The sequence below is a fragment of the Shewanella sp. SM29 genome (assembly GCF_025654245.1).
Classification (GTDB): Bacteria; Pseudomonadota; Gammaproteobacteria; order Enterobacterales; family Shewanellaceae; genus Shewanella; species Shewanella oncorhynchi.
The window spans coordinates 115,344-173,014 of the sequence record NZ_JAKKRN010000003.1 but is presented as its reverse complement, the minus strand read 5'-3'; the positions used below and the strand labels follow the sequence as shown (position 1 = coordinate 173,014).

The window sequence follows — 57,671 nt, the reverse complement described above, 5'->3', positions numbered from 1 at the left end:
GTCGCGGGTCGATTCTTCTCGAATACGAAGTGTCCTACCCACGCAAAACCGTAGCCAACGACCGGAATAAACCAACATAGCCACCATGCTTCTGAAACCAAGGCAATGCCAATCAGCAGCAGAACTAAACAACTGCCAACAAAGTGTAATTGCCGGCAAGTCGGGTGCTGGTGTTGGGATAAATAGAAAGGATAAAAATCGGCGAAACGTTTATAAGAGTTAGTCATCTTGTTGAACCGAATAGAATAAAAGCTGGCCATGGACACTGCCGATACTCAGCTCGCCTATGGATACAAAGTCATGCTGCGTAAACAGTTGCAAGTGGTTCTCCTGAGCGACAAACACACCAATGCCATCCAAATCAGGCTGCTCATCACACCAACTCACCACAGCTTGCACTAACTTATGTCCAAGTCCTTTGTGCTGTTCATTTGGTGCAAGAGCAATAAACTGCAAAATACCGCAGTGCTTACTAGGTAAAAGTTCAATAATACTGGACTCTTTGTTCATTAGTGCTTGAGTCGATTGCCAACCTGTACCTAACAACATCTTTAAGCGCCAATGCCAATAACGCCCTTCCCCTAAAGGCACTTCTTGAGTAACTACACAGGCTAACCCAAAGAGTCTTTCATGGTCGAATAAACCAATGAGGGCTTGTTTTTGTTGCCATAACGTATTGAGTTCTTCCCTGATTGCGGCGCGCAATTTTTGCTCATAAGCGGCTTTGTCTGAAGTAAAGAGTGAATCAACAAAAAAAGGATCATCATGGTAAGCGTTATAGAGAATAGAAGCGGCAATGCGTAAGTCTTCCGCGGTCAAATAGACTGCGCGGCAGTCCTCCAGAATTTCATTGTCCATCGTTAGCATTCCTTGACTTAGCTCACACTTTTTTATGCGTAACTGTTAATCTACCAAGGAAACTAAAAAGTGCAAATTTTAATCATAGATTGCATTTTTCAATCAGGCGCTTACTCTAAACGAAGGCACTATACTGAAAAGGAAATAATGATGGACACAACTCCAGTAGACTTAAGCCACTTGTTTGAGCAACTCGGTTTAGACAGTAGCGACGAGGCCATAGCGCAGTTTATTGCAACCCATGATATCGACCATCACATCCATTTAAGCCAAGCGCCCTTTTGGACCCCTGCCCAAAAGAGCTTTATCATTGAAGGTTTAGAAGCCGATGCCCTCTGGACTGAGCCCATTGAGCAATTAGACACTCAGCTACGTAAACGATAAGACTCGTTGGTTCAGATTTTACCGTAAGCCGTTTCGCCCCAACCCACTAAGGCATTGTTGCTCAGCACGATAGGCGTGCATTCATCCTTAGTGGTTTTTCCATCGCCATTATTACGCTGGGTACGATAAAACAACACTAAGACTTCTTTATTGGCTTCACCTTGTTGAGCACTTTGTTGAATATAGGCTTCACTAAAATCAGCGGTGCCCATTAAGATCATCACTTGGTCTTTAGGCATACCTAAGCTCAGTTTGGTTAAGTTAGTGCGATTTTTATCCTGCACTTTCTCCCAAGATTCGCTGCTATCCCAGCCCGATTCTCCATCACCGACATTGACCACGCAGCCGCTAAGACCTAAGCTTGCGAGCCCTAAAAAAGTGATGGCGATAAGTTTGTTATTCAATTTATGGTTCATCATATGACATCCTGTGTAATTATTATTGAAGCTTAAAAAATGGTATTTCGGCTGGACAATAAGCAAAATAAATGCCACAAGACAACACACTGTTTTTAAATGAAAAAATTAATTATTATTTTAAAATTGGTTTAAACAATTCAACAAATTAAGGAATTTTGCTAATTATGAGTCCCCTTGACCAAGTATTAGCGGCCGCACGTTCGCTCGAAGCCTGCGGTAAAGTACCGAGCCTTGCCTTAATTAAAACCCGTTTAGGTAGTAGCCTACCTTTACCTATATTGATCCAAGGCTTACAGCAATTTAAATCTATGCCTAAGGCAGATCGCGAGCGTTTAGCTGAGTTGCAAACTATCAGCCCTACAACTGACGTTCCCGCAACTAACGATACCTTAACCCTTGCTGTGCTCGCCGAGCGCATGCAGATGCAACAGGCGTATTTTGAACGTCATGCTGAGCAGCAAAAAACAGAAATAATGCAATTAAAAAACGAACTGCTTGAACTTAAACAACGCATCAACTTATTAGAAATCCAAGGAAAAACAGCTTAATGTTTGTCACTGAACTGCGCTTCGAATGCTTCGCCGACACCACGATATCTGCCGCCGAGAAGGCCATTAATCAGCTCCTTGAAGCCTATCGAGCTAATGGCCAAATCTTAGGACGAGAATTTGCGGTCGCCTTTAATGACGGTGAGTTTAGAGTGCGTTTATTGATGCCAGAGAAAAGCAGTTTAGCGCACAAATATCACAGCCCTTGGGTCAAAAAAGCCTTAGTAGAATTAACCGACGCTAAACTACTCGCGCCGCGGGAAAAGTTTATTGGTCAGGATATCAATTCTGAAGTAAGTAATACCGAAACACCCAGCTGGCAACTGCTATACACCAGTTTTGTGCATATGTGCTCGCCCCTACGCAGCGGCGACAATTTATTGCCCATTCCCCTGTACCGTATACCCGCAACCTTTAATGGCGATCATAAACGTATTATCCGTTGGCAGAGCGAATGGCAAGCCTGCGACGAGCTGCAAATGGCGGCGGCCACTAAGGCAGAATTTGCCGCGCTAGAGGAATTATCGAGTCCTGACAGTGATTTATTTCGCAGAGGTTGGGATTTGCGCGGTCGTATCGAATATCTCACTCAGATCCCGACCTATTACTACTTATATCGCGTTGGCGGCCAAGATTTGGCCTCAGAAAAAACACGACCTTGCCCATGTTGTGGCAGTCATGATTGGAAACTCGATGAACCTTTATTGGATATGTTCCATTTTCGCTGCGAGCCTTGCCGCATAGTGTCGAATCTGTCTTGGGATCATCAATAACATCTGTTTATCCCCTTGCAAAACTCAACCTAAAATAAGCCACGCTTAGGTTGAGTTAATACCTAGGTTAATAATAAAAATGTCGCTCACAGAAGTTAACGTTTACCGAAAAGGTTTTGCCACATACGTTTAAAACTGGCGAAAATACCAGGATGTTCTAATGCGGGCATAGGTAGTTCTTCATGTTTAACGGGTGGTGCTATCCGTGGCGATAATGCTTCAATAAACGCAGTCAAACTCGAGGACAATTGCTCAGATTGCACTTCACCAGGGATTTCAATCCATACGCTACCATCACTGTTATTGATGGTGAGCATTTTATCTCCCTCATCTAACAGACCGATAAACCAAGTCGGTGACTGCTTCAGTTTTTTCTTCATCATCAGATGACCAATCAAGTTTTGTTGCAGGCAGTTAAAATCGTCATCATTCCAGACTTGCAGTAACTCCCCTGTGCCCCACTTAGAGTCAAATAATACTGGGGCGGAGAAATAATGACCGTAAAAATCATTGATCTCTGGCCATAAAGTTAACTCCAGTGCATGCTCTACATTGGCGAAACAGCCTTCAACTTTGCGTTTCACTGGCTGCCAAGAAACAGCCTGTTCAAGATCCGGTTGAAATTCGCCCTGAATACACACAGAAGGCTCACCCTGTGGGTAATAACGCGGTAGTTCACCTAAACTCGTTAAGTAAGCTTGATGATAGTTTTGCAAAAATTTATCGAGTGCGGGCAGACAAGACACTTAAGCACAATCCAATTTCAGGTATAATGTGCGCCTATTTTGACATGGAAACAGTATTGATGACACAGAATCACGATCCCTATAGTGATGCGCAAGCGCTTGTTGGCCTGACTTTAGGTAAAGCCACCGACTACCAAGCCGAGTATGATGCGTCGCTGCTGCAAGGGGTTCCACGCTCACTAAACCGTAATGCTATTGCACTCACTGGGACGTTACCGTTTCATGGTGCCGATATCTGGACGGGTTATGAGCTGTCTTGGTTAAATGCCAAAGGTAAGCCTATGGTGGCCATAGCTGAATTTCATTTAAGCTATGAAAGCCTGAATCTGATTGAGTCGAAATCGTTCAAACTGTATCTCAATAGCTTTAATCAAACCAAGTTTGATAGCCTAGATTCACTGCAAAAAACCTTAGTGCAAGACTTAAGTCAGTGTGCTCAAGGTGATGTTAGCGTTAAGATTATCGAGCCAAAAAGCTTTGGTATTCAGCGTATTATTGAGTTACCAGGCACTTGTATTGACGATCTCGATATTGAAGTCAGCGATTATAGTTTTAATCCTGATTACTTAGTTAACAGTACAGACGATAAGCAAACGGTCGCGGAAACGCTTAATTCAAACCTGCTGAAATCCAACTGTTTGATCACTTCGCAACCCGATTGGGGCAGCGTGATGATCCGTTATCAAGGCCCTAAAATCGATCGCGAGAAACTGCTGCGCTATTTGATTTCTTTCCGCCAACATAACGAATTCCACGAGCAATGTGTCGAGCGAATTTTCGTCGATTTAAAACGTTTTTGCCATTGCACTAAATTGACAGTTTACGCCCGCTACACGCGTCGCGGTGGTTTAGATATCAACCCTTATCGCAGTGACTTCGAGCAACCTGGTGAAAGCCACAGACTCGCAAGACAGTAATGACCTTCTTAGGCTATTAGATTAACAATCTGAGATAGAAAATAAGGTTTAAAAACTGCAACAAAGCTCTGAATCGCTAGCCCTAGCTGCTCGCTAGATTCAGAGCTTTTTTATTCACAGTGTTTGCACTCGCATTGAGCAATAAACGCCGTAACCATTGATGGCTCGGGTTTTGGGTATATTTACTGCTCCACACCATATACAAATCAATTGGCCGAGTTTTCAGGGGCATAGATAAAATCTGTAAGCCGAACATCTCAGCGTACTGACTGGCGTACCGCAAAGGCGCTATGCCTATCGCCTCACTTTTGCCAACAGTTGCAAACATACTCAATAAAGATGATTGCTCACTGTACATTTTGCGCCTTGGTAACACGCCTTCGGTAAACAAATCCCCTGCAGTCAAATTAAAACGCCGCATATTTAAAAAGACGTGTTTCTCCTCAAAATACTGCCCATGGGTGATAGCACCTTGAATACGAGGATGCTGCCGACTGGCGATACAAACTAAATTTTCGGTAAAGAGCAATTTGCTCGAGAGCAAACTTTGCTGCGCGGGCTTAATGTCTATGGCAACGGCTACCCGCTCAAGCAAAATATCGCGATATAGCTCATCCTCCTGCGGCGGCGACTCGCGGAAAATCACTTCAATATCAGCAGTCTGTAACAAAGCCTGCACGCCTGATTGCAGCGCTTCGATAACCGACTCATTAGCATATACATAAAAGCGCCGCTGGCTCGTGTTGGGATCAAAATGCTCAAACCCCAGTAATACGGTTTCAATATCCGCCATGGGCTGCTCAAATTTACGGTACATCTCCCTTGCCACCGATGTAGGCTCAATTCCCCGTCCAACCCGATTAAACAGCGACTCCCCGACCCAAGCCCTAAACCGGCTTATCGCATTACTCACGGAAGACTGAGTTAAATCTAACTCCTGTGCCGCTTGGGTGAATGAACGAGTACGGTAAACCACCATAAACACGCGTAATAAATTTAAATCTAATGGCTTTCGTGTCGGCATAAGGGAGTGCACTCATTCACTATATGAATATTACAACCCAAGCTAACTCGAGTTATCTAAATACACAAGCTGGCTATACTCAAACCATCAACGACACTATCCCACTTTTCGGTAGGTAAAATAATGCAAAAATCTTTGATGACAATGAGTATTATCGCAAGCTTCTCTTTAAGCGCCGTGGCCGCTGAACACGAGCATGAACATATCAGCCTGCACTATCAGGGAAAGCCTGCCACCGAGCAAACCATTGCGGTAAATAAAACCTCAGCAGCAAGCCTTAATTTTGCTGACAAAAAAGCCTTTGAAGAGTTTTCTAAAAATCTTATTGCTGAACTCGATGAACCAACAGCAGCCATTTTACGTGCCGATTTCAGCTTTATTGGCGACAAAACTCCAGACACAGTAAACCCTTCACTTTATCGCCAAGCTCAATTGAATATGGTGTCTAACGGCTTATACAAGGTCACAGATGGCATTTATCAAGTGCGTGGCACAGACTTATCGAACTTAACCCTTATCCGCGGTAAAACGGGTTGGATCCTTTATGACGTGCTGCTGACCAAAGAAGCAGCAAAATTATCCCTCGAGTTTGCGCTAAAACACTTGCCCGAGGGCAATAACTTACCCGTAGTCGCGATGATTTATTCCCACAGTCATGGAGATCATTTTGGCGGCTCCCGCGCCATCAAAGATATGTTCCCAAACGTCAAAGTCTATGGTTCCAATAACATCACCAAAGAAATTGTCGACGAAAATGTGCTTGCCGGTAATGCCATGAGCCGCCGCGCCGCCTATCAATACGGCGCAACATTAGAGCGAAACGATCAAGGCATTGTCGATGCCGCACTTGCTAAGGGATTATCCAAAGGCGAAGTGACCTACGTTAAACCCGATGTCACCTTAAATGCCAAAGATAAGTGGGAAACACTCACCATTGATGGCATCGACATGGTGTTTATGGATGCATCAGGCACAGAAGCCGCCTCGGAAATGGCCACCTATATTCCCTCAATGAAAGCATTGTGGACCGCTGAGCTCACCTACCACGGCATGCACAACATTTATACCTTACGCGGGGCAAAAGTTCGAGATGCGATAAAATGGTCTAAGGATATCAACGAATTACTGACTCATTTTGGTAATGATGCACAGGTTATATTCACTGCCCACTCAGCCCCCGTATTTGGCAATACTGATATAAACCAATACTTAAGAATGCAAAGGGATAACTATGGCCTAGTGCATAATCAAACCCTGCGTTTAGCCAATAATGGCGTGGGTATTCAAGATATTGGTGATGCGATTCAAACCACTATCCCTAAGGCTGTGCGCGATACTTGGTACACCAATGGTTACCATGGCACCTACAGCCATAATGCCAAAGCCGTGTACAACATGTACCTTGGCTATTTCGATATGAATCCCGCCAACTTAAACCCACTACCGACAAAAGATGAAGCGACGAAATTTGTGGAGTATATGGGCGGTGCCAAAGCCGTAGTGAAACACGCCAAAGCCGACTATGCCCAAGGCGAGTACCGTTTTGTGGCCACCGCACTCAATAAAGTCGTGATGGCAGAACCTAATAACAAAGAGGCAAGACAATTACTTGCCGATACCTATGAGCAACTGGGTTATCAAGCCGAAGGTGCTGGCTGGCGCAACATTTACCTCACTGGCGCCCAAGAGTTACGCGTAGGCATTCAACCCGGCGCGCCTAAATCGGCCTCTGCAGATATTTTAGGAGAAATGGACATATCGACCCTATTTGACTTCCTCGCCGTAAAAGTCGATAGCCTCAAAGCAGCTGAACTTGGGCTAATCAGGCTTAATGTGATTAACCCCGACACCCAAGAAACGCTCTATGTTGAACTAAGTAACGGTAATTTAAGCAATATTAAGGTTGATAAACCGATGGAGGCCGATGCCAATCTTTATATTGATAAACGCTATATTACGGGGATTTTACTCGGAAAAGTCACACTTAAAGAGTTACTGGCTAAGGGTACTGCCAAGTTAGAGGGTGATAAAGATGCCTTCGGTAAGATAGCGTCGACCTTAGTAAAGTTCGATGAAAGCTTTGAAATCGTCCCACTACCAAGCGCGAAATAACCAAATCAACGCCCTGAATCTTCAGGGCGTTTTATGGAAAAATTACACTAGCACTAACCATTCTGACACTTGGCGAGTCGAGTTCTGTAAGCAAAAGAGTGAAGTACGGATAGCCATTTTCACGACATGTCCTCTCTCGCGCACTCCTTAAAGGCCAGATTAAAGTAAGAGAATTAATTCGCTGACTCTGGCGTTGGGACTGAAGTTTTGCACTCAAGCAATAACTGCTGAAAATGCGCGCCTAAGTCTTGCTGGGCAAATTGCTCACTCGCGGTCACCATTTGCTTAAGGCTTTGTAAGGCTTGATCTAAACCTTGTTGCTCGATAAGACTTTTAGCATAGGCCGCCGCATCGGCGCCCTTTTGTAGCAAGCTCGCGACCTGATCAAAACTGATGTCTTGCTCCATTACTTTCTGTAAGTCCCCCAGCAGCTCTGCCACTTTAGCAGACTCCACCAGCGAGCCTTCAACATTGACTAACTTACCCAGCGGATCTTGGCTGAGTTTTTCAGCCACACAGGCCGAAACTGTGCCTGCTGCCGCGCTTTGAGCCACAACATCTAAGCCATTGGCACGAATTTGCTCAACCACTTGCTGCAACTGTGGATCTTGGGCTAACCAAGCCTGCTCCAATTGCTGCTTTTCATCGCCACCAAAATAACCACAACCAGATAGCAACACCATCATAGTGGCAGGTATTAGGCACTTAATCCGTTTCATTGTTAAACCTCATTTATTTCATTCAAATTCAAAATATTATGGGTGTGACTATACCCAGCAATGTTTAACCGAAGATGAATAAGACCAGTTAACCATAATCGGCAAGTAAGGCTTCTATGTTGCTCAGTTGCGCCGTTAGCATTATGGAAATCTCGGTGTTACCAGCATGCCCTAAACTCACGGCAAAACGGTATTCCTCGGTCAAACGCCCAAAATAGGTTTGCCAATACAATGAACTTGCATCAATGGTTTGCAGCGGAATATTAGGATAGACACTCAGCAAAGGCGCTACACCACAGAACGGCATCAACGCTGCATCTTGGTATCTAAGCTCAACCGATCCGGCCACCAATTGCTCGAATGGCTTAAGATGAAAGCCGAAGGATTTAAGCGACTGCGCTAAACCTAGGCCAGTCGCCTTAATATAGGATTCCTTTAACGCCCATAAATCGAAAAAGCGCTGCCGCTGACTCGCTTCATCGACAAGGGTCAACAAAGCCGCAGTTTCTTGGGCGGAAAAATAATGATTTAGGATTGGATAGATATCCGTCTTCGGCCGCGATCTTTCAATATCGACCCCAAATAAACCAGACTCAACACCATGAAACTGAGTCACACCAATCAATAACCAATCGCCGCTATGGCTTAGGTTAAACTCAAGCCCCGTTTGCTGTTGCAATTTTGCCGTTAAACTCGGCTTACCCTTAGCGCCATATTCAAAACACCACTCGTGTGGCGATAAATCCGCATAGCGAGATAACACGGCCCGCAACGCAGCCCTGACCTGTAATCCCTTCATTTGCGCCTTGGGATCGCGATAACGCGCGACCTTAGCGAGTTCATCATCACTTAACCAAGACTGAGCGAGTGATGTTTGCGGCAATGAAATATCGCTCAGTGGAATAAAAAATAGATCCACATTCACGCCGTTTTTGCTAGATGTTCTGGAGTAGGTCATTTGAGGGCCTTGCAGGACAAAGCCTTGCGGCTGATGGTTATCATTGTCTGGCTTTTTGGAGAGCACTTAGCAACATTCTTATCTCGGTATTGTCTAGGTTCATCGTTATCTGAGTTCATTATGCATCTTAAATAGTTTCAACTAAGCCCGAGTTCAATTCTTAGCCACACTCTAATAAGAGCAATTCTTAGCTGCACTCTAATTAGAGCAATTCTTAGAACGACTCTGAACGCCATCCTATGCGCAAATTTTTTGCTGCAATTGCGCCAAGATTTTGCGCCCAAATTAACAGGTTTAGCCGCACAGTCTCATTCATGACGAAAGGGCAGTAAGCCAATATTGGGCTATTTTACCCCGCTAACTCAAAAAAGCGGTCTTTATCGCCCCTAAAAATTTAATTCTTCCACTATCAAAGTATTAAAAAGCCCAAGCGGTCAACGAAAACCCAACATAACGCACAGAAAATACCTTTGCTCAAAAAAAGCCAATAAATTCCAGTCCCAGATGATTGTATCGCCCAGAAACCTCAGGTAATCTGCATCCCCATTAAGTGACACAGATGATAAGCACAGGTTTTACTATGAGTGTCACTATGTTCTTCAAGAGTGCCACAGCTGACTCAGCCAAAATGGCTTCTCAGTCCCAATAGATTATGTCGGATGATAATTATTATTAATGGCAGCTCGCGACTCTCAATCTAAAGCGCCGTCTTATGCCCCCAAGAGCACGACTCAAGCGGCGAAAAAAGACAGCGCACCTCGGCATAGCAACGCCACCACCACGCCTGAAATGCGACTCTTTATCCAGCAATCGGATCTGAGCGTCAGCCAGCTGGCAAAGATTTTAAATATTACCGAGGCAACAGTGCGTAAGTGGCGTAAGCGTGAGTCCATCAGCAACAGTTCGAACACGCCCCACCATCTCAACACGACGCTCACGCCGATGGAAGAATATGTGGTGGTGGGATTACGTTACCAACTCAGACTCACCTTAGATAGATTGCTCCACGTCACCCAAACCTACATTAATCCCAATGTGTCGCGCTCCGGCCTTGCCCGTTGCTTAAAGCGCTACGGCATATCGCGGCTCGATGAATTTGAAGCACCACAAGTCCCCGAACGCTATTTTAATCAATTGCCTGTGACTCAAGGCAGCGATATCCAAACCTATACGGTCAATCCAGAAACCTTGGCTAAGGCGCTCGCATTGCCGAGTACCGACGGCAATACTGTGGTGCAAGTGGTGTCACTCACCATACCGCCGCAGCTCACTGAGCAAGCTCCAAGCTCAGTGCTATTAGGCGTAGACACGGCAAGTGATTGGATTTACCTCGATATTTATCAAGACAGCAATACCCAAGCGACCAATAGATATATCGCCTATGTCCTCAGACATGGGCCGTTTCATTTACGAAAGTTGCTCGTTCGCAACTATCACACCTTCTTAGCCCGTTTTCCCGGTGCCCATGGCACGCCAAAGACAAACGCGGCTGGTTCCCAAAACAAGGTCACCGTATCTAGGTCGACCCGTGGAGACTCTTTATGAGCCATACCCCTTCTGTACCTAATTCAGCAACTGATTCTACGAAAGAGTCAAAAAAAGATAAACGACTCAACAAACGTTTAAAAGATATGCCCGTTGCCATCGTCGGCATGGCCAGTATCTTCGCCAACTCGCGTTATTTAAATAAATTTTGGGATTTGATCAGCGAAAAAATCGATGCCATTACTGACATCCCAGACACCCATTGGCGCGCCGAAGATTACTACGATGCCGACAAAAGCAAAGCCGATAAAAGCTACTGTAAACGCGGTGGTTTTTTACCAGAAGTCGACTTCAATCCAATGGAATTCGGTCTGCCACCCAATATTCTTGAGTTGACAGATACCTCGCAACTGCTGTCGCTGATTGTCGCCAAAGAAGTGCTTGCCGACGCCAATCTGCCCACCGATTACGATCGTGATCGTATCGGCATCACCCTAGGGGTTGGCGGTGGTCAAAAAATCAGTCAGAGCTTGAACTCGCGCCTGCAATATCCAGTGCTTAAAAAAGTATTCAAAAGCAGCGGCCTGAGTGATGAAGACAGCGAAATGCTGATCAAAAAGTTCCAAGACCAATATATCCACTGGGAAGAAAACTCTTTCCCAGGGTCCTTAGGCAACGTGATTGCAGGCCGTATTGCCAACCGTTTTGATTTTGGCGGCATGAACTGCGTAGTCGATGCAGCCTGTGCAGGCTCGCTTGCCGCCATGCGCATGGCGTTGACTGAACTGACCGAAGGTCGCAGCGACATGATGATCACCGGCGGCGTCTGTACCGACAACTCGCCATCCATGTACATGAGCTTCTCAAAAACGCCAGCCTTCACCACTAACGAAACCATTCAACCCTTTGATATCGATTCAAAAGGCATGATGATCGGCGAAGGAATCGGCATGGTCGCGCTTAAGCGCCTTGAAGATGCCGAGCGCGATGGCGACCGGATTTATGCCGTCATCAAAGGCGTTGGCGCCTCATCGGACGGTAAGTTTAAGAGTATTTATGCACCGCGCCCCGAAGGCCAAGCTAAAGCATTGGAGCGCGCCTACGATGACGCGGGTTTTGCCCCGCACAGCATTGGCTTAGTTGAAGCCCATGGCACAGGCACAGCCGCAGGTGATGTGGCTGAATTTAATGGTTTAAAATCAGTATTTGCCCAAGGCAACGACACAAATCAACATATCGCGTTAGGTTCAGTGAAATCCCAAGTGGGCCACACTAAATCCACAGCAGGCACTGCTGGGGTGATCAAAGCCGCGCTAGCGCTGCACCACAAGGTATTGCCTGCGACCATTAACGTTAGCAAGCCTAATCCAAAACTGAATATCGAAAGCTCACCATTCTATTTAAATACCGAAACTCGCCCATGGTTCCAGCGCGCCGATGCAACGCCGCGCCGTGCAGGTGTAAGCTCCTTTGGTTTTGGCGGCACGAACTTCCATCTCGTATTAGAAGAATACAAACCTGAGCACAGCCGCGATGAGCAATATCGTCAGCGCAGTGTGCCGCAGACACTATTGTTTGCCGCAGCCAATAAAGCCGCGCTGCTTAGCGAGTTAAAAGCTGCGCTGAGCCAAAGCGTGAACACAAGCGCAAACGCGAATAAGAGCAGCGCTGCGAGCCTGAACGCTATCGCTCAGCAATATCCATTACGCACACTGACAAGCACAGATGCCCGTTTAGGTTTTGTGGCTAAGGATATCGCTCAGCTGCAAGCTCAGTTGAATCAAGCCATCTCTCATCTAGAAAGCAGTGCGCATTTAGAAAGCGGGCATTTAGAAACTAATGCAAGCGAGGCGTGGCAATTACCTTCTGGCATCAGCTACCGCGCAAAAGCTTTAGTCACTGAAACCAATAGCAAGAATGACTCCAATAAAGTGGCTGCCCTGTTTGCTGGTCAAGGTTCACAGTACCTGAACATGGGCCGCGAACTCGCCTGCCATTTCCCGGAAATGCGCCAACAAGTGACGGCCAGCAATAAGGTATTTGCTCACCACGGCCAAACGCCGTTATCGAACATCCTTTACCCTATTCCGGCATTCGATGCCGATGCAGTTAAAGCCCAAGAAGCGGCGCTGACCAATACCCTGTTCGCCCAAAGCGCCATAGGCGCGGTTTCAATGGCGCAATATTCGCTATTAACGCAAGCGGGTTTTGCACCCGATATGGTGGCGGGTCATAGCTTTGGTGAATTGTCAGCCCTTTGCGCGGCAGGCGTGATTTCCAATGAAGATTACGTCGAACTGGCCTTCGCCCGTGGGCATGCCATGGCGCAAGTGCCGAGCGATACTGGGACTCAAGTTGATTTAGGAACCATGTTCGCGATTATTCTTAAGCAAAAGAATGATATCGATGCGATCAATAGCTGTTTAGCCCAGTTTGATGGCGTTAAAATTGCCAACTACAACGCGCCGACGCAATTAGTCATCGCAGGTGGCACAGAGCAAACTCAGCTGGCCGCGAAAGCCATTAGTGAACAGGGCTTTAAAGCGATTGCCCTGCCTGTCTCAGGCGCATTCCATACCCCATTGGTTGGACACGCACAAAAGCCATTTGCCAAAGCCATTGATAAAGCTAAATTCAGCGCGCCTTCAGTCGCACTTTATGCCAACGGTACGGGTCAATTGCACCCAAGCGATGGCAAAGCGATTAAAGCAGAATTCAAACAACACATGCTGCAATCGGTTCGCTTTAGCGAACAACTGCAGGCCATGTATGACGCTGGCGCCCGTGTGTTTGTTGAGTTTGGTCCTAAGAACATACTGCAAAAGTTAGTTGAAAATACCTTAGGTGAACACTTAAATGAGCTTTGCCTTGTCAGCATGAACCCGAATCCTAAGGGCGACAGTGACAGTCAATTACGCTTAGCCGCAGTGCAACTCGCGGTAGCCGGTGTGGCATTAACTGAGGTTGATCCCTATCAAGCCGTCACGTCACAAGAGATTGCCGAGCGTGAAGCGCCATCAGCGATGAACATCAAACTCACCGCCACTAACCACATTAGTGCTACGACCAAAGCTAAGATGGCCAAATCCCTCGCCACAGGCAGCGTGACTAGCCAAGTGCAATATGTGGATCGCATCGTTGAAACGGTTGTCGAAAAAGAAGTCGAAAAAATTGTTGAGAAAGAAGTCATCGTCGAAAAAGTGGTTGAGAAAATAATAGAAGTGGAAGCGAATCAAGTGGCAGCTGTTGAAATGAAACAAACATCCCCAAGCGTTACGCAAGGCTTAAGCAATCACCAGCAACAAGCGACGGCGCAGTTGAGCCCAAGTACAGCAAGCGTCAGCAGCGATGCGTTAACGGCATTTTTCAGCGCACAATCTCAAGCGGCGCAGTTACATCAACAGTTTTTAGCCATCCCGCAGCAATACGGCGATACCTTCACGACGCTGATGACAGAACAAGCCAAGATGGCAAGCCTTGGCATTGCAATCCCAGAAAGCCTGCAACGCTCAATGGAAATGTTCCACCAGCATCAAGCGCAAACCCTGCAAAGTCACGCCGAATTTATGCAGCTACAAAGCAGTAGCAGCCAAGCGGCCTTGGCGATGTTAAACAATGCACCGATTAACTTTACTCCAGCAGTTGCAAGTCAGCCACGAGCAACTGCGCCGGCTCCTGTTGCTCCAGCGCCTGTGGCTGCAACTGTGCACAATGCCACTCCTACACCAGTAGCGACTCAAGTTGTTGCGACGAGACCCGCTGTTAGCACACCTGTTGCGCCTGTTGTGCAAACGGCTCCCGTTGCTTATTCACCTGCTGTGACTGTACAAGTTGCGCCAGCAGCTCCTGCCGCTCCTGCATTAGTCATGCCTGCTGTAGTGATGCCAGAAGTGACACCTGCGGCACCAGCAACGAGCGGCTTAAGTGCTGCACTTGTTCAACAAACCATGATGGCTGTGGTGGCCGATAAAACAGGCTACCCCACTGAAATGCTGGAACTTGGCATGGATATGGAAGCCGATTTAGGTATCGATTCGATTAAGCGCGTTGAAATCCTAGGCACAGTGCAAGACGAGCTGCCGGGCTTACCTGAACTCAGCCCAGAAGATTTGGCTGAATGCCGTACCTTAGGTGAAATCGTTGACTATATGCAAAGTAAGCTTACAAAAAATGACAAGCTTCCAGCAGTGGGTTCAATTATCGTAGCGCCTATTACTGCTGCAAATGTGGCAACTCAAGTGGCAACAGCCGCACCTGCCGTTAACGGTTTAAGCGCTGCGTTAGTACAACAAACCATGATGGCTGTGGTGGCTGACAAGACAGGCTATCCGACTGAAATGCTGGAGCTCAGCATGGATATGGAAGCCGATCTAGGTATCGATTCCATTAAGCGCGTTGAAATTTTAGGTACAGTACAAGACGAACTGCCGGGTTTACCAGAGCTCAGCCCAGAAGATTTGGCTGAGTGCCGTACCTTAGGTGAAATCGTTGACTACATGAACAGCAAACTGCCAGCGGCTGGCCAAGTTGTAGTTTCTACAACAGCGCCAACAGCTCCTACCGCTAATGGTTTAAGCGCTGCACTTGTTCAACAAACCATGATGGCTGTGGTTGCCGACAAGACAGGCTACCCCACTGAAATGCTGGAGCTCAGCATGGATATGGAAGCCGATCTCGGTATCGATTCAATTAAGCGCGTTGAAATCTTAGGTACAGTGCAAGACGAGCTGCCGGGTTTACCTGAGCTCAGCCCAGAAGATTTGGCCGAGTGTCGCACCTTGGGTGAAATCGTTAACTACATGAACAGCAAACTGCCAGCTGTAGGATCAGTTATCGTAGCAACTCATGTGACAACTGCCGCGCCTGCCGCCAGCGGTTTAAGCGCTGCGTTAGTGCAACAAACTATGATGGCAGTGGTGGCCGACAAGACAGGCTACCCCACTGAAATGCTGGAACTCAGCATGGATATGGAAGCCGATCTAGGTATCGATTCTATCAAGCGCGTTGAAATCTTAGGCACAGTGCAAGATGAGCTACCGGGCTTACCTGAGCTGAATCCTGAAGATCTGGCCGAGTGTCGCACCTTAGGCGAAATCGTTGACTACATGAACAGCAAATTGCCAGTAGTTAGCGCGGTAGCAGTTGCACCAGCGGCAAACGTTGAAGCAACGCCAGCACAAGTTCCAGCGAATAACGGTTTAAGCGCTGAAAAAGTCCAACAAACCATGATGTCAGTGGTGGCCGACAAGACAGGCTACCCCACTGAAATGCTAGAACTGAGCATGGATATGGAAGCCGATTTAGGCATAGATTCCATCAAGCGCGTTGAAATCTTAGGCACAGTACAAGACGAACTACCGGGTTTGCCTGAACTCAATCCTGAAGATCTGGCCGAGTGTCGCACCTTAGGTGAAATCGTTAGCTATATGCAAAGCAAGCTAGGCCAAAACGCGGTAAGCCAGAATGCCGCGCCAGTTAGCGCAGTCGTTCAGCCTGAACCTACTATCGATTTACCGCCACACAGTGAGGTAGTGCTAAAAAAGTTGCCAGCGGCGGCTGAGCTAACGCAACTATCGCCACAGCAATCGTCAAAGCAATCAGCGCAAAAAGCTCTGCCACGCGTTTTTGCTAAAGATGCCTGCATTATCATTAGCGATGATGGTCACAATGCTGGCGTACTTGCCGAGAAATTGCATGCTCAAGGTCTAACGGTTGCGGTTGTGCGCTCGCCAGAAAGCCTTGTAGCCAGTGCATCACCGCTCAATAGCCACATTGCCAGCTTCACATTGGCGGCGATTGACGATGCCAGCATCAGCGCAGTGATTAATGAGATCAAAAGCTTAGGTACAGTTGCAGGCTTTATTCATCTGCAACCACAACATAAAACCTCAGCAGATACTAAAGGTTTAGTGTTGTCCAGTGCCGCCAAAGCGTCGGTCGAGCAAGCATTCTTGTTCGCCAAGCACTTACAACCCCTGCTAACAACAGCAGCAACCGCCAATACTGGTAGTAGTTTTATCAGCGTCAGTCGTATCGACGGTGGCTTTGGTTATCTTAACCACAGCCAAATTGCCCGCAGCGAGTTAAACCAAGCGGCATTGGCAGGTCTGACTAAAACCTTGAGTCACGAGTGGCCAAGCGTGCATTGCCGCGCCTTAGATATCGCGCCAGCACTTGATGCCAAGCAACTGGCCAATGCAGTGATCGCTGAGCTCTTTGCAACCGATAACGTATTGGAAGTCGGTGTTAGCCAAGGCGCAGCCCAAGCACTTGAGCGCGTAACCTTAGTTGCTGGCAAGGCTGATACCCGCCACAGCGCGGCAAACTTGACGAGTGCAGATAAAATACTGGTGACCGGTGGCGCAAAAGGCGTGACCTTTGAATGTGCCTTGAGTCTGGCAAAACGCAGCAAGGCGCACTTTATCCTTGCTGGCAGAAGCAGCCAACAAACCATTCCCGCTTGGGCACAGGGTAAAAATAACAGCGAACTTAAAGCCGCAGCTATTGCCCACATTCAAAGCTTGGGCGAGAAACCCACGCCAAAACAAGTGGATGCCTTAGTATGGCCAGTTCAAAGCAGCCTAGAAATTGCAGCCGCACTAGAAGCCTTTACCGCCGTGGGCGCGAGCGCCGAGTACTTAAGCCTCGATGTTAACAATCCAGACGCAATCGCCAGCACGATAGTGCCGATTACCGAGTTATCACCTATTACCGGCATCATCCATGGTGCGGGCGTACTCGCCGATAAACACATCCAAGACAAGACCTTAGATGAGTTAGCACGGGTGTACGGCACTAAGGTCACAGGCATTAGCAATCTGCTTGCCGCACTGGATTTAGATAAAGTAAAACTGATCGCCCTGTTCTCTTCGGCGGCGGGTTTTTACGGTAATACCGGCCAAAGCGATTACGCCATGTCCAACGACATACTCAACAAAGCCGCACTGCAACTGGCGCAGCAACTGCCAAATGCCAAAGTGATGAGCTTCGATTGGGGTCCGTGGGACGGCGGCATGGTGAATCCTGCGCTGAAAAAGATGTTTATGGATCGCGGTGTTTATGTGATCCCGCTAAAGGCGGGTGCTGAGTTATTTGCTAGCCAATTACTGAGCAACACAGGCGCACAATTGCTGGTCGGTACTGATATGCAAGGCACAGTTCCAAGTGACGAGCAAGCAACTCAAGGTAGCAATCTAAAAAAGCCTGAAGCGGATCTGACCACTGACGCGTCGGATCCGCATGCTTTGGCATCAACACTTGCTGCAATCGCTTTCACACAAACAGTAAAACTGCAGCGCACACTGGACCCTAAGGCAATGATCTTTATTGAAGATCACTGCATTAACGGTAATCCCGTATTACCGACTGTGTGCGCGATTCAGTGGATGCGTGAAGCCGCCTTTGATGTGCTCAAGCAGCCTGTCAAAGTGCAAAGCTATAAGCTATTGAAGGGCATTATTTTCGACACTGCCGTGTTACAAAATGGAGTGTTAGAAAGTGCAGCCCCCATCACGCTGGAACTTGAACTTGCACCGATTGCGTTAACGGATAAAGCCGCGAAAGATTTTGACGAGTGCTTGAGTGGACAATTCAATGCCTTAATCAGCTTTGAAGGTCGTCCGCAATATAAAGCCATCCTAGTCGTTGATGATGCTGTTGATGACGCGGCGAGTGATAACTTAGCCACTAACAGCAAAGCAACTGCTTTTGACGCGCACAGTTTGGCAGGACTTTCTGTCATCACAACCGCGAGCAGCCTTTACAGCGACGGCACGCTTTTCCACGGTCCAAGACTGCAAGGTATTGAGTCTGTGTTGAAGTTTGACGATGCGAGCTTAGTCGCCAAGGTGAGCCTACCCCATGTTGCGTTAGCGGACTGCGGGAGTTTTGTGCCCAATCTGGCCCCTAAAGGCTCACAAGCTTTTGCGGAAGATTTGTTGCTACAGGCGATGCTAGTGTGGGCGAGACTCAAATATGGCGCGGCGAGTTTACCATCAAGCATTGGTGAGTTTATCTCCCATGCGCCGTTTGCCTTTGGCGATAAAGGGTATTTAGTGCTCGAGGTGGTGAAACACTCAGGCCGTGCCCTTGAAGCCAATATCACGCTGTATCATCAAGATGGCCGCTTAAGCTGCGAGATGAACAACGCCAAAGTCACCATCAGCAAAAACCTTAACGGTACATTCTTAGCCAACAAAGTTGTTGCTAATCAAACCGCTGCGAATAAATCCATTGAAAGCGTGGAGGCAAAAGTCGAGTGAACTTAGCCCACCCTTTAGCAACGACCCATAGCGGCCAAACTGAAACGTCGATAGCTGACACGGCTATGACTGAAAAGCTTGCCAAGCCACTGCGTATTGCAGTGTTGCTTGGCGATGCCGTCAACCTTGACTCTCACTCAGCCCAAGTATTAGAAACGTTTGCGGAACGTGAAAGAGTTCAGATTTGCGCTGCCGATGCCAACCAATCAACAGTACATGTGCCGACAGCTCATGAACCAAGAGGGCATAAACCGTCAGTGCATGAGCAAAGGTCGCTCACTGCCTTGTTAGGCCAAGCAACAACAGCCATTGAGCAAGGCAAGCTCGTTGAACTTAAATTCAATGATGGCAATCTGCCCCAGCCTTTGACTCAGTCCCTGTATTTGCTTGATGGTTTACGCGCCGCCAAACTGCGTCTTCACGCCCACGCGTTTATTGCTGGCTTTGCCGCTGGTAATGAGACAACAGGTGTTGCTAATGCAGCGGCGGTTGCTAATGCTGCATTAGCGGCGGCAAAGCGTAATCCAGCTCAAACCGTTCAACATCAGACTGTCGCCAACACTCTCAACGAGGCCTTTGTTGCGCTGCGCCAAGGCGTAACCGCCCTCGCTGCGCGAACACAAGCGCCGCTTAAAGGCACTACTGATATAAAACAGACAAACGACACCAATCATCAAACTGGCTATTGGTTTAGCGACCAACATCAAGCGCGGGTTTTATGTCTAAATCTTGTAGCAAAGAATCTAGCGGCAACAAGATCAAACCCAGCAGATACCTTGCTGGATTCAGGCCAAGATATTTGCCAAAGCCTAGTACTGACCCAAGGCACACAAGTTATCGCGCCCAAAGCTCTTGTTGATGAAAACCGGCTGTTTGTGCCGATAAGTGCTGACAATATTGATTCACTCATCGCGCAAGTATTGCAACTAGTTAACACTCTGGAAAATGGCGCCGGCTTGCACGCTGACTTTCGCGCTGAGCAACTCAAACCTTGGTTTGAACGCTATGATGCCAACGCGCCTCTGGCGTTAGTCTTAATGGCAGCATCGATTGATGATCTCAAACTTGAAGCCAAAGCCATGCTTACGGCGCTTGAAAATGATGCGGTGCGTCATCATGGTCAACCCTTTAAGACGCCAGCGGGCAGCTGCTTTACCGCTAAGCCGCTAGGGGATGCGGGACTTACCTTTGTATATCCCGGCGTTGGCACGGTTTACGCCAATATGTTCAATAACTTGCATGAATATTTCCCCGCGCTGTATCACCAGTTAGAACGTGAAGGCGATTTAAGCGCCATGCTGCAATCACCGCAGATTTATGCGGCAGATGTTAAAACCGCGGCTGGCATGAACCTAAGTCAGCAAGCGATTAGTGGCGTGGGGGCCAGTTATCTATTCACTAAACTGTTGACCCAAGTCTTTAATATTAAGCCTAAAATGGCGCTCGGTTACTCAATGGGCGAAGCAGCCATGTGGGCCAGCCTAGATGTGTGGCAAACACCGCACGCTATGATTAACGCCACCGAAAATAGCGATATTTTCAACCATGCCATTTCTGGCGAGCTAACCGCAGTGCGCCGAGCATGGCAGCTTAAGGATAATGAATCCATAGTGTGGAATAGCTTTGTGGTGCGCGCCGATAGCAAGGAAATCAAAGCATTACTGCCAGAGTTCCCTCGCGCCTACTTAGCCATCATTCAAGGTGATACTTGCGTTATTGCCGGCTGCGAAACAAGCTGTAAAGCCCTACTTGCAAAGTTAGGTAAGCGTGGGATTGCCGCCAATCGCGTCACGGCAATGCATACCACACCTGCCATGTTAGTCCATGGGCAAGTACAAGATTTCTATACTCAAGCAGTGAAACCTGAGGCACTGAAACCTAAGGCGCTGGAACCTAAGGCGCTGGAAGCGGCAGCACATGGCTCGCCTATTCGCTTTATCAGCGCAGCGCAAACTGCGCCAGTAACCGTGGATAGTCACAGCATTGGCCGCGCGATTGCCGATACCTTTTGTTCGCCACTCGACTTTAGTGCGCTCATTCAAAATGCCACTAAGCAAGGGGCAAGACTGTTTGTCGAAGTGGGCGCCGATAGGCAAACCAGCACACTCATAGATAAAATCAGCCACGCCCATGCAGGCCAAAGCACGGCGAACGAGGTAACAGTCGCCATTGCTTGCAATGCCAAGGGTGCCGATGCGATTACCAGCTTACTCAAGTGCTTAGCTCAGCTGATAAGCCACAGAGTGCCGCTGTCGCTCGCGCCGCTCATTAAGCCATTAAGTGCTAACGCAGCCCCTTTATCATCAGAAGTATCACCAGAAGGAGAACCCCAGTGAGTTCTCAGCATTCCCCTGCGATTGATAAAACTACCGTGCCTACCATTACGTCAAACCGCGCATCAAAAAGTGCGTCAAAAATTGCGATTGTCGGCCTCGCGACTCAGTATCCTGACGCCGATAATCCCCAAACCTTCTGGCAAAATCTGCTGGATAAAAAAGACTCACGCACCCAAATCAGCCGCGAGAAGCTCAATGCCAATCCCGCCGATTACCAAGGTGTGCAGGGGCAATCTGACCGTTTTTACTGTGATAAAGGCGGCTATATCCAACACTTTGAGTTTGATGCCAAGGGCTATCAACTGCCTGAGTCCGCCTTTGACGGTTTAGATGAAAGCTTTTTATGGGCACTCGATTGCAGTCGTAAAGCCCTGCAAGACGCAGGGATTGCCCCAAGCGATGCCGTACTGGCGCGCACTGGTATCGTAATGGGAACCTTGTCGTTCCCCACGGCCCGCTCCAACGAATTATTTTTGCCTCTGTATCATCAAACCGTTGAAAAGGCGCTGCAAAACAAACTTAATCAAAGCGCATTTCAGCTGGCTGACTTTGGCAACTCAGTTAACGATCTCAATGCCAATAGCCAAGCATTAAACGTCGCCAATGGCGCCGTTGCCCACACAGCCTCAAAACTGGTCAGCGATGCACTCGGTTTGGGTGGCACTCAATTGAGTCTGGACGCCGCCTGCGCCAGTTCGGTTTATGCGCTCAAACTCGCCTGCGATTACCTAACAACAGGCAAGGCAGATATGATGCTTGCGGGCGCAGTATCGGGCGCCGATCCCTTCTTTATCAACATGGGATTCTCGATTTTCCACGCCTATCCAGATCATGGTATCTCGGCGCCCTTTGATAGCAATAGCAAGGGCTTATTCGCCGGAGAAGGCGCTGGGGTGTTAGTCTTAAAACGCTTAGAAGATGCCGAGCGCGATGGCGACAACATCTATGCCGTCGTTAGCGGCATTGGTTTGTCGAACGACGGTAAAGGCCAGTTTGTATTAAGCCCCAACAGCAAGGGCCAAGTGCAAGCCTTCGAGCGCGCCTATAGTGCCGCAAACACACTGCCCGCCAATATCGAAGTGATTGAATGCCATGCCACAGGCACGCCGCTTGGGGATAAGGTCGAACTCGCTTCGATGGAACGCTTTTTTGAGGACAAACTCGCGGGCTCTGCGGTACCGCTGATCGGTTCGGCAAAATCCAACTTAGGCCATTTACTCACAGCCGCGGGCATGCCGGGGATCATGAAGATGATTTTTGCCATGCGCTCGGGTCGACTGCCGCCAAGTATTAACTTATCAGCGCCGATATCCTCGCCTAAGGGCTTATTTAGCGCTAAAAATCTGCCAACAGAATTGCATGCTTGGCCAGATAAAGCCGGCAATGACCGCCGCCACGCGGGTGTTTCCGTGTTCGGTTTTGGCGGCTGTAACGCGCATTTATTGCTGGAATCCTATGTTGCCAATACAAACAAGAAGAATGAACAAGCCGCAGCCGCAGTAAGTTACCAGCACACGCCATTAAATATCATTGGCTTAGCATCGCACTTTGGGCCTTTAACCTCCATTAATGCACTGGATAACACGATTCATGCTCGGCAACATGCCTTTATCCCGCTGCCCGCTAAACGCTGGAAAGGCTTAGATAAACACCCTGAGATCTTAGCTAACTTTGGTTTGCCTGCTGTACCGCAAGGCGCGTATATCGACCAGTTCGATTTTGACTTCCTGCGCTTTAAAGTGCCGCCCAATGAGGATGATCGCCTGATCTCCCAGCAACTGCTGCTGATCAAAGTGGCCGATGAAGCGATCCGTGATGCCAACTTAAAACCCGGTGGCAAAGTTGCTGTATTAGTAGCGATGGAAACCGAACTGGAATTACACCAGTTCCGTGGCCGCGTAAATCTGCACACTCAACTGGCAGACAGTCTTAAAAAACAAGGGATAACACTCACACAAGCCGAGTATCTCGCCCTTGAAAAGATCGCCATGGACAGTGTGCTCGATGCCGCCAAACTGAACCAATACACCAGTTTTATTGGCAACATCATGGCGTCACGTATCGCATCCCTTTGGGACTTTAACGGCCCTGCCTTTACCATTTCGGCGGCGGAGCAATCGGTCGCCCGCTGTATCGATGTGGCCGAAAATCTGTTGTCCCAAGAATCCTTAGATGCCGTAGTGATCGCCGCCGTCGATTTAAGTGGCAGTTTAGAGCAAGTGATCCTTAAAAACGCCGTATCGCCAGTGGCATTTACTGCCACTGACGCAGGCTGGAAAGTCGGTGAAGGTGCTGGCGCGTTAGTGCTCACAACAGCGCAATCAAGTGCAGCCCAGCCAAGTAATGCCGCTAACAATACTAATACTAATGCTAATGCCAATAGCAGCAGCTATGGCGACAGTTATGGTCATATCAGCGGCCAAGTGTTTGGCCCTATGTGTGACCAGCAAGGTAATAGCAACACAGCGCGTATTTGTGATGACTTATTAACCCAAGCCAAGGTCAATAGCAGCCAGATTTGCTTGATTGAAACCAGTATTGCGGTTGAGCAACTTGCCGATTCAGAGTTGATACTCAATACCCTGTTGCCGAGTGTGAACCAGCGCAGCCAAGCTGCTGATACCCTTGGCCACAACTTTGCTGCTGCGGGTATGGCGAGTATTTTAAGCGCCCTGTTGCAGCTTAAAAATCAGGTGCAGCTTAAAAACCAAGCGCAACTTAACAAGCATTCTTCTCAAGCTCAGCAGCACGCGCTCGTTGCCACGTTTAGCCAAGGTAAATGCTCGCAGTTACTGCTCAGCCAAAGTGCCACGCAAGCATACAATTTGCAGCAAAGGCTAGATCAAGATTTAACGCTTTCTGAGCAAAAACACTTAATAAAACAAGTAACGCTCGGTGGCCGCGATATCTATCGGCATATCCTAGATACGCCGTTGGCGAACCTTGATGCTATACAACAAAAAGCCCAAGCCATGACAGCACTGCCAACGCGCAGCCAACGCAAACATTTGGCCCAAATAGCGAGCAAAGACACGAGTCGCTTTGCAACAAGCAGCCCAACCACGGCTCAACAAAAAGAGACATTAAGCAGCATGCCAATTAATGCCCTAAGCACGCCCAATAAAAACGCCGCTCAAGCAGAGCTAAAAGACGCGGCATTTTTAAGCAATCAGCAACTCGCCCGTGAAGCCCATTTAGCCTTTTTACAAAGCCGTGCTGAAGGCTTGAAACTGGCCGATGCCTTGATGAAAGCCCAACTTAAGGGCGAACTGACATCAATTGGCCAAGCTGCGCCAGTACAGCAGCAAGCCATTGTTCAGGCATCTGCGACAGCGGTTCTTCCACATCCTGTGCTTTATCCCAATCATGCAAAAGTGCCTGAGTACACGCCGCCAACACCGATAAGCAAGCCTTGCATTTGGGATTATGCGGATTTAGTCGAGTACGCCGAAGGTGATATTGCTAACGTCTTTGGCCCAGATTACGCCATTATCGACAGCTATTCGCGCCGTGTACGCCTGCCAACCACGGACTATTTACTGGTATCTCGGGTAACGAAATTAAACGCCCAGATGAACCAATATCAGCCTTGCACTATGACCACAGAATACGACATTCCTGTGGACGCGCCGTATTTGGTCGATGGCCAAATCCCTTGGGCCGTGGCGGTCGAATCGGGTCAATGCGACTTGATGCTGATCAGCTACTTAGGTATCGATTTTGAAAACAAGGGCGAGCGCGTTTATCGCCTGCTCGATTGCACCCTGACCTTCCTTGGCGACTTACCGCGCGGTGGTGACACCCTGCGCTACGACATTTCCATCAATCACTTTGCCCGCAATGGCGATACCTTGTTGTTCTTCTTCTCCTACGAATGTTTCGTGGGTGACAAGCTGATCCTTAAAATGGATGGCGGCTGTGCCGGCTTCTTCACCGATAAAGAACTGGCCGACGGTAAAGGCGTTATTCACACCGAAGCTGAAATCAAAGCGCGCAACCTCGCCTTGAATAATCCGAATAAACAGCGCTTTAATCCGCTGCTTGATTGCGCGCAAAGCCAATTTGATTACAGCCAAATCCATAAATTGCTCGGCGCCGATATCGGTGGCTGTTTTGGCGGCGCCCATGCGGCGCATCAAGCCCAATATGGGTTGCAGCCCTCTTTATGTTTTGCATCCGAAAAATTCCTGATGATTGAACAGGTCAGCAATCTTGAGGTACATGGCGGCGCGTGGGGCTTAGGCTCAGTTCAAGGCCATAAGCAGCTCGAAGCTGATCATTGGTATTTCCCGTGTCATTTCAAGGGCGACCAAGTGATGGCGGGGTCATTAATGGCCGAAGGTTGTGGTCAATTACTGCAATTCTTTATGCTGCATATTGGGATGCATGCCAGTACAGAAGAAGGGGGCGTCAAAAACGGTCGTTTCCAACCGCTAGAAAACGCGTCACAAAAAGTGCGCTGTCGCGGTCAAGTCTTGCCGCAATCTGGCCTGCTCACCTATCGCATGGAAATCACCGAAATCGGTATGAGCCCGCGCCCGTATGCTAAGGCGAATATCGATATTTTGCTCAATGGCAAAGTGGTCGTGGATTTCCAAAACCTTGGGGTGATGATCAAAGAAGAAGCCGAATGCACCCGCTACCTCGCCGATAATGATGCCAGCACCGCTGACAATACTGCTAAAAATGCTGCTTCGGCTGCGACGCTGGTTTCAACAGCACCCGCATCGTTCGCCGCGCCGTTGATGGCCCAGCTGCCAGATTTAACTGCGCCAACCAACAAAGGCGTAGTGCCGCTTAAGCATGTACCTGCGCCGATTGCGCCAGCGGATTCAAAGTACGCCAACCGCGTGCCCGATACCCTGCCGTTCACGCCGTACCACATGTTCGAATTTGCCACTGGCGACATCGAAAACTGCTTCGGCCCCGATTTCAGTATCTATCGCGGCCTTATTCCACCGCGCACGCCCTGTGGTGATTTACAGCTGACCACCCGCGTCATTGCGATTGACGGCAAGCGCGGCGAGCTGAAAAAGCCCTCTTCGTGTATCGCTGAATACGAAGTGCCCGCAAGTGCTTGGTATTACGATAAAAACAGCCATCATGCCGTGATGCCCTATTCTGTGCTGATGGAAATATCACTGCAGCCAAACGGTTTTATCTCAGGTTATATGGGCACCACCTTGGGCTTCCCCGGCCAAGAGCTATTTTTCCGCAACTTGGACGGTAGCGGTAAGCTGCTGCGCCATGTGGATTTACGCGGCAAGACAATCGTAAACGACTCACGTTTGTTATCGACTGTGATCGCTGGCAGCAATATCATCCAAAATTTCAGCTTCGAGCTAAGCTGCGATGGCGAGCCTTTCTACCAAGGTAAAGCGGTATTTGGTTACTTCAAGGGCGATGCACTGAAAAACCAACTTGGCATAGATAATGGCAAGATCACTCAGCCTTGGCATGTGCAAAATGGCATAGCCGCCGATAGCCAAATCAATCTGTTAGATAAACAGCATCGCAGCTTTAACGCGCCAGAAGGTCAGCCGCATTACCGTTTAGCGGGCGGTCAGCTTAATTTTATCGACAAGGCCGAAATCGTGAAAGCCGGAGGTAAAGCGGGCCTTGGCTATTTATACGCCGAGCGCACGATTGACCCGAGTGATTGGTTCTTCCAATTCCATTTCCATCAAGATCCTGTGATGCCAGGCTCCTTAGGGGTTGAAGCCATTATCGAGCTGATGCAAACCTATGCGATTGACCAAGACCTTGGTGCGGGTTTTAACAATCCTAAATTTGGGCAGATTTTATCGGATATCAAATGGAAATATCGCGGCCAAATTAACCCATTAAACAAGCAGATGTCGCTGGATGTGCACATTACCAGCGTGACAGACGACAATGGCAAACGCATCATTATGGGCGATGCCAACTTGAGTAAAGATGGCCTGCGGATTTATGAAGTTAAAGATATCGCCATCTGTATTGAAGAAGCTTAATGAGTTTACGCTGTTAGAAAGACGCTAATCTCGAATAACAAATAACGAATAACGAATAACAAATAGTTGCGCCGCCTTGGCTATCCACATCGCACAGGGCGGCACAAATAACATGAGAACACCTATGACTAGCCATACTCTAGATCAATTCAATAGCAATAACGAAAAACTCAGCCCTTGGCCGTGGCAAGTCAACGATGCCGAGCTGTGCTTTGATATCGACTCATTAGGCAAAAAACTCAAAGATTTAAGCCAAGCCTGTTACTTAGTCAATCACAGTGAAAAAGGCTTAGGCATAGCGCAAACAGCCGAAGTGACCACAAGTGACAGCCAAGCGCCACTAGGCTCACACCCCGTCAGCGCCTTTGCGCCCGCCCTTGGCACCCAAAGTTTAGGCGACAGTAATTTTCGCCGCGTACACGGGGTTAAATACGCTTACTACGCCGGCGCTATGGCAAACGGTATTGCCTCGGAAGAACTGGTTATCGCCCTTGGCCAAGCGGGTATTTTGTGTTCGTTTGGCGCGGCGGGGTTAATCCCATCGCGCGTTGAAGCGGCCATTACTCGCATTCAAGCGGCGCTACCCAATGGTCCTTACGCCTTTAATTTAATTCACAGCCCAAGCGAGCCCGCATTAGAGCGCGGCAGTGTTGAGTTGTTCTTAAAACATAAAGTGCGCACGGTCGAAGCCTCGGCATTTTTAGGGTTAACGCCGCAAATCGTCTATTACCGCGCGGCGGGTTTGAGCCGCGACGAACATGGCGACATCGTCATTGGCAACAAAGTCATAGCCAAAATCAGCCGCACCGAAGTCGCGACTAAGTTTATGGAGCCGGCGCCGGCCAAAATCCTCCAGCAATTAGTAAGTGACGGCCTTATCAGCCAAGACCAAATGGCGATGGCATTGCTTGTGCCGATGGCGGACGACATCACAGCCGAAGCTGACTCTGGTGGTCATACCGACAATCGCCCGTTAGTCACGCTTTTACCGACGATTTTGGCGCTAAAAGATGAAATCCAAGCTAAGTATCAATACAAAACGCCCATCCGTGTGGGCGCAGGCGGCGGTGTCGGCACTCCCGATGCAGCATTAGCCACCTTCAACATGGGCGCGGCGTTTATCGTCACAGGTTCAATCAACCAAGCTTGCGTCGAAGCGGGCGCGAGTGAACACACTCGTAAGTTACTCGCCACCACAGAAATGGCCGATGTGACTATGGCGCCTGCAGCCGATATGTTCGAAATGGGCGTGAAATTACAAGTGGTTAAGCGCGGTACTTTGTTCCCAATGCGCGCCAATAAGCTTTATGAAATCTACACCCGTTACGATTCGATTGATGCCATCCCTGCGGACGAGCGTAAAAAACTCGAAGAGCAAGTGTTCCGCTCATCACTCGATGACATTTGGGCTGGCACAGTCGCCCACTTTAACGAGCGCGATCCTAAGCAAATCGAGCGCGCACTGGATAACCCCAAACGTAAGATGGCGCTGATTTTCCGCTGGTATTTGGGTCTGTCTAGCCGCTGGTCAAACACAGGCGAAATCGGCCGCGAAATGGATTACCAAATTTGGGCAGGCCCAGCGCTCGGCGCATTTAATGCGTGGGCCAAAGGCAGTTATTTAGATGACTATAAGGCCCGTAATGCGGTGGATTTAGCCAAACATTTAATGGTGGGCGCGGCGTATCAATCTCGGATTAACTTGCTGTTATCCCAAGGTGCGAGCATTCCAGTTAGCCTGCAGCGCTGGAAACCACTGAATCGTTTTTAAGCACTACGGAACAATAGATACATCAAGTAGGGACTCAACTCCCTGCTTGATGCAGTTTTCTTCTCTACCTCGTTAAATCGAAGCGCCTACGATAATCGAAGCGCCTACGTTATTGCCAATCTAATCTCTTGAGTTATAGGCTTTGTTTGTGCCAATGCAGCTAAGCACTGTCGCTCTAGTGGCACGCCGTGAACCCATCCCTGGGGGCTCAACGGAAAAGTCCCTTTTCCCGATGGCCACTGCCGCGATAGCGCTCGCCTGCAACTAATGGCATTAACTGTGACCATCCGCATACGGTCAAGCCTGACTAACAAGCCAATAGAATCTAAAGGGAAAACACCGTAAGATACCGACTCGTTAATCGAATTGTATGTACTGCTAGGATATGGATACCGCATGGCTCATCAAAGCTTAAACGACTTGCCCGTCTTAACCGACGACTTCGGCCTTTACACTACTTTTGTAGAAGGTATCGCTGAAGAGATACGTCAGAGTCAGGCACCTAAAACCATCGCTATTACAGGTTATTGGGGCAGCGGCAAGACCAGCGTTTTAGCGCAGTTATACGCACAGTTATTCGGTGAAAACCCACCTTCGATAAAGGGTGAAGCGGTTCCTACCTCTAACGATGCTACCCCGCATTACCATGGCGTATGGTTCGAAGCATGGCGCTATCAACATGAGCCTCAGCCCATTATCGCCCTTATGCATACTATGCGTCAGTCCTTCAGTCAGAAGAGAAAGCTTTTTGACCAAACGGGAAAAATACTCAATGTCAGTGCAGTAGCGGGGCTTAGTGTGCTTGATGGCGCGATCAAAATGTTAAGTGGGGGCATGGTTTCTGGCCTGGATAAGATCCCATACATCGGCGAAAAGTACGAAAGAGACAATTTACTCAGCCAACTCTCGACCGATCAGATCAATAATGCCCTCCGCACTGCCATTGATCACTTACTGACAAACAAAGTTAAGATAGGTGAGACAGATAGAAAATGTATTATTTTTATCGATGATCTTGATCGCTGTGATGCGGCAACAGCCAAAAAACTGCTAGAGGGCATCAAGGTTTACCTCAATCTGGAAAACTGTATTTTCGTGATTGCCATCGACCCCGCGCAGTTGGAAGCCAGCTTTAAGCTCGAACACGCGCAATTACGAAATACGGGCAATATACAAGATGTATCGAATCACGATGCAACTGAATATCTAGAAAAACTTTGCCAAGATGCCCACAGGTTGCCCATTGCCAGTCAACAGAATATTGCCGACTTTGTTGCGAATAATCTAAATAAAATACTGACAAATGAACACAACAAATATGTTGGCATTATTGCGGCAATAAAACTTGAACTCGAACAACAAAACTACCTGCCTGCCAATCCGCGACGCCTGAAAATGATCTGTAATCGTTTGGCTGCCTTTATCAGCAAAACCAGCGGCGAAAACCAAAATCAATACCATGCTCAATCCCTGCTGTTTCTCGCCAGTGCTTATGTGAGTTACAGAGAAATATACGAGATGCTCAGCGTTAGCGCTAAGTCAATTATTGATGTATTTAACTTTGCTACTAACGGTGAGTCTGAAATGTCAGCCTTCAAAAATCTCACAAATGTGAATACAAAGGCGCGCGGCGCATTTGTACATCCCAATAAAATCACTGAATTTCGCTTTACCAGCTTGCTAATAGAAAACAATGCTGACCTGCCTGCTTGGGGAGATTACCTGCATAACCTTATCCAATCCTATAATGCCGCCACTCCCGTAGAGGTCGAATAGTATGAAGTATTTCCCTGAATTTGAGCCCTCGGATAAAAGCAAATTTATTGACCTTTACCGTGAAGGATTTGACCGTTATTGCCGCCAATTAGCAGACTATTATGGTTGCCTGAATAATCAAGGCCTAGCTTTATTGGATGATGATGCCGATATAGATCAAGACAGTGCCTTTATCGATGATCTCTTCGTACTGCCAAGCTTTGGCAATAGTGCCACCAGCGCCGAGAACTTCGATGCTGCGCAGCAAACGCTGCAGGCCAAGGACAATATCAGCCTAGCCAAGCTGTTAGCTGCAAAACCACGGCAATTTATATTAGGCGACCCAGGGATAGGCAAAACGACTTTTCTGCATTGGCTGGCAATAAGCCTAGCCCACCATAGAAGTAACTATGTGCAACAGGCCATGGGGCCCTTACTGCCAATTCTTTTAAGGGTGAGGGATTTTCGTGCCTTTCTCACTGTGCACAATAATACGGAGCAATTTCTCACCAATATAAGGGGCTATTTAGGCTCCCTTGGTGAACTGTTGGATCTAGATAAGCTCACTGAGGCCATGGCCAATGGTCAGGTCTTACTGTTGGTCGACGGATTGGATGAAATCGGCAAACAGGAAATGCTGAATCTGGGGCAAACTCTAGCAACTCTGTTTAGCCAATATCCATCATGCCGATGCATTATGACGGCGCGCGTAGTCGGTTTCGATGCATCCTTGCTTTGGCCCTTTGCCAATATGGACAAAAATCAGCCACTAGATTTACACGCATTGAATGAGGCGGATGAATTTGATATTCAGGTTAAAGATGGACTTAACGCTAAGCTAGCCAATCCAAACAGACTTAAGCGTAAGACTGATGCATCCCAACTACATGACTTTGGGCTCTATTATATCCAGCCACTCAATAATGAGCAGCGACTGCAGTTTAGCCAAAAATGGTGCAAAATCTATGTAAACACTAGCGATGCACAAGCGCAGTTTATCGACGATCTACAGGCCGCTTTTGACGGTAACGATGCGCTCAATAACTTATCGCGCACTCCTGTACTGCTGAATATGATCTGCTTTATTCAACAACGCCGTGGTCGCCTGCCCAATGGTCGGGCAGAACTCTACCAGAAAATCATCGAGACCTATTTGGTTAGCATGGACAGGGCCAGAGGCATAAAAAATAACTTTATCGACAGCGAAGATTTCGACTATACCGACATACGCAACTGGCTGGCGAAACTGGCCTATGCGATGCAGTTAGGCAAGCTGAGTGAATTATTAGGTAACACTGGCGACAACAATGTTCAAATTGAAAACCTCTATTTTGATAATGATATTAGCCGCGTCACCAGCCTTACAGAGAGTGAACTGACAAGATTCTTCGCTAAAGAGCTAGAAGAAGTCTATGAAGATAAAGACAAATGCCAAAAAACCGCCAAAAACTTAATCGATTATATCAAGCGCCGTACTGGCTTTTTGATCGACAGGGGACAGGATGCCGAGCAAGGGCACGAGGCAGTATTTGCCTTCAGTCACTTGTCTTTTCAAGAATACTTTGCCGCCCACTTTATTAGTGGGCAATGGTCACAGTTGAGTGGTAATCAGAAATTGGTCGACTCCCTGACCTTAAGTTGCAATAGCCAAAGCTGGTTCGAATGCTGGCAACTGGTATTTGAAGACTATTCCCAAAACGGCAATAGCCGTCAGCAACACAGCCAATTTATCGACAAGCTGTTTGGTACTGTTGAGCAGCTTGCTGAAAAATTCTCCGACAGAAATGACGTGTTCGGAGATAAGGTGGATCATGCACTGCATCTGCTGAGCAAAATCATCCTCAACCCTGCGGTTAAGCTCTCCCCCAACTACCGTCAACAGCAAGTCACTGAGCTGTGGCGTTATAATTTCCGCCAAGGTAATAAAGGTTCGGCATCCATCTATAGCCTGTGGCCCGAGCTTTGCCGCGATTATGACAACGAAGAGAGTTTGAGCCGCAAAGCGATAGCGGCGGCTTTCAAAGATTATGGCCAAGAGAATGCAGTGAGTCTTAATTTAGGTGGCGTACAATCGGCCGATCTACGGCCGCTCAAACTTTGGTCCAATTTAAGAGAATTAAATATACACCATACCCAAGTGAACACCTTGCTGCCATTGAAAGATTGCAAACAGCTGGAAGTACTTATATTCGATAACACTCAAGTCTCAAACTTAGCTCCGTTAGCCCAGCTTACCGAACTCGAATTCCTTTCTCTCTCAAACACTGCAGTAACTGATTTATCGCCGCTAGCAGGGCTAACAAAACTAACATATTTATATATGCTCAACACCCAAGTCTCCACGCTAACGCCATTGGCGGGACTGCAACAACTAAAGTCTCTAATGCTCCATGGCACTAAAGTGACAAATTTATCCCCCATAGCTAACTTGACTAATATTACCTTTCTTGTATGCAACAAGACTGATATTGCAGACTTGACGCCGCTTAGAAAATTAACTCAGCTAACAGTACTCTCTCTAAATAGAACTCAGGTCTCGGACTTAACCCCGTTGGCTAACATGCCTAAATTAGATATATTAAATATTGCCATCACTGCTGTTTTAGACCTAACCCCATTGAAAAAATTGACTGGGCTAAGAGAACTTAATATATCTCACACTCAAGTGACCGATCTCACGCCTCTGGCAAAACTGCCAAGCTTAGTAGAGGTAGATGCTAGCGGATGTGACCAGCTTGATGCGGCAAGCCTAAAAAACTTACCAAAGTACATCAAAGTACATCTTGATTGACGGAGATAGCTTGCTGATTAATTTCAACATATTGGCAGGTAATGACTCCATCCGATGTGCACGGCTGCACTCGCTCGCATTCAGCACACTCGCATGATGGCTCATCAAAACAGGGAGGTTTTGATGACAGCAATCATTGAGCGCCGCGCGTTTTTAACCACAGTAATTGCTTGGCGTTAAAAAGCCCATAGAGAACAAGCCGACACTGATTAATTAATGAATTGATTCACGAATTAACAGTGTCGGCTTTTATTTGTCTTTACTTATGAACGACATCAGCTCACAGTCTTTGATTCAACACATTAGGCTGAAACTCTTACCGAAGCTTAGGTAAAAATTGCCTACCCCTCTTTTAATTCACTCACACCATTTTAAATAAAATGATTTAAATTATATTTAAAATCAATTAACTACTTAAAATTTTTAAAGTTGGCATTAAGATCGCAATCAAGTAAGAGCCATTAGCCGTTACCTTACAAGTGACACAAACGGTCATGAGAAGGATTAATACAAGGGCAGGAGGTTATTATGCTAGGTTGGACATTAGTATTTCTAGTTGTTGCCGTGATTGCCGGGTTGTTAGGATTTGCTGGGATTGCTGGCGCAGCGGCGGGAATAGCGAAAATCATTTTCTTCATATTTATTGTGTTATTAGTGATTTCTCTGCTGATCAATGCCCTTAAGGGTAAATCACCGCGACTATAATTTTTTTTAGAAAAGGAGATAGATATGAAACCATTTACCCTGATGACAAGTGCAGCATTCGCATTATTACTCGCCCTAGGTTTAACGGCCTGTAGTGATAACAAAGCCGAAGACGCGGGCGAAAAAATCGATGAAGTAATGACTGATACAGGTAACGCCATCGAAGATGCCTGTGAAGAAGTCAAAGAAGGTGTTAAAGCTAAAGATACTAAGTGCTAAACAAACCTCACTTTAGGGTGGCAATAGACTCGTCTACTGCCACCCTTTTGGTTTAGACTCGCTCATTTCTGCATCTCTCATCTCGACACCTATCCATTCAAGTGCAACGATTTTAACCAAGAACAATGGCATTGGAGGACTTGCATGCTAACGAAGATCCACATCAAATATTTGTACACTGCAGGTGCAGTATTGTTAGCCTATTTTGCAGTAACAGATACTTCTCCCCTGCTCACTTTCATTTGTGCATGGACAAGTCTGTCACTGTTTTTAGTCGGTTCAGCCTATTGGTTTAATCTCGCCAGTATTTTTAGAAAACGCCAAGATGGCACTATTCCTTGGTATATTCGTTGGGGTTTTATTCCCTTTTTATTAGGCAGTCGACTCTATAACCACTGGGCCAGAAAATACGATTCAGTACCACCCATGCAGAGGATTGATGAACATCTGTATCTCGGCTGTAGACTCTTTTCCGCAGATCTGGAAACGATTAAAGCCAATAAGATCACTGCCATTCTGGATGTCACCGCTGAATTTGATGGCTTAGATTGGTCGCAATTTGAGGATCATATCGAGTATTTAAATATTCCCATCCTCGACCATAGCGTACCGACCAGCGCCCAACTCAATCAAGCCGTTAACTGGCTGCACCGCCAAGTGCGCGCCAATAAACAGGTACTCATCCACTGTGCTATGGGTCGTGGCCGCTCAGTGCTGGTACTCGCCGCTTATTTGGTTTGTAAAGATAAACAACAGCACTTCGCCGAAGTACTGCAGCAGATAAAGCAAATTCGCAAAACCGCCGGCTTAAACAAATGGCAATTACGCGCGCTAGATCGCATGCTCAGTCAAGGGAAAATTAACATCCACAAAGTGGCGTGGATTATCGCCAACCCAGTTTCTGGTGGCGGGAAATGGCAAGAATACAGCGAGCAAATCCAAGATGAACTCAAAGCCTATTTTGACCTGACTTTAAAACTCACAACAGCAGACGAAACCGCAAATGTCTTCGCCGAGCAAGCCCGTAATGCAGGCGCTGATATTATTATCGCCTGTGGTGGCGATGGTACTGTGACTGAAGTGGCCTCTCAAATCGTTGATACGGATATCGTCTTAGGCATCATTCCTCTTGGCACAACTAATGCTCTCAGTCATGCCCTCTTTGGTTTAGGCAGTAAGCTTATTCCTATCTCTCAGGCGTTGGATAATATTATTCAAGGGCATTGCCAAGCCATTGATACCGCGCGTTGTAATGAGGAGTTAGTGTTGTTGCTTGTGGGCATAGGGTTTGAGCAACAAATGATTGAATCCGCGAACCGTGAGCGTAAAAATGCTCTCGGCCAGTTTGCCTACCTCGATGGCTTATGGCGCGCAGTGAATGCCGATATAACTTTAACCATCCAGCTCAGCTTAGATGATGCAAAACCCACAACATTAACGACCCATAGCCTAATTGTTGCCAATGCCGCACCGTTTACCAGCGTGTTGGCGCAGGGCGATGGCGAACCAAACATGACCGACGGGTTGCTCGACATTACTTGGTTGGATGCTGGCGATGAACCCAAAGAGCAGTTGCTTAGCCTCGCTGAATTAGCGATTGCGGGATGGGTAAAAGAAGGCAATAAGAGTGTGCGAGATCAACAAGCGAGTGCAAGTAAAGTCCATCATGCCCATGCTAAAAAGGTCACCATCAGCAGCCAGCCTAAGTGTAAATATGTGATTGATGGTGAAGTATTTGAGCCTGCGGATCTCACTATTGAAGTCCAGCCAGCATCTCTTAAAGTGTTTGTTCCTTATCAGGAAACCACTGAGCAAGATGAGTGATCGTTGTGGAGGACATCCAGCCTAACTTTTTAGGCTGGATGACTGAGCATTTATAGAACGAACAAAAAATATAAAATATTCAACAAAATAAATATAACCAGCAGAACCAGTACCCGCATGAAATTAAATTCACTACCTTTGGGAAGTGATTTTTGAGTAGTGTTACTAAAATCCTGCAATTTACAGTCTATCGCCTGCGCGCATTGCTGTAGAACTTGTTGTAATTCCTTTCTATCAGTACTGTCACCCAATATTAATTGAGCACCGTTGGGGTGGTGCAATTCTAAATAAGCCGGATAATGTTGGACAGTATCTTCCGCTTGGCGATTGCGACTGATCTGATGCCAGCGGGTGATTTGCAGCTGATAAAGTTGCACTGCTTTGATGTCCGAAAAGGCATAGGAACGCCACCGCCACAATCCCATATACCTCCCATTGAATAAACCTTTACCGAGCCACAATTGCTGTTGCTCGGCATCTAACCAACACTGTTGCTGAACAAACGCAGTCGGTAACACGGGTAACAATAGAAACAGTGTTACCCAGCCGAGAACGAGCTGTAGTATCGGATCGGGTTGTAAATAGGTTGCTCTGGCGCAGAGTAAACCAAGCAGTAATAACCCAGCAGCAAACAGCCATAATAGAGGTCGGTACTGAGTACTCAGAGTTTGAATATAAAATGCATTTTTAGAAGGTTGATTGAGTTTCACTGAACTTGTTCCTTGTTCCAAAAATTATCTCACCATTCATATTGACCTCTGCCAGTAACAATAAGAGGCATTGATAGTTTGCACAATCAACACCTAACTCATTTCTAGACGCTTTCGAGTTAAACCAAAGACTGACATCAACGTAAATAAACAGTTGCGATATAACTCATACTGCAAATATAAGCTGCAACTTTGCTGTTGCAGCTAAGGTGTTATTGACCCGCAGCAGTATCCTCACCGGTCCAGAGTCGCATGATACGATAAGGCGGTTTGGCTGTTTCGGCTTTTCCATTAAAGGCTTTTGCTTTATGCAATTGATTCACTGAAATATATAACCAGCCTGTTTCACCAAATTGCACACTATCTGGAAAATCCAGTAGTGGAGAACTGACCGCTGTTGTTAGTGTGCCTTTGTTATCTAGCATGGAAATGGCATTGTGGTTCAAATTGGTAAAGTAATGATTACCTTGTTTGGACGTTGCTGCGCCATCTGATACAGGCTTGGCTCCGACTAATTTTACCGTGGCGATAATTTTATCATTATTGCCTGTTTGTAAAGCTGCAGTCGATAACTGATACCAGTGAGTGCCATTCATTGCACCATAATAGAGTGTACTTCCGTCGGCAGATAAACTGATTGGATTGACCGCTACACTGGCGACTTTGCCATTAAACAATGTTGTTTTGTTATCTATGTTCATTACTGCATCCGTTTCGGCCTGCAGCGAGCTATGACCTGAAAAACGTATTGTATGACCATCGTCGATACGCACCGCTAAGAGGCCAGGGTTGGCGATATCAGCTAAATAAATCCAGCCTTTTTGAGAATCGACAACCAAATCCTGCATAAAGCTGCCTTTAGGCGCGAGAGCTTGTGGTAGGACGATTTGTTTATATAGACTGCCGTCCTTAATGTTGAATCCCCAAATCCTTGTTTGGCCTAATTCTAACCCCATATCTGCGGTCCAGAGGTGTCCAGCCTTGTCCTGAGCAATACCTAATAAGGTATCAAATTGAGCAGTATTGGCTGTCGATGTTTTTTGCAAATCCATTGAAGGCCAAGCTTTATAAGCGTTGGTCTCACGATTAACTTCAATCAATTGCAAACCTGATGGTGTATCAAATGGATGTACTGTGGCAAAAATCCGACCTTGTGCAGTGACGCTGACATTGCCAGGTCGTATTGGCAATTCAGCGACTGTTTCAAGACTTCCTACTGCTGGGGTGGCGTTTACAAAACTACTGGCTGTCAAAGAAAGCCATAATGCTGTTGTTAATAAGTGTTTCATATTCTATCTCCGCTTTTTCTGTTTAAGGGCTGTAGAATAGGAGTTATTATTTACAAAAAAAAGAGTATAAAACTTAGCTCTGTTTCAATATTAATTTGATAATTAATGTTTATTCAGCAGTCGTTTCACCGGTCTCGACTTGCTGCTCGTACTTGCTGAGCTTGTTGTAGAGGGTTTTAACGCTGATCCCCAGTTGTTCGGCGGTATCCGTTTTATTACCTTGAGTGGTTTCTAGTGCTTGATAAATAGCGATTCTCTCTAAATCATCTAAGCGCATGCCTTGGGGGATAACAACTTGTTCACCACCACATAAACCCACTTCATTCGTCTGAGGTAGCTGTAAATGGCTGGGTAAAATATCCTGATCGGCCAGAATATAGGCTCGCTCAATAGCATGTTTTAATTCGCGCACATTACCAGACCAAGGGTACTTAGCAATCATCTGAATACAGTCTTCAGCTAAGCTCTTATTCTGCTTTTCGGCCACGTTACGATAGGCAAGAAAATGCTGCGCAAGCCCAATAATATCCTCGCCACGTTCCCGTAAGGGCGGAACGCGAATGGGAAACTGAGCCAAACGAAAGTACAAATCTTCTCGAAATAGCCCAGCCTCTATCGCCACTATGGGATCACGGTTAGTCGCTGCCACAATACGTACGTTTGCACGTTGCACTTTGTCGCCACCCACAGGACGATACTCGCTATTTTCCAACACTCTGAGTAACTTCACTTGATGATCAATCGGCATTTCGGTGACTTCATCGAGAAACAAGGTCCCGCCTTCAGCCTGTTCAAATACGCCTTTGTGATCGCGATTCGCCCCCGTAAATGCGCCTTTGACATGACCAAACAGCTCACTGTCGACCAATTCTGGGCTTAATGCACCACAGTTAATCGCAATAAAAGGCTCGTTCACCCTAGGGCTGGCAAGATGTATGGTATTAGCAACCAGTTCTTTCCCGACCCCACTTTCCCCAATAATCAGCACATTACTGCCTGTCGCAGAGACGCGACGAATTGTGCGGTATAGCTTGTGCATAGGAGCTGATGAACCAACAAGCAAACCGTATTGGTCTAGCTCGCTAGCAAAAGGATGCAGTCGATTAGGCGATGATGCTAAATACTGTGCAAAATCAGCAAAAATTTCGCTGATTAGCGGCATATCGTAAGGTTTGCGAAAGTGGTAACCAGCAAAATGAGACATTAACTGATCAAGATTGGGGTTTGGCTGACCGTCGGAGAGAAAAATAAACTCAATATTTGACATGGCCGCATTATCCAGCAGCACAAGGTAATCTTCACGACTAAGACTGGATAACTCAATAATGGCAACATCGACGTGATTTGCCCCTAGCTGCTCTATCCAAGGCAAGTCATCGACACTGCGTAGCTTATTAAAGTCAGCAGCACCAGCAAGTTCGATGATTGCTTGCTCGGCGCTAACATCCTGCAAGTGATAAAAAAGTGTCAGTCGAGCCATGCGTATCTACTCCCTGTATGAAAAACTACTGTATGTCAGCCATGAAATTTTAACAACAGCAACGGTAATAGTTGCCGATGTTCTAAGATGATATCTCGATGAACTGAGAATATCAGTCTAAAAATCAGCCTGTTAAAATATCATTAAAAACGAGAACAGAATATGCATGGTAGCTGAACGAAACAAAATCAGTTTACCCAAGCAGTTAAACAATCTATGTCGAACACTGGCATTAGGAGGCCCATAATGAAGTCTAATGTTGTGCAACATCAGACTGATATCCGCGCCGATATCATGTTGATCGATGAAATCATCAAGCTGAATCAAGAAGGACTCACATTTTACAACCAAGCGAGGAGGTATGTCGAAGACTATAATCTTAAGCGTGTTTTTTCCGCCAAAGCTAACATCCACCAACGAATGTTAACTCGGTTTGAACAGCTGAGACGTTTGGCTGACGAGCCAATTAATGGCCTAAGTCACACCGTGCCCGTCACTTATACTCAAGCAACAGAATTGCTGCAACAGTGCCAAATTTCGCAGGCTATGACCGCCCTTGTCGATATAGAGCAGCAAGTGCTAATCCAAATAAAACAAGCAGTAAGGCAAGCGCATCAGCCACAACTTGCAAACCAACTTGCAGAGGGTGCCGCTTGGCTGCAAATGAGTTACGACGGTACGGGATCGCTCAATCACCATTAATTCCCTGTCGCTAAGTGAGCCATATTTAACCGACTCCCCTCCACTTTTACTACAGACATAATACCGCACTGATGAGTGCGGTTTTTTATGCTCGAATGATGGCTCAGCATGCCAGAAAAAATTACATTTTGTCGGTAAAAAAGACCGACCAAAAGGAAAACGCCAAGGTATAAAAACGCCAAATAAAACAATTAAAACATTAAAAATCATTACCTTAAAAACATTGGCACGATTGGCGCATTATCTAGCTTCGAGAAAACAACGGAGGATATGATTATGAAAACTACAACAGCATCAGTACTAGTGGCTTTACTTGTCGGTTCAATCAGTTTAAATGTGGCTGCCGCCCAAGATTGGAAAGGCGGAACCAAGGATGCGTGGATCGATGGTAAAGCAGAAACCACTTTACTGCTCAACACGAATCTCAATTCCTTCGACATCATTACAGATGTCAAAGATGGTAAAGTGACGTTAACAGGTAAAGTGGAAAGCAGTGTGGATAAAGCCCTCGCCACAGAGCTCATCAAGAGTTTAGATGGGGTGAAAGATGTCGATAACCAACTCACTGTGATGAATGAAAAAGAAGGCACCAGTGAAGTTGTTGCCACCTTAACTGACTCTAAAGTTGCCACAGTCATCAAAACGCGTTTACTGTTTTCAACTGACGTATCCGGCACCCAAATTAATGTGGATGTTGCCAATGGCATAGTCACATTGAAAGGTGAAGTTGCCAGCGATGCCGAACGTCAACTAGCACTGAAAATTGCCGAAAATACCGACGATGTGAAAAAGGTCGTTGATAAAATTAAAGTGGTTAAAAAAGTGTCTTAACTCTCGTGACAACGGCATTTTTTAAATTAAACGTATTTTAAGTAACAGCACACCGATCTAGACTCAAGGTTCGATAGTGCTTTATGAAAAAAGAATCAAAAAAACCAGCCTCAGCTGGTTTTTTTATGTCCATTTTCAGACTCAATCGAAAAGACTTACTCGCTTAAATTAAGAGGAGTGAATTAAGATGACTCGAATGATAATAAAGAAGAAGAGTTACAGAAAACTGAGCTAAAACACAGGCGTTACTCAAGCTTCAAAGCCAAACTAAGCTTCAAAGCCAAACTGGAATGCATAAAAATGTTGGCCATTCTCAATATTGATGGTCATAGTGCCAGTTAACCCCTGCAACTCCCCCGCCCCAGAATGGGGTACCACTTCTAAGATCAGACGATTTTGTCCATCGGTCATAATGCCAAAATGTTGTAACACAAAACTGCCCTGCTTACCGCACAAGTTACCAACCACTTGTTCAATGGCCACATAACCAGCTGAGCCCTTGACTGACGTCATAGCACTGAGCATTTCCCCCTTGCTGCGCCCCTCAAGCTCACCATAAAAGGTTTTATCTAAGCCCATACGTCCTAACGTCACACCACCAATACCAGTAGCATAGGGGCTATCAGGAGTGAGCTTAACATCAAATTTCCCAGTGATTTTGCTAACTTGCATGACACTCTCCTTGTCGAAATCTTATGCTGACCTATTACCTGCTAACGCTTGCTACTGAAGCAAACATCACCCACAGACCGAAAAACAACTTAGCATAAGCCTACGTAGATCCATAATGGCATTTACACGTTACTTATGTATGCTGGTCTCACTCACTATCATCTCTATGGTTTTGACTATTTCAGGGGTTTCAGACATGGGTTGGTCAGACGCTCTATCACGATAAGTCACAGCAATTTTAAATGGGGCTTCAAAAGGATAAACAGGTTCAATACTATCCACCTCGATTCGATCGCCAAGCATGACACTGCCTAAGTGTTTCAAGCTATTGTGTTTAAAATCCAGATTAAACAATCCAAGATACCAAAATACGCCCGAACCTTGAGTCGTCACAATAAAGGGCGCCACAAAGGGCATAGTTTGCATTTTAGGATCATCTTGAATCGGTGCGTCACTTTGGGTGTCCGGCTCTAGAGCGGGATCGAAATTTAACGGTGTAATGCGCAAGTAATCGAGTAATGCTCGACCTTTTACCTCACCATCTTGGTAATCGCCCATAGCAAACTCTGTTTGTTTGATCTTAATAAAATGAGTCAGTGCAACGGACTTGCCGCCCTCAGGCAGCGTTATTTCAACAGGATTGGCGGTATTTAAGCTAAAGAGTTTGAGCATCACTTCCGATGCATTCGCCACAGGCTTTACCTCAAAAGGTGTCACAGTTTCGATCTCATTCGCCTGAGCCTGAGTTTTTTCATGCGCCATGGCTTCATCGTATTGCATCACCTGTCCATCTTCCATCACCATATAAATATCATCATTGGTCATGTTGAAACGGTAAATACCCGCAGCAAGTAAGGCTAATACCACTAAGGTTGCCGCTATGGTTAATTTTACAAACGTACTCATCTTCTCTCCCCAATCGCGCTCGTTATGCGCTACTTTTCTAACACCGATAAACTTCAAATCAATGTCGGAGCAGTATTACAGATACTGAGTTAAAGCGAAGTGGGTAAAGTGTAAAAAATGCCGCTATTTTGAATTTTGTCAGGCTAAGTTCAGCAACATGCCTTTTACTCGACCAATATGATGGGCCGAGTAAATACTCAGCCCAATACATCACTACTTTTCGTTTTTCCACAAGGCTGGGGTTTGGCTTGGTTGCCAATTGCTTTGGGAGAAATGCGCTTGCACTAAAGAATAGATTTTATCTTGATAGGACACAAACTCAGGTAGTTGATAATTATGCTGATCCTGCCAAGCAGGGGCATAGTTATCTAGCGTATCAAAACGATATCCTTGACGTTGAGCTTCTTCAACAAAACGCTTAATTTTAGGCAAGTTGATGGTTGCACCTTGTCCGCGGTGAGCATTCTCAAACAAGAAGTCGTGGGTCAAGATAACCACTTTCCCGTTATGTAAACCATCACTACAATCTAAGTTCTGCGTACGACTGTTAAGAGGGTTCATTGTGGTGCCCGCACAGGTGTTGATCACTTGATTGACTTTTGCCACCAGCTCAACCCCATCGGCCATAGATTCAGCAGGAAAGGCAACCCCCCAATCCTCAGGTCCCCAATCTAGATCCCAGCCAAATATTTTATAGTCACTCTCGGCGAGCATGTTTTGAATTTGCACCGCAACTTGCGAACTGTTGGTCGAGGTTTCTGCAGTACAAGCAAAAGCAGGATCCCAAGGCGGCACAGTATCGGATGTCGCACACAAGCCGTCGCCTTTGAGTTTACTGGTCACTCGCCAACCATTGGTGTAAGGCAAACGTGCCAACTTAGTCATCTTGTTATTGGGATAACTGGCGGCATTAGGAATAAGTTCAACCACTTTGGCCGTGTTCGTCACAAAATAGGTGAAATCGGTGGCCGCATCTTGATAGGATTTTACAGGCCAGAGTCCAACTTGATTACAATATGCCGCCCCAGATTGCACGCCATCAGTGCAGTTATGCAGCATATGATCGTAACTGTGGTTTGCCAGAATATGGCCATCGTCTAGCAAACGTTGTAGGGCGACAGCCGCTAACGCCTCGTTTTCATCCCCTTCGCCATACATATGAAACGCATTAATAAAGAACGTCGCCTTAATATTGGCATCCTTTAACGCATCTAACAGCCCTAAGGTCGCGTCAATTGGACCATCATCAAAGGTAAGGTAAATGGTTTTATCGCTGGCGTAGGCCGCACTTAAGCCAGTACTCAAGCTCGCAACACAAAGCCCAACTGCAACGGCTATCGATTTCAGTTTCATGATTTCATCCTATAAATAATGTTTAAAGATGAATAAGTTAGTTCTCTTTACGCACTGGTTAATTCATAACCTGTAGACAGCGAGTTCACTCATCCGTTTAGCTTATCTATAGTGAGTAATCCCGCCGGCATTAGTTATACCATCCTAGCAACAAGCCATACTTTTCTACGCTAAGTCGATAAATCCTGCCTTTGCCCCAGTTATACCAATCACATTAAATATCTAATCAGTTCAGAGCCTCACAGGCATTTCAATCCAAGGCGCATTGACGCAGAAATGGTCATTCCCTTTTAAGTCAATGCAACACCGGAGTGGGATACCTGTGTGGCTCCCAAAGGGCGGGTTTCAACGCGCTTTATACTGCGTTTAAGGCTTTCGACAGAGCACCACTATGCCTTCAAGCCTTCGCCTTGTCTAAAGCGCGTTGAATTCCCGCTGAATGAACAGATATTTAATACGATTGGTATTAACGATCCCCCTTACCCAAGGCTTCAAAGACAATAGAAAAATACCAATCCTAGTGTGAAAAGTACCGCATCAACAATTCGATAACAGGTAAGTTAACTGGAGAAAAAAACAACATAAAAGCACTACAGGGATGCAATAACATGTCAGAAGGTCAACTATTTAAGAGCTCTTTGCTCGCATTATGTATCGCTAACGCCTTGTTCGGGATGAGCTCAACCGCAGTCGCGGCGGAGCAACAAGAGGCAACGGCAGAAAATATTGAGGTAATCCAAGTACGCGGCATACGTCGCTCGATTGAAGCCTCAATGAATACCAAACGCTTCGCCGACTCCACGGTCGATGCTATCACCTCGGAAGATATCGGTAAGTTTCCCGATAAAAATATCGGTGATGCGCTGCAGCGAATTTCTGGGGTGACGGTCGATAGGCAATACGGTGAAGTGAGTGGGGTCACCATTCGTGGTACAGCGCCAGAACAGAGTCGTATTTTGCTGAACGGTCAAACCGTTGCGAGCACCTCTTGGTATGATCTTGGTCCTGCCACTCGTACCTTCAACATGGAATTATTGTCAGCCGAGCAAGTCAGTGCGGTTGAAGTCCACAAAACGCCAACCGCTAGCCTTGAAGAAGGTGCGCTGGGCGGCACTGTCGATCTCAAAACCCGCAAGCCCTTAGATCTCGATGCCCACACCTATCAAGTCGCTGGCGAGCTGAGCCAAAGCAGCCTGTACGATGAAACAGACCCGAGTGGCTCATTCCTCGGAAGCTGGAAAAATGACGATGAAAAGTTCGGCATTTTAGGCGCCTATTCAGTAGAAAAAATTACCAGCGGCCGCCAAGTACTGGAATCTCTCAGTGGTTATTATGAATACTTCGCCGCTGATCCTGCACAAAACCAAGAATCAACTGTCGGGGCGTGGGGGATTGGCTCACAGGCGTTTAGGGCCGAACGTGAACGGACCAGTGCCCAAGTTACACTGCAATTTGCACCGACTGAAAAAACAGAGTTCACTTTAGATTACTTTAATTTTGAACTCGATATCCCCCACGTAAACCATAACTTCTTAACCGTTGGCGCCCGCGGTTCGGGCTCCACCAACGTAGTAAATAACGCCCAAGGCGGCACAGCATCGGCAACAATTCTGCCAGCGTATGCGTCGATTATTTATAACCCTGTGGTACGCCACGCGGTTAATATGAAGTCTGACGTACTCAACTTAACCGGAAAATACGTCGGAGACAGTTTTACGGTTAGTGGCGTCATTGGCCAATCGACCTCAGATGGCGGCACCCAAGGCGGCTCATCTTCTTGGTGGATCCCTGCGACGGACCAAGGCGGCAAAATTGGCGATCCCGCCTTCCCTAATGGTCAAGGCAGTGTCGATGGTGGCTTTAGTTACGATGCCACAGGTCCCTATCAAGTGGTGCTCACGAGCCTAGATGCCAACGATGCTAGCCAGTTCAAGCATGCGCAGGAAGCCAACTACGAAACCACAGTGCAAGATCATAAAGTCACCTACGCCCAGTCTGACTTCGAATATCAACTCGAGCATGATTTTATTAATAAAATTGCAGTCGGGATTAAGTACAACACCAGTGATTTCGAGCGCAATGCCTTCAATCGTAACCCCGCAGAAATCCTAGGTTTCGTGCCTAATGGCAACCTAGCCAACTGGAGCGATGGCGTACTGTCTGGCCTGCATTCCCAAAGCGGCGGCAATGTGCTCGACTCCTATGCCAAGTTAGATGAAGACAAATGGTGGGCGTTTATCAGCGAGAAATACGCCAATGGCGAGTTAGTGGAAGTCGCCGATCTCGGTAACACCTTCACTGTCGAAGAGGATATGTTGGCCCTGTACGCCCAAGCGGATTTCAGCGGCGAATTCTATCGTGGTAACTTTGGTTTGCGTTACGTTAACACAGACCAAACCTCAACCGGTTTTGCCGATGGCAAACCCTACAATGAATCCGTTAATTACGATAATTGGTTGCCGAGTATCAACGTCGCCTTCGATCTGCAAGAAGATTTAATCCTACGTGCTTCGGCCTCTGCCGTGATGGCACGTAACAACTACAGCGATCTTAAACCTGGCTTAGCGATAGCGAAAAACTTTGGTACTGCGACCGGCGGTAATCCCAATTTAAAACCCTATAAGGCGAACCAAGCCGACCTTGGCATCGAATGGTACTTCACTGAATCTTCTATGCTGTCGGCAGCATTGTTCTACAAAGATATTGATAACGTAGTGTTTGTCACTGAGTCGACTCAATACATTGAAGGTTGCGGCGCGTCAGAATCCGAGTGGGATAAATGCCGTGTCACAGCCCCAGCCAACGGCGGTAGCGGCTCAGTGACTGGGCTTGAAATCCAGTTACAACATAACTTTGAAAGCGGTTTTGGCTTCTTAACCAACTACACCTATGTTGACAGTAAAAGCACTCGCCCTGATGGCACCGAGCAGATGATTGAAGGCGTATCAGAAAACTCCTTCAACGGTTCACTCTTCTACGAAGATGATCTGTTCAGCGCCCGTATCGCCTATAACTGGCGTTCAGAATACTTAGGCGTAGGTAATATTCAAAACGTGTTAAACGACAGCTATCAACAAGTCGATGCCTCGATTATTTGGCATGCAATGGAGAACTTAGATATCTCACTCGAAGGGGTTAACTTAACCAATGAAGTGGTGCAATCCTATGATGTTAAATATGGATTGACGCAAAATACCATCGAATTTGGTTCACGTTATTTCGTCGGTGCCAGCTACAAATTTTAAACTTGAGTCACACTATAGCCGACCTTAGGGTCGGCTTTTTGCGTTGATAATGCAGCGGGGATAAGCCATGAAAGTGAAACAAGCAATCAGAAAAATCATTATCTTAGGTGGCGGTACCGCAGGCTGGATGGCCGCGGCCGCCCTCGCGAATAACCCCGTATTTGCCGCCATTGAACTCTGTTTAGTGGAATCGGACAACATAGGCACTATCGGCGTTGGCGAAGGCTCGACGCCACACTTAAAACGCTTTATGGACAACTTAGGCATTAGCGAAAAAGATTGGATGGAACAATGCCACGCCAGCTATAAAACCGGCATCGACTTTATCAATTGGAATGGTGACGGGCAGCAATATTTCCACCCTTTCTATTTTCAAATGGATGTAAAACCCGCCGAAGTCTTTTTTATCAACGCCAATGCAAGACGCCGAGGGCATGGCAATGCCGTTAAACCCGATGCATTTTTCTCAAGCGGTGTACTGGCCAAACACAATCTCAGCCCAAGGCCGAATAAAGCGTTGCCCTACGCTAACGAATACGGCTATCACTTCGATGCCACTGAACTTGCCAACTACTTAAAAGAATACGCTTGCCAACGCGGCGTAAAACACCTCATCGGCGATGTCATTGAAGTTTCAACATCCCAAAACCAACATATAGACACCTTAATGCTGGCGAATGGCGAACGACTTAACGCCGACTTTTTTATCGATGCCAGTGGCTTTAGCGCTAAGTTAATTCATAAAGCCCTAGGCGTGCCCTTTCAATCCTTCGCCGAGGAGTTACTCAACGACAGCGCCGTCACTGTACCCGTATTAATGGACTCCATTCAGACCCAAGCACAGCAGGTCAAGTATCATACCCGCGCCACGGCGCTCAGTGCGGGCTGGCTATGGCAAATCCCCCTCACCCACAGGCTTGGTAATGGCTATGTTTATAGCAGTCGCCACCTCAGTGCCAATGCCGCGGCTAAGGAATTATTGCACAGTGTAAATTTACCCGAGTCGACCCAAGTGCGGTTTCTCAAGCTGCGGGTCGGCGTCAGTGACAAGGCTTGGCACAACAATGTGCTGGCGATAGGACTTGCGCAAAGTTTTATCGAACCGCTCGAAGCCACGTCGATCATGATGACCCAATTCACCCTTGAAAGATTTATGTCATTATTCGAGCGCTATCAATTGAATAAGCAGGCAGAGACCTTAAGTCGACAAACACTCAATCAGGCGGTCATGCAGTTAGTGCTCGGCATAAAGGATTATATTCAGGCCCATTATGTCACCAGCCAGCGCAGCGAACCCTATTGGTTGGCGGCGAGAAAAGTCACCATTTCCCAAAGGCTGACGCAACTATTGCAAGCTTGGTATCAAGGGGAAGACTTTGATTTACTGCTTTACCAATACGATCAGCAACTCGCCTACTTTCGCCCTTCTTGGTATGCGCTGTTAGCGGGAATGGATTACCGCGACCCAAAACTGAAGCGCCCATTTGAGCCGATTTCAGCGGAGATCACGGCGCAAGCGATACGCTACAGCCAAACCTTAGTGGAGCAGTATTTTCAACCTAAGCATCCGTGATAAGAATGGTTAAATTGCCCTTTGTTTACTGCTAAAGCACTGACGAAAACGACTCGGCGTGACACCTTTAAATTGAATAAAGCGCCGATTAAAATTGGATAAGTTGTTGAAACCACACTGATCGCTGATGGTTGATATCGGACTTTGATTTGACAGCAGTAACTTGCACGCCTTAGCTATCCTGAGTTGATTGATAAACTCAGTTAAGGTTTTCTCGGTGCGTTTTTTAAAGAATCGATGGAAGTGATTGGTGCTCATGTGCGCTAACTTTGCCAAATCCTGTGCCGACAAGGCCTGAGTGTAATTGTCATAAATATGCTCAATCACTTTATCGAGCTTTTTCACGGTAAAGTCGAGTTTACTACCGTGGGTAAACAAGGTGCTCGACAAGAGTTCTTGCTGACTATCCTGTTGTAATAACCCTAATAATTCCAATAACAAAATATAGCGTCTAAAAGGATTGGCCGTCTCCATCGCGATAAACACACTATGGGCCTTACGCGCCGTTTCCTCACTAAACAACACACCTCGTTTGGCATGGGTCAAAAGTGAATGCAAAGACGCTAACTCACGTTGCTCATTCACAATTTGGTGTAGCCAGACCGCTGGAATTTGTGCCACATAAACGACTTCCTGCACCCTCGCATTCGAAGTGCCGTCTTTTAGCGCGTTGCCATTTGATATCTCGTTAGTTAAAACATCAAGGTTAGCCTCGGATTGCCAGCCGTGGGGCATGTCTGGACCGATGATCACTAAATCATAATCGCCATAGCGGGCAATATGATCGCCCACATAACGCATGCCATAACTGTTGAGGGTTAAGCAGATTTCGTACTCGGGGTGATAATGCCAGTTGAGATCCATGTGGTCCCATTCATAACGAAAGTAACGCCAAGAGCTGTTTTCATCGGGGATCACTTTTTCACACAGAGGTTTCATCCATTAAACTCCAGTTACTCATTCCTTTACCTTAGCTTCAATCAGCCCTTACACATCAACGCCACTCACTCAAGCTAGCCGTTATTCCATCCTGTTAAATTATTCAATCACTTAGACCTTATTTTTAAATGCCAGCCTTGACCTATCAGCTCGGCGAAATCGCTGTGCCTCGCGCACTATTGTCTATAGCAAGTCAGCCCTACTGTGATACTCAACTCCGTTACTCTAATACTATTCTATCCAATGTTAATTAAAGGTAACTATTTTACAAGTAAACACTTTATCAGCAGATACTAAAACACAGCTTTATCTATGCTCATCCGCAGCAGCTATCTGCAACTCGTATCTATCGCCAGTATCTACAGCTCGTATTAACTGCACCTGATGTAAATCAGCCAAATCTGCGCGAACAGGATTTGCATATGTGAGAAAAGTATCGACAGAGGCACCATTCGTATCACCGCCATAGCGAGTGTCAGTCCACAATGAATTTCACTTCATTCAATTGGCTAAGCACATGAAACACAAACTCATCATTCTGTTTGTCCTCTGTACTTTCTTTGTGATTTCCTTGATGACCAACAGTATGGGGCCGATTTTCCCTGCGTTAATTGACAGTTATGCTATCGGCCTGACGTTGGCGGGGTTATTTCCCTTTGCGTTTTTTATCGCCTACGGAGTGACATCGATTCCTGCGGGAATTTTGGTGGACAAGTACGGTGAAAAACGGGTGATCATCTTAGCCTTTAGCCTAGCGTTTATCGGCGCCGTGACTTTTGTGTGTCTGCCCACCTTTAGCATCGCCATGTTTAGCCTGTTTTGTATTGGCACTGGCATGAGTTTATTGCAGGTAGCAGTGAATCCCTTATTGCGACAAGCTGCGGGGCCAGAGCATTTTGCCTTTTTCTCCGTACTGGCCCAACTTGCCTTTGGCGGCGCCGCGACCTTAGCGCCGCTGGTGTATCAGCATTTTGTCGCCTTAGATCAAGCCAGTGTTGCATCAGCCAACTATGTGCAACAGCTATTGCCAGAGAACATGAGTTGGCTCGCCATGTACTGGTTATTCGCCGTGGTCGCGCTCGCCATGGTGCTCTTTGCCAGCCTAGTGAAGATGCCCAAAGTGAATAAACTGGCAGATGAGTCGGCAGGTGCCCTCGAGACCCATTTACGCCTTTTCAAAGATAAAACCGTTTTGAAATTCTTCTTCGCTATCGCCGCCTACGTTGCGCTTGAGCAAGGGCTTGCTAACAGTATCTCAGTCTTTTTGCTGCAATATCATGGTCTTGATACCTTAAGTGTCGGCGCCAATGTAGTTAGCGATTTTTGGTTTTACATGACGCTCGGCTGCCTACTCGGTTTGCTACTACTTAAACTTATCGACAGTCAGATCTTGCTGCTCAGTTTTTCCCTTAGTTCACTGGTTTGTTTTCTGGTGGCGATTTGGGGGCCGAACCAACTAACATTAATTTGTTTCCCATTGGTTGGCTTTTTCATTTCTATCATGTGGTCGGTGATCTTCTCGCTGGCGCTTAATTCGCGCACTCAAGATCATGGATCATTCGCCGGCATTCTCTGTACCGGCATTATCGGCGGCGCGTTTATCTCGCCGATCATTGGTGTTATCAGTGAGCTGTCCGGCGAATTACGGCTCGGGATGTTAGTGCTGTTAATTCCTATGGCATACATAGGCTATGTCGCCCTAACGGCTCGTCCCTTAATTAAAAACACCACATTATTTTCAACAAAAGCGGCCTCAAAGAATGACGAGCCGATGGCAACAAACAACACGAGAGGCAACAAGCTATTATGAGCGTCCTATGTTTAGATCTTGGGGGAACTAAACTGATGTTGGCACAGGTGGAAGGTAAAACCTTACTCGACACTTGGCGGTATCCTGTTCCCGCCGATGGCAATTTCGAACAGTTATTCGATTTCCTCGTGACCTGTATCCACAGCCACCTCACGCCTGAAACCAATGGAGTTTCCATCGGGGTGCCCGGTATGGTGGATATGCACAGCGGCACTTTACTCGAAGTGCTCAACATCCCAGCACTAACGGCAACGCGGTTAGCCCAGCAACTGCAAAATACCTTTGAAATGGATGTTGTTGTGAATAATGACGCTAACCTCTTTGCCCTCGGCGAAGCTGTACTCAATCACAATCAAGACATGCTCGGGATTACCTTAGGCACTGGCGTAGGCGCTGGGGTGATTTTTAATGGTCAGCTGTATTCGGGTAAACATTGCGCCGCAGGTGAAATAGGTAGTTTGAGTTATCGTGATGGCATTATTGAGCACTACTGCTCGGGGCAATACTTCACCACTCATCATCACATGAGTGGCGAGCATTTGTACCAAAAAGCCTGTGAAGGTGACAGCCAAGCGCTACAAGCCTTCGCCCATTTTGGCGAACACTTGGCGCACATGATCGCCCAAACCTTACTGGTATACGATCCCAAAGATATCATCCTTGGCGGCTCAGTCAGCCAAAGCTTTCCCTTTTTTATTGAAGCGCTTAAACAGAAATTGCAAAGCTTAGTGTATGGCCCGCAACTGACAGACTTGACGATTTCAGCCAGCCAACATCACAATGCAGCCCTCATAGGTGCCGCGCAGTGGTTTTTACAACAACAGAAAATCAAACAAGTTCAACCAACATCACAATGCTCCAGCAATTGATCGACGCGGCGCAGTGGTTTTTACAACAAAAGGACTCAGCTAAGTGAAAGGACTAATAAAACAAAGAGGGATGATTAAGTGGCAGGGGATTAAGACGGCCTTAGTCAGCGGCGTCATGGCAGTGCTTCCCGTGGCGTCGGTGCTTTCAATACTTGCGATGCCATCAGTACAGGCCGCCAATGCTGTGCAGGAGGCAAATCATGTCGCGCTGAATCAATTGGCCGATAAGCTCCAATTAAATTATCAGCTAACCGCTAGTTATCTTGAAACCTGTCCCGCTAAAGAAGCCCAATGCTATCGCTCCGCCATTGAGCTGACCTTGCCCACTCAGCTATCGAACGACAAGTTATCCAGCGAAGAGTTAAATCACGGCGACTGGCAAATTTATTTCAGCCAATTATCCCCCGTTTATTTCGTCGATGCGGGTGACTTTAGCATTGAGCATATCAATGGTGATTTACATAAAATCACTCCTAAAGCCAGCTTTAAGGGCTTCGTCGCCAATCAAGTTTATCGCATTGAGTTTTACAGCAAAGGCAGCCAAATCACCCGTTCCGAGTTTATGCCAAACTTCTTTGTCGCTATGGGCGATAAGGCGCAGGTCATAAAGAGCACTCAAACAAGGCGCGATAAAGAAACAGGTTTAGCCGAGCAAGACTACCTCGCGCTTTTTAATGCCGAGAAACAATTCTTACTGGCAAAAAACGATGCAACCCCCTTTGCCGATGGCCAGTATTTAGCAGAGCAATATCAAGCCTTAGCCGCAGACAAAGCACCTGACATTAGCGGCAAACTCATCCCCACGCCACTTCATAGCCAAAGCCTAAACTCGGCGCCTTTATCCCTTGCTAAAGGTTATCGACTCACGGCTGCAACTGTCGATTTTAAGGGACGGCAGGCGGCATTTAATTACCTCGATTCTTTAGGCTTTTCGGCCAAGGACAAAGGCACGCCGCTATTATTGCAACTCGATACTCAAGCACCTAAGGTCGCCAGCACTGAAGCCCATGAAAGTGAAATTAAAAGCAGCGAAGCCTATCGGTTAACCATAACGACTGAGCAAATCAGTATTCGAGCGAGCACTGAGGCGGGACTCTTCTATGGCCTACAGAGCCTAGCTGGGTTGATCAGTTTAAGTGACGATCAACTGGTCGCCATCGATATTCAAGACCAGCCTCGCTACGCCTTTCGCGGCCTACATATCGATTTAGCCCGTAACTTTCACTCGCTCGATTTTATTAAACGCATTATCCCACAGCTCGCCGCCTATAAAATCAATAAGCTGCACTTGCACTTAGCCGACGATGAAGGCTGGCGTTTAGCCATCCCCGGCTTACCTGAACTGACCGATGTGGGTGCAAAACGCTGTTTCGATTTAACCGAGCAAACCTGTTTATTGCCACAACTGGGCAGTGGCATAGCGGACGTAAACCCCGTCGATGGCTACTTAACCGTGGCGCAATACCAAGCAATATTACAACTGGCTGATGCTCACCATATCGAAGTGATCCCTTCACTGGACATGCCGGGGCATTCACGCGCCGCAATAAAATCCATGGAGGCGCGTTATCACCATTACCTCGCCAAGGGAGACAAAGCTAAGGCGGAGGAGTTTTTACTGACTGAATTTGCAGATAAAACCCAATATTCGTCGATTCAGTATTACCACGACAACACACTCAATGTGTGTCTGCCGAGCACCTATCACTTTATCGATACTGTGATTGATGAAGTCAAAAAAATGCACCAAGCCGTAGGCATTCCTTTAGTGCATTACCACATAGGCGCCGATGAAACTGCGGGCGCTTGGGTAGAATCCCCTGCATGTATCGCAATGAAGCAACAAAAAGCCGATGAGTTAGCCGGACTGCATTCGCTCAATGGTTACTTTATTGAGCGCGTTGCTAACATGCTGGCGGAGAAAGGGATTATTGCCGCTGGTTGGAATGATGGCATGGGTGAAGTGCGCCCCGAAAACATGCCAGCCCAAGTGCAATCTAACGCTTGGTCGCAGATTTCAAACAACGGCCATCAAATCGCCCATAAGCAAGCAAATCTTGGCTGGAAGGTCGTTATCTCAACGCCAGAAGTCACCTATTTCGATTTCCCCTACGCTAGCCATCCAGATGAGCGCGGCAATCATTGGGCCTCGAGGGCAATAGACAGTTTTAAGGTGTTTAGCTTTATGCCCGACAACCTGCCCGCCCATGCCGAGCGCTGGCACAATAGCTTAAATCAGCCATTTGTGTCGGACGATAGCCACAGCCAGCTCAAACCGGGACACAGTTTTTACGGCTTGCAGGGGCATCTTTGGAGCGAAATGGTGCAATCGGACGAGCAAGCAGAATACATGTTATTCCCGCGCATGGTCGCCCTCGCCGAACGGGCATGGCATAAGGCGCCATGGGAATTAGCCTATGATTATCAAGGTAAAATCTATAGTCAGCAAACTCAACATTTCGCCCGCCAACTCAAGGGCCAAGCCGAGCAAGTCCTCAAACAGGATTGGCAAATTTTCACCGCGGTTTATGCCAATAAGGTACAACCTAAGTTAGCTAAAGCGGGAATTTTCTATCGCATATCACCGCCTGGGATACGTGTTGAACATCAGCAGTTAGTGGTCAATAGCTTATATCCCAATGCCGAGTTGGAATACCAACTCGACTCAGGACCTTGGCTAAGCTACCGCCAAGCTTTCAAGCTTAATGATGTCAAACACATCCGCGCCAGAGTCAAAGATGGCGCACGTTACTCTCGCCCATCGACTTGGCAAAGCTCCCTCTAATCGTTCATCGCACAATGTCGGCCATCACATGTGATGGCCGATACGTTAATTGACTATTAATACCACTGGTCGATGGGTTAAGCATGAGCTTACATTGAAGCTTTTCAATAACAGCGCAACTCAGGCTATAATCTCGCTATTCGCGATAACACTCTCGTGATAACACTTTATCAAGCCTAAGGATCTGCCAACCGATGACAACTGCTTCTACTAGCCCCTTTGCCGTGTTAAACCAAACCACAGCAACCTCGTTTAATGAACAGAAAAATCTGATTAAACGGGTATTTAAAGGTAAGCCAGTGCAATGTCCTAGCTGTAAACAGACACTTAAAGTGATATTGCCAGAGCAGGCAAAAGCAGAACAAGCGGCAGGGATCTACTGTGCTAAAGGCTGCACAGATATCGAACTGGATATGGAAGCCGTCGCGGGACTCTAATCATTCCAGAGCCAACCCACACTGGCATTAGCTTCACATCGGCGGCCAAGCGACGATTACAACAGTCCCCAGTGATTAGCCGTTATAAAATATAATATCTCTAATTATCAATGAGATTATTTAAACTGATCACGGCAGTTGCTTAAGCTGCCCACGAAAATAGTGTCGATAATAGCCCACCAAATTACTGCCAATAAAGAGTACCTCCATTAACACTGCCACAGGCGATCCCACTAAGGCATTGTGAACGAGCCAAAAACTGGTTCCGACTATCATAAGCAGTCTGAGATTTTTATCCCTTTGACAGAATGCGGCGCGGGTTTGAAACAAGGTGCCTATACAACTGATCACAGTCGTTACCCCATTAAAGGTCACAATGCTCATCACAAGTGCAGCAATAGAGAAACACCATAGGGCTACTTTTGAGGTGGTAAAAATACTGGTCAGATAACGCACTGTGGCTATGCCCATTAAGCCTGCGGCAGTCCATTGCTCCAACAAACAAAAATGAATTGAAATCAAGATGCCAGACACAAAAAGGCAAGCGACTATCCGCTCCCGCGCCTTAAATTGAAACGAAATCAGATCGAAGATAATTGCTATCGCCACCAAAATTTGAGACAAAGTAAACGCAGTCAACTTATTAAGCTCCTTCGCTTTAAGTAATAATGCGCACTCAGATTGAAAGCTTACAGACTTGAGAGCGCAACTTAAAGCGCAGCATCATGGGAATCGCGCTTTAGCGCATTAACTTAAGTTAACTGGGAGCAAAAACCGTTAAAGAGAGTCTTGAAGTCGTCTACGCATACGCGACAAACTGATTGCCGTAATGCCAATATAATTAGCTAGCTGACCTTGGCTTAACCGCTCAAGCCAAAGTGGTGAATGTTCGCGTAAATACAGATAACGTTGCTCAGGTGTGTGCAGCAGTAAAAAGGCTTCCTTTTGTTCTTTATACAATAATTGCTGTTTAAGTAACCCAAGTTGCACTGACTGCAGCGAAGTATCATCCAACACAGATAACGGCATTTGGATAAGTTTACAGGTGCTTAAGGCCTCTAATTGGTAACGAGCGGGAATTTGCTTAAGCCAACTGACATACAAAAAACACAGTTCACCCTCGAAATAAAACTCCTTACAGCGCTCTGTGCCCTCCTGTGTATAATGGCAAGCGCGCACGATACCATCCACCACAAAATATGCCTGTGACTGCTCATTTCCTTGGCCAAGAAGCACCTCTCCCGCCGGCACGTTTAACGCTTTAAACTGTGGTAAGTAACGTTCAACAGCAGCTTGACTCGCCCCTAACGCAATCAAATATTGTTGCAGTGGCTGGCAAGTTGGCACCTGCAATACAGCAGTCTTTTTTACGTCATCAGGTTCAATCATGCGAGCAACTCAGCGATTTATCACTAAACACTTAACCACTGCCATTCGAGTAAGGGTTCAGCACTCGCTTGCAGGCCACGGCT

Annotated in this window: 41 protein-coding genes (2 of these 41 cut by a window edge); 24 read left to right on the top strand and 17 right to left on the bottom strand. The window is 47.0% G+C overall.

Going from position 1 to position 57,671, the window contains the following annotated elements; all coding sequences use genetic code 11:
- Together L5L77_RS03145 and L5L77_RS03140 are read right to left on the bottom strand one after the other, a co-directional pair.
- Positions 1 to 227: the 5' portion of a DUF962 domain-containing protein gene (locus L5L77_RS03145; RefSeq protein WP_263184686.1), read on the bottom strand. The gene continues 79 nt to the left of window position 1, outside the view; the window shows 227 of its 306 coding nt (coding positions 1-227); the start codon lies at positions 225 to 227; the stop codon falls past the left edge of the window.
- Positions 220 to 858, bottom strand: a complete 639-nt coding sequence (locus L5L77_RS03140; protein ID WP_263160672.1) for a GNAT family N-acetyltransferase — start codon at positions 856 to 858, stop codon at positions 220 to 222. The genes L5L77_RS03145 and L5L77_RS03140 overlap by 8 nt, the downstream gene beginning before the upstream one ends.
- A 150-nt stretch (positions 859 to 1,008) precedes the next feature.
- Between L5L77_RS03140 and L5L77_RS03135 the strand changes: the two genes are divergently transcribed.
- Positions 1,009 to 1,242 carry a DUF2789 domain-containing protein gene (locus L5L77_RS03135; RefSeq protein WP_028760620.1) on the top strand — a complete coding sequence of 78 codons (234 nt, stop codon included), beginning with the start codon at positions 1,009 to 1,011 and terminating at the stop codon, positions 1,240 to 1,242.
- Positions 1,243 to 1,253: 11 nt separating this feature from the next.
- On the opposite strand, the gene L5L77_RS03130 is transcribed toward L5L77_RS03135, so the two are convergent.
- Positions 1,254 to 1,661, bottom strand: coding sequence for a DUF3192 domain-containing protein (locus tag L5L77_RS03130; RefSeq protein ID WP_028760621.1), 408 nt, complete (start codon positions 1,659 to 1,661; stop codon positions 1,254 to 1,256).
- Positions 1,662 to 1,825: 164 nt separating this feature from the next.
- On the opposite strand from L5L77_RS03130, the gene L5L77_RS03125 reads away from it, so the two are divergent.
- Both L5L77_RS03125 and L5L77_RS03120 read left to right on the top strand, forming a co-directional pair.
- Complete coding sequence (locus L5L77_RS03125) at positions 1,826 to 2,209, top strand: hypothetical protein (protein ID WP_113938966.1); 384 nt, start codon at positions 1,826 to 1,828, stop codon at positions 2,207 to 2,209.
- Positions 2,209 to 2,982: a Zn-ribbon-containing protein gene (locus tag L5L77_RS03120; protein WP_263191378.1), complete on the top strand. Its 774-nt coding sequence runs from the start codon at positions 2,209 to 2,211 to the stop codon at positions 2,980 to 2,982. The genes L5L77_RS03125 and L5L77_RS03120 overlap by 1 nt, the downstream gene beginning before the upstream one ends.
- A gap of 95 nt (positions 2,983 to 3,077) precedes the next feature.
- Here the strand turns inward: L5L77_RS03120 and syd are convergent, their stop codons facing one another.
- A complete protein-coding gene (syd, locus tag L5L77_RS03115) occupies positions 3,078 to 3,728 on the bottom strand; it encodes a SecY-interacting protein (protein WP_263184691.1) in 651 nt (216 codons plus the stop codon).
- Between the two features lie 59 nt (positions 3,729 to 3,787).
- Between syd and queF the strand changes: the two genes are divergently transcribed.
- Positions 3,788 to 4,645, top strand: coding sequence for an NADPH-dependent 7-cyano-7-deazaguanine reductase QueF (queF, locus tag L5L77_RS03110; RefSeq protein WP_105249734.1), 858 nt, complete (start codon positions 3,788 to 3,790; stop codon positions 4,643 to 4,645).
- An 82-nt stretch (positions 4,646 to 4,727) separates the two neighbouring features.
- Here the strand turns inward: queF and L5L77_RS03105 are convergent, their stop codons facing one another.
- A complete protein-coding gene (locus tag L5L77_RS03105; RefSeq protein WP_263191377.1) occupies positions 4,728 to 5,669 on the bottom strand; it encodes a LysR family transcriptional regulator in 942 nt (313 codons plus the stop codon).
- A 123-nt stretch (positions 5,670 to 5,792) separates the two neighbouring features.
- Here L5L77_RS03105 and L5L77_RS03100 point away from each other — a divergent pair, with 123 nt between their 5' ends.
- The gene (locus L5L77_RS03100; protein ID WP_263165799.1) at positions 5,793 to 7,781 is read left to right on the top strand and encodes an alkyl/aryl-sulfatase; all 1,989 of its coding nucleotides are present in this window, start codon (positions 5,793 to 5,795) and stop codon (positions 7,779 to 7,781) included.
- 173 nt (positions 7,782 to 7,954) lie between these two features.
- Here L5L77_RS03100 and L5L77_RS03095 read toward each other — a convergent pair whose 3' ends face one another.
- Positions 7,955 to 8,500, bottom strand: coding sequence for a hypothetical protein (locus L5L77_RS03095; RefSeq protein ID WP_105249737.1), 546 nt, complete (start codon positions 8,498 to 8,500; stop codon positions 7,955 to 7,957).
- An 88-nt stretch (positions 8,501 to 8,588) separates the two neighbouring features.
- The gene (locus tag L5L77_RS03090) at positions 8,589 to 9,458 is read right to left on the bottom strand and encodes a 4'-phosphopantetheinyl transferase family protein (RefSeq protein WP_317629701.1); all 870 of its coding nucleotides are present in this window, start codon (positions 9,456 to 9,458) and stop codon (positions 8,589 to 8,591) included.
- 675 nt (positions 9,459 to 10,133) lie between these two features.
- On the opposite strand from L5L77_RS03090, the gene L5L77_RS03085 reads away from it, so the two are divergent.
- From L5L77_RS03085 to L5L77_RS03040, 10 genes are all read left to right on the top strand, one after another.
- The gene (locus L5L77_RS03085; RefSeq protein ID WP_263222027.1) at positions 10,134 to 11,003 is read left to right on the top strand and encodes a transcriptional regulator; all 870 of its coding nucleotides are present in this window, start codon (positions 10,134 to 10,136) and stop codon (positions 11,001 to 11,003) included.
- A complete protein-coding gene (locus L5L77_RS03080) occupies positions 11,000 to 19,204 on the top strand; it encodes a type I polyketide synthase (RefSeq protein WP_263222025.1) in 8,205 nt (2,734 codons plus the stop codon). Before L5L77_RS03085 ends, L5L77_RS03080 begins: the two co-directional genes overlap by 4 nt.
- The gene (locus L5L77_RS03075; RefSeq protein ID WP_263222023.1) at positions 19,201 to 21,540 is read left to right on the top strand and encodes a PfaB family protein; all 2,340 of its coding nucleotides are present in this window, start codon (positions 19,201 to 19,203) and stop codon (positions 21,538 to 21,540) included. The genes L5L77_RS03080 and L5L77_RS03075 overlap by 4 nt, the downstream gene beginning before the upstream one ends.
- The gene (locus L5L77_RS03070) at positions 21,537 to 27,533 is read left to right on the top strand and encodes a beta-ketoacyl synthase N-terminal-like domain-containing protein (RefSeq protein WP_263222022.1); all 5,997 of its coding nucleotides are present in this window, start codon (positions 21,537 to 21,539) and stop codon (positions 27,531 to 27,533) included. Before L5L77_RS03075 ends, L5L77_RS03070 begins: the two co-directional genes overlap by 4 nt.
- A 124-nt stretch (positions 27,534 to 27,657) precedes the next feature.
- Positions 27,658 to 29,304, top strand: a complete 1,647-nt coding sequence (gene pfaD, locus L5L77_RS03065) for an eicosapentaenoate synthase subunit PfaD (RefSeq protein WP_263191448.1) — start codon at positions 27,658 to 27,660, stop codon at positions 29,302 to 29,304.
- Positions 29,305 to 29,700: 396 nt separating this feature from the next.
- Positions 29,701 to 31,080, top strand: coding sequence for a KAP family NTPase (locus L5L77_RS03060; protein WP_263191368.1), 1,380 nt, complete (start codon positions 29,701 to 29,703; stop codon positions 31,078 to 31,080).
- A 1-nt stretch (position 31,081) separates the two neighbouring features.
- Positions 31,082 to 33,850, top strand: coding sequence for a leucine-rich repeat domain-containing protein (locus tag L5L77_RS03055; RefSeq protein WP_263222019.1), 2,769 nt, complete (start codon positions 31,082 to 31,084; stop codon positions 33,848 to 33,850).
- A gap of 528 nt (positions 33,851 to 34,378) precedes the next feature.
- Entirely contained in the window at positions 34,379 to 34,555 is a 177-nt protein-coding gene (locus L5L77_RS03050; protein WP_028760636.1) for a DUF1328 family protein, read from the top strand.
- Between the two features lie 24 nt (positions 34,556 to 34,579).
- The gene (locus tag L5L77_RS03045) at positions 34,580 to 34,774 is read left to right on the top strand and encodes a hypothetical protein (RefSeq protein WP_028760637.1); all 195 of its coding nucleotides are present in this window, start codon (positions 34,580 to 34,582) and stop codon (positions 34,772 to 34,774) included.
- A 144-nt stretch (positions 34,775 to 34,918) separates the two neighbouring features.
- Positions 34,919 to 36,598 (top strand): diacylglycerol kinase family protein, encoded by a 1,680-nt coding sequence (locus L5L77_RS03040; RefSeq protein WP_173245895.1) that lies wholly within the window; start codon positions 34,919 to 34,921, stop codon positions 36,596 to 36,598.
- Between the two features lie 50 nt (positions 36,599 to 36,648).
- On the opposite strand, the gene L5L77_RS03035 is transcribed toward L5L77_RS03040, so the two are convergent.
- The 3 genes from L5L77_RS03035 to L5L77_RS03025 form a co-directional block, all read right to left on the bottom strand.
- The gene (locus tag L5L77_RS03035; RefSeq protein WP_263222014.1) at positions 36,649 to 37,308 is read right to left on the bottom strand and encodes a hypothetical protein; all 660 of its coding nucleotides are present in this window, start codon (positions 37,306 to 37,308) and stop codon (positions 36,649 to 36,651) included.
- Between the two features lie 212 nt (positions 37,309 to 37,520).
- Positions 37,521 to 38,597: a major royal jelly family protein gene (locus L5L77_RS03030; protein ID WP_263160693.1), complete on the bottom strand. Its 1,077-nt coding sequence runs from the start codon at positions 38,595 to 38,597 to the stop codon at positions 37,521 to 37,523.
- A gap of 109 nt (positions 38,598 to 38,706) precedes the next feature.
- The gene (locus L5L77_RS03025) at positions 38,707 to 40,077 is read right to left on the bottom strand and encodes a sigma-54 interaction domain-containing protein (protein WP_219250162.1); all 1,371 of its coding nucleotides are present in this window, start codon (positions 40,075 to 40,077) and stop codon (positions 38,707 to 38,709) included.
- A gap of 246 nt (positions 40,078 to 40,323) precedes the next feature.
- On the opposite strand from L5L77_RS03025, the gene L5L77_RS03020 reads away from it, so the two are divergent.
- Together L5L77_RS03020 and L5L77_RS03015 are read left to right on the top strand one after the other, a co-directional pair.
- Positions 40,324 to 40,779: a hypothetical protein gene (locus L5L77_RS03020; protein WP_028760642.1), complete on the top strand. Its 456-nt coding sequence runs from the start codon at positions 40,324 to 40,326 to the stop codon at positions 40,777 to 40,779.
- 276 nt (positions 40,780 to 41,055) lie between these two features.
- The gene (locus L5L77_RS03015) at positions 41,056 to 41,610 is read left to right on the top strand and encodes a BON domain-containing protein (protein ID WP_105249747.1); all 555 of its coding nucleotides are present in this window, start codon (positions 41,056 to 41,058) and stop codon (positions 41,608 to 41,610) included.
- 267 nt (positions 41,611 to 41,877) lie between these two features.
- Here L5L77_RS03015 and L5L77_RS03010 read toward each other — a convergent pair whose 3' ends face one another.
- The 3 genes from L5L77_RS03010 to L5L77_RS03000 form a co-directional block, all read right to left on the bottom strand.
- On the bottom strand, positions 41,878 to 42,282 hold the full coding sequence (locus L5L77_RS03010) for a DUF3224 domain-containing protein (protein WP_131525327.1): 405 nt from the start codon (positions 42,280 to 42,282) through the stop codon (positions 41,878 to 41,880).
- Positions 42,283 to 42,411: 129 nt separating this feature from the next.
- Positions 42,412 to 43,188, bottom strand: coding sequence for a hypothetical protein (locus tag L5L77_RS03005; protein WP_263160695.1), 777 nt, complete (start codon positions 43,186 to 43,188; stop codon positions 42,412 to 42,414).
- 213 nt (positions 43,189 to 43,401) lie between these two features.
- On the bottom strand, positions 43,402 to 44,541 hold the full coding sequence (locus L5L77_RS03000) for a polysaccharide deacetylase family protein (RefSeq protein WP_113941063.1): 1,140 nt from the start codon (positions 44,539 to 44,541) through the stop codon (positions 43,402 to 43,404).
- Between the two features lie 324 nt (positions 44,542 to 44,865).
- On the opposite strand from L5L77_RS03000, the gene L5L77_RS02995 reads away from it, so the two are divergent.
- The 3 genes from L5L77_RS02995 (at position 44,866) to L5L77_RS02985 (ending at position 49,359) form a co-directional block, all read left to right on the top strand.
- Positions 44,866 to 45,045 carry a hypothetical protein gene (locus L5L77_RS02995; RefSeq protein ID WP_263175372.1) on the top strand — a complete coding sequence of 60 codons (180 nt, stop codon included), beginning with the start codon at positions 44,866 to 44,868 and terminating at the stop codon, positions 45,043 to 45,045.
- A gap of 104 nt (positions 45,046 to 45,149) precedes the next feature.
- Positions 45,150 to 47,786: a TonB-dependent receptor gene (locus tag L5L77_RS02990; RefSeq protein WP_263222011.1), complete on the top strand. Its 2,637-nt coding sequence runs from the start codon at positions 45,150 to 45,152 to the stop codon at positions 47,784 to 47,786.
- A gap of 67 nt (positions 47,787 to 47,853) precedes the next feature.
- Positions 47,854 to 49,359, top strand: coding sequence for a tryptophan halogenase family protein (locus L5L77_RS02985; protein ID WP_263222009.1), 1,506 nt, complete (start codon positions 47,854 to 47,856; stop codon positions 49,357 to 49,359).
- A gap of 9 nt (positions 49,360 to 49,368) precedes the next feature.
- Here the strand turns inward: L5L77_RS02985 and L5L77_RS02980 are convergent, their stop codons facing one another.
- Positions 49,369 to 50,298 (bottom strand): AraC family transcriptional regulator, encoded by a 930-nt coding sequence (locus L5L77_RS02980; protein WP_263222007.1) that lies wholly within the window; start codon positions 50,296 to 50,298, stop codon positions 49,369 to 49,371.
- Between the two features lie 517 nt (positions 50,299 to 50,815).
- Here L5L77_RS02980 and L5L77_RS02975 point away from each other — a divergent pair.
- The 4 genes from L5L77_RS02975 (at position 50,816) to L5L77_RS02960 (ending at position 56,199) form a co-directional block, all read left to right on the top strand.
- A complete protein-coding gene (locus L5L77_RS02975; protein ID WP_263222005.1) occupies positions 50,816 to 52,108 on the top strand; it encodes an MFS transporter in 1,293 nt (430 codons plus the stop codon).
- A complete protein-coding gene (locus tag L5L77_RS02970) occupies positions 52,105 to 52,977 on the top strand; it encodes an ROK family protein (protein WP_263222002.1) in 873 nt (290 codons plus the stop codon). Before L5L77_RS02975 ends, L5L77_RS02970 begins: the two co-directional genes overlap by 4 nt.
- A 43-nt stretch (positions 52,978 to 53,020) precedes the next feature.
- Complete coding sequence (locus L5L77_RS02965) at positions 53,021 to 55,762, top strand: family 20 glycosylhydrolase (protein ID WP_263221999.1); 2,742 nt, start codon at positions 53,021 to 53,023, stop codon at positions 55,760 to 55,762.
- A gap of 194 nt (positions 55,763 to 55,956) precedes the next feature.
- Positions 55,957 to 56,199 (top strand): hypothetical protein, encoded by a 243-nt coding sequence (locus L5L77_RS02960; RefSeq protein WP_006080930.1) that lies wholly within the window; start codon positions 55,957 to 55,959, stop codon positions 56,197 to 56,199.
- Between the two features lie 129 nt (positions 56,200 to 56,328).
- Here L5L77_RS02960 and L5L77_RS02955 read toward each other — a convergent pair whose 3' ends face one another.
- From L5L77_RS02955 to L5L77_RS02945, 3 genes are all read right to left on the bottom strand, one after another.
- Positions 56,329 to 56,838, bottom strand: coding sequence for a YgjV family protein (locus L5L77_RS02955; protein ID WP_263160708.1), 510 nt, complete (start codon positions 56,836 to 56,838; stop codon positions 56,329 to 56,331).
- Between the two features lie 138 nt (positions 56,839 to 56,976).
- Entirely contained in the window at positions 56,977 to 57,588 is a 612-nt protein-coding gene (locus L5L77_RS02950; protein ID WP_219253582.1) for a Crp/Fnr family transcriptional regulator, read from the bottom strand.
- A gap of 23 nt (positions 57,589 to 57,611) precedes the next feature.
- Positions 57,612 to 57,671 carry the end of a fumarylacetoacetate hydrolase family protein gene (locus tag L5L77_RS02945; RefSeq protein WP_131525338.1) on the bottom strand. The gene runs 567 nt beyond the window's last position, so 60 of the gene's 627 nt are visible here — the last part of the coding sequence; its start codon lies beyond the right edge, outside the window; the stop codon is at positions 57,612 to 57,614.

Bases quoted from the DNA above. Each gene is read 5' to 3' on its own strand.
- L5L77_RS03140 (WP_263160672.1), bottom strand. From the start codon at position 858: ATGGACAATGAAATTCTGGAGGACTGCCGCGCAGTCTATTTGACCGCG.
- L5L77_RS03135 (WP_028760620.1), top strand. From the start codon at position 1,009: ATGGACACAACTCCAGTAGACTTAAGCCACTTGTTTGAGCAACTCGGT.
- L5L77_RS03130 (WP_028760621.1), bottom strand. From the start codon at position 1,661: ATGATGAACCATAAATTGAATAACAAACTTATCGCCATCACTTTTTTA.
- L5L77_RS03125 (WP_113938966.1), top strand. From the start codon at position 1,826: ATGAGTCCCCTTGACCAAGTATTAGCGGCCGCACGTTCGCTCGAAGCC.
- L5L77_RS03120 (WP_263191378.1), top strand. From the start codon at position 2,209: ATGTTTGTCACTGAACTGCGCTTCGAATGCTTCGCCGACACCACGATA.
- queF (WP_105249734.1), top strand. From the start codon at position 3,788: ATGACACAGAATCACGATCCCTATAGTGATGCGCAAGCGCTTGTTGGC.
- L5L77_RS03105 (WP_263191377.1), bottom strand. From the start codon at position 5,669: ATGCCGACACGAAAGCCATTAGATTTAAATTTATTACGCGTGTTTATG.
- L5L77_RS03100 (WP_263165799.1), top strand. From the start codon at position 5,793: ATGCAAAAATCTTTGATGACAATGAGTATTATCGCAAGCTTCTCTTTA.
- L5L77_RS03095 (WP_105249737.1), bottom strand. From the start codon at position 8,500: ATGAAACGGATTAAGTGCCTAATACCTGCCACTATGATGGTGTTGCTA.
- L5L77_RS03090 (WP_317629701.1), bottom strand. From the start codon at position 9,458: ATGACCTACTCCAGAACATCTAGCAAAAACGGCGTGAATGTGGATCTA.
- L5L77_RS03085 (WP_263222027.1), top strand. From the start codon at position 10,134: ATGGCAGCTCGCGACTCTCAATCTAAAGCGCCGTCTTATGCCCCCAAG.
- L5L77_RS03080 (WP_263222025.1), top strand. From the start codon at position 11,000: ATGAGCCATACCCCTTCTGTACCTAATTCAGCAACTGATTCTACGAAA.
- pfaD (WP_263191448.1), top strand. From the start codon at position 27,658: ATGACTAGCCATACTCTAGATCAATTCAATAGCAATAACGAAAAACTC.
- L5L77_RS03060 (WP_263191368.1), top strand. From the start codon at position 29,701: ATGGCTCATCAAAGCTTAAACGACTTGCCCGTCTTAACCGACGACTTC.
- L5L77_RS03055 (WP_263222019.1), top strand. From the start codon at position 31,082: ATGAAGTATTTCCCTGAATTTGAGCCCTCGGATAAAAGCAAATTTATT.
- L5L77_RS03050 (WP_028760636.1), top strand. From the start codon at position 34,379: ATGCTAGGTTGGACATTAGTATTTCTAGTTGTTGCCGTGATTGCCGGG.
- L5L77_RS03045 (WP_028760637.1), top strand. From the start codon at position 34,580: ATGAAACCATTTACCCTGATGACAAGTGCAGCATTCGCATTATTACTC.
- L5L77_RS03040 (WP_173245895.1), top strand. From the start codon at position 34,919: ATGCTAACGAAGATCCACATCAAATATTTGTACACTGCAGGTGCAGTA.
- L5L77_RS03030 (WP_263160693.1), bottom strand. From the start codon at position 38,597: ATGAAACACTTATTAACAACAGCATTATGGCTTTCTTTGACAGCCAGT.
- L5L77_RS03025 (WP_219250162.1), bottom strand. From the start codon at position 40,077: ATGGCTCGACTGACACTTTTTTATCACTTGCAGGATGTTAGCGCCGAG.
- L5L77_RS03020 (WP_028760642.1), top strand. From the start codon at position 40,324: ATGAAGTCTAATGTTGTGCAACATCAGACTGATATCCGCGCCGATATC.
- L5L77_RS03015 (WP_105249747.1), top strand. From the start codon at position 41,056: ATGAAAACTACAACAGCATCAGTACTAGTGGCTTTACTTGTCGGTTCA.
- L5L77_RS03010 (WP_131525327.1), bottom strand. From the start codon at position 42,282: ATGCAAGTTAGCAAAATCACTGGGAAATTTGATGTTAAGCTCACTCCT.
- L5L77_RS03005 (WP_263160695.1), bottom strand. From the start codon at position 43,188: ATGAGTACGTTTGTAAAATTAACCATAGCGGCAACCTTAGTGGTATTA.
- L5L77_RS03000 (WP_113941063.1), bottom strand. From the start codon at position 44,541: ATGAAACTGAAATCGATAGCCGTTGCAGTTGGGCTTTGTGTTGCGAGC.
- L5L77_RS02990 (WP_263222011.1), top strand. From the start codon at position 45,150: ATGTCAGAAGGTCAACTATTTAAGAGCTCTTTGCTCGCATTATGTATC.
- L5L77_RS02985 (WP_263222009.1), top strand. From the start codon at position 47,854: ATGAAAGTGAAACAAGCAATCAGAAAAATCATTATCTTAGGTGGCGGT.
- L5L77_RS02980 (WP_263222007.1), bottom strand. From the start codon at position 50,298: ATGAAACCTCTGTGTGAAAAAGTGATCCCCGATGAAAACAGCTCTTGG.
- L5L77_RS02975 (WP_263222005.1), top strand. From the start codon at position 50,816: ATGAAACACAAACTCATCATTCTGTTTGTCCTCTGTACTTTCTTTGTG.
- L5L77_RS02970 (WP_263222002.1), top strand. From the start codon at position 52,105: ATGAGCGTCCTATGTTTAGATCTTGGGGGAACTAAACTGATGTTGGCA.
- L5L77_RS02960 (WP_006080930.1), top strand. From the start codon at position 55,957: ATGACAACTGCTTCTACTAGCCCCTTTGCCGTGTTAAACCAAACCACA.
- L5L77_RS02950 (WP_219253582.1), bottom strand. From the start codon at position 57,588: ATGATTGAACCTGATGACGTAAAAAAGACTGCTGTATTGCAGGTGCCA.